The organism is Lysobacter sp. K5869 (genome assembly GCF_018847975.1).
Classification (GTDB): domain Bacteria; phylum Pseudomonadota; class Gammaproteobacteria; order Xanthomonadales; family Xanthomonadaceae; genus Lysobacter.
The window spans coordinates 1,465,001-1,522,070 of the sequence record NZ_CP072597.1; the positions used below are offsets into that span (position 1 = coordinate 1,465,001).

The following is a 57,070-nucleotide window of genomic DNA, read 5'->3' on the forward strand; positions in this document are numbered from 1 at the left end:
AGGTTTCCTTGCGCAACGTTAATCGACGCAGGGTGAGTCGGCCCCTAAGGCGAGGCAGAAATGCGTAGTCGATGGGAAGCAGGTTAATATTCCTGCACCTCGCGTAAGTGCGATGGAGGGACGGAGAAGGTTAGGCAGGCCAGGCGTTGGTTGTCCTGGTGAGAGAGTTGAGGCGGTCCCCTTAGGCAAATCCGGGGGGGCAACGTTGAGACTAAGGACCGGCCCATTAGGGCTAGGCTGCTGATATCACGCTTCCAGGAAAAGCTCCTAAGCTTCAGCTTACGCAGACCGTACCGTAAACCGACACAGGTGGGCAGGATGAGAATTCTCAGGCGCTTGAGAGAACTCGGGTGAAGGAACTAGGCAAAATAGCACCGTAACTTCGGGAGAAGGTGCGCCCTCCATAGTTAAAAGCTGAGGGGGGCCGCAGTGACCAGGCCGCTGCGACTGTTTATCAAAAACACAGCACTCTGCAAACACGAAAGTGGACGTATAGGGTGTGACGCCTGCCCGGTGCTGGAAGGTTAATTGATGGGGTCAGCCGCAAGGCGAAGCTCTTGATCGAAGCCCCAGTAAACGGCGGCCGTAACTATAACGGTCCTAAGGTAGCGAAATTCCTTGTCGGGTAAGTTCCGACCTGCACGAATGGCGTAACGACAGCGGCGCTGTCTCCACCCGAGACTCAGTGAAATTGAAATCGCTGTGAAGATGCAGCGTTCCCGCGGCAAGACGGAAAGACCCCGTGAACCTTTACTATAGCTTTACATTGAACGTTGAGTTCGTCTGTGTAGGATAGGTGGGAGGCTATGAAACTGTGGCGCTAGCTGCAGTGGAGCCATCCTTGAAATACCACCCTGTCGTGCTTGACGTTCTAACCTGGGCCCGTTATCCGGGTCGGGGACCATGTATGGTGGGTAGTTTGACTGGGGCGGTCTCCTCCCAAAGTGTAACGGAGGAGCACGAAGGTACGCTCAGCGCGGTCGGACATCGCGCACTGTGTGCAAAGGCATAAGCGTGCTTGACTGCAAGATCGACGGATCAAGCAGGTACGAAAGTAGGTCTTAGTGATCCGGTGGTTCTGTATGGAAGGGCCATCGCTCAACGGATAAAAGGTACTCCGGGGATAACAGGCTGATACCGCCCAAGAGTTCATATCGACGGCGGTGTTTGGCACCTCGATGTCGGCTCATCACATCCTGGGGCTGTAGTCGGTCCCAAGGGTATGGCTGTTCGCCATTTAAAGTGGTACGCGAGCTGGGTTCAGAACGTCGTGAGACAGTTCGGTCCCTATCTGTCGTGGGCGTTGGAGATTTGAGAGGGGCTGCTCCTAGTACGAGAGGACCGGAGTGGACGAACCTCTGGTGTTCCGGTTGTCACGCCAGTGGCACTGCCGGGTAGCTATGTTCGGAAGCGATAACCGCTGAAAGCATCTAAGCGGGAAGCGCGCCTCAAGATGAGATCTCCCGGGAGCTTGACTCCCCTAAAGGAACCATCAAGACTAGGTGGTTGATAGGCAGGGTGTGTAAGTGCAGCAATGCATTGAGCTAACCTGTACTAATGATCCGTGTGGCTTGACCATATAACCTCAAGTGGCCTTGGACTCGACGACGCGTCGACACTCCAACCCAACACTGACTCGCTACATTCCAATCTATTCGCCGACAGCGCAGTCCATCGCGTTGAAAGCAACCCACGAGAGCGTGTGCGCGACTCCATCTGGAGCCCGCGACCCTCCACCCTCTCCCTGGTGATAATAGCTGTGTGGAACCACCCGATCCCATCCCGAACTCGGAAGTGAAACGCACATGCGCCGATGGTAGTGTGGCTTAAGCCATGCAAGAGTAGGTCATCGCCAGGGGCTTTACCCAGAAGGCCGGATCCGAAAGGATCCGGCCTTCTTCTTTTGCGCGAAAATTAGTGAATCCCACGCCCGCCGCCGATAATCACCGGCCGGATCGCTTGAACACCGCCGCCTCCACCGCGGCCAGGCGCGGGAATATCCCCGCTCCGGCGCCGATCAGGCCGCCGAGCTCCCGCGAGCCGAATCCGAACGCGTTGGAATGCACCCAGCGCGGGATGCCACCTGCCGCTATCGATCGTTCCGCGATACCCGCGGTCGGTCATCGTTACTCGCGACCGTCGTGGCTTACGCCGATCCTGCACGAGAAGCTGCGGAATATCCGTCATCGGTTACCCGTAACCGCAGCCCCTGAAGGCGCATTGCTGACGCGAGGCATCGATCGACAGTCGTCGTGCATGCGGCCGCCGCTGTTAATCCTCACGACGGCGAAAGGCTTGATCGCCAATGCACCGACTGGCACGGCGATAAACGAAAGCAGCACCGGCTGAATTTGACCGCGGAGCGCTCCCGTACGGCCGCGCTGGAGCCGTTTTTCAGCCCTTGGCCCTGAACGTCACCACCAACACATCCCGATGCGCCTCGCGCGAGGGATCCTGCGGCGTCACCGCGGTCACGCCGTGAAACACGCGGGCGTCGTCGACCAAGGCCGCATCGAGCGGAGCGGTGAGGGTGAAGCTGCCGAGTTGGGTGCCGTCGCGGTCGTGGATGGTGGTGGTGCCGCGCACGATATTGTGGCGGTCGATGAGCAGCACCAGCACGTAGTCGACGCCGTCGCGGTGCACGCCTTCGGGCGTGGGCTGGCCTTCGTGGTCGGGGCCGGCTTCGATGCGGAACTGATGCAGTTCGACGTGCCAGGCCGAAGTCTGCGGCGCCAGCGTGGAGAAGAAATCGCGGCAGAAGCTCAACACGGTGCGCAGGCTGGCGCCGTCGGCGACGTCTTCGCGCACCGGCTCGAACCAGCGCTCGATGTCGCCTTGCAAGGCGTTGTAAGCGAGCGCTTGATAATGCGGCTGATGCGGCTGGAGCTCGATCGCGCCTTCGCGTCCGGCGCGGTACACGGCGTGGCGGCGGCGGCGATGGCGGCCGACCTGGGCCAGATAAACGTCGGGCGCGAGATCGTTCCAGCTCGCGGCGAACGCGTCCCAGTCGTCGAGCGAGCCGTGCTGCAGTAAATGCCCGCGCATGTCGGCGCCGGCGACGAAACGGAAGCCGGTGTCGCGGATGGAACGGGCGAACTCTTCGTGATCGGACGAGGGCGGGACGGTCATGGACGGGCTCGAAAGGCGGGGCGCGGCGAAAGGAACGGGCGATGGAGCGCGGCTGGCGACGGCTAGCGCGCGAGGCGGCGGACGCAGGTCGGCCGTCGCCATCGGCCGTGGGCCGTTGGTTCCACTGTGTTCGATTCGCGCGCGCTCATGCCGCCGATGTCCATCGCCTGCTCAGATCGCCGCCAACGCGGCCAACACCAACAGCGCGATCGCGCAGAAGAATCCGCCGGCCCACGCCGCGCTGCGCAGCGCGGGCTGGCCGCCGATGTAGAACGCGCCGTGCAGCACGCGGAAGACGACGAAGGCGATGGCGAGGCAAACGATCCAAGCGGTGTCGACGCCGGCCATCTGCGCGCCGAGCACGCCGGCGGCGAAGGTCGGGAAGGCTTCGAAGGCGTTGAGGTGGGCGGCGTGCGCCGCCTTGGAGCGCGGATTGTCCTGGCGCGCTTGCCAGCCGCGCGGGTCGCGGTTGTCGTAGCGCTGGCCGTTGGCCTTGGCGACGGCGGTCCACAGGTACGGCAGCAGCGCCGCGGCGAGCAGACACCAGTACGCGATCGTCATCGACATGGGCCTTCCTTGCGGCCGTGCCGCTCCACCGCGGCGCGTCCAGCCTAGCGGAAAAAACGACGGCGCCCAGGGGCGCCGTCGTCGGATCGCTTTGCGGGCGCGGGCGGCCGGACCGGAGGCCCGCGCCGTCCGCGCGTCGCGGCCGGGCCGCTTACTTCTTGGCCGGCGCCATCAGCTTGTCGTGCGCGGCGCGGAAGGCGTTGCCTTCGTACCAGTTCGGCCATTGCTCGTTGCCGGCCAGGGTCTTGCCGACGCCGTACAGCGCATCGAGATCCTGCACCACGCCGTCGAGCTTCCAGTTCGGATCGAACTCGTCGGCCGGCTTGTGGTAACGGCGGTCGCGGTAGTCGACCTGCGCCTTCTGCCCGGCTTCCACGCCGCCCTCGAGCAGGTCGTCGCCGCCCTTGGCGTACAGCGCCGGCACGCCGGCCTTGGCGAAGTTGAAGTGATCGGAGCGGAAGTAGAAGCCGTCCTGCGGCGTGGCCTCGGCGTGCAGCACGCGGCCCTGTCCGTCGGCGACGGTCTTGAGCAAGTCTTCCAGTTCCGAGCTGCCGTAGCCGACCACGGTCATGTCGCGGGCCTTGCCGATGATCGGCATGGCGTCGAGGTTGATGACGGCGACGGTCTTGTCGAGCGGCACGGTCGGATGGGCGACGTAGTACTTGGAACCGAGCAGGCCGGATTCTTCCAGCGTCACCGCCAGGAACAGCAGCGAGCGGTCCGGCGGCGGCGTCTGCTTGCTGAAGGCCTCGGCGATTTCCAGGATGCCGGCCACGCCGGAGGCGTTGTCGACCGCGCCGTTGTAGATCGTGTCGTGGCCTTCGCCCTTCGGCGCCGCGGCGTGGCCTTCGTGGCCGCCTTCCTCGCTGTGGTGGCCGAGGTGGTCCCAGTGCGCCATGTAGACAATGGCTTCGTCGGGACGCTTGGCGCCGTCCAGGCGCGCGATCACGTTGCGCGAGGACTTCTCGCTGATCTTGCTCTTCAGATCCACCGAGGCCTTGGCCTGCAGCGGAATCGCCTTGAAGCCGCGCTTGCCGGCGGCCTGATACAGCTGATCGAGGTTCTGGCCGAGATCGGCGAACAGCTTGCGCGCGGTGTCGGCGGTGATCCAACCCTGCACCGGCAGGCGCGGTTCCGGATCGTCCTTGGCCGGCAGATCGAACTGCGCGCCGGACCACGAATTCTTGACCACGTCCCAACCGTAGGACGCGCCGGCGTCGTCGTGCACGATCAGCGCGGCCTTGGCGCCCTGGCGCGCGGCTTCCTCGAACTTATAGGTCCAGCGGCCGTAGTAGGTCATCCGCTTGCCTTCGAACAAGGTCGCGTCCTGGCCGTGGAAGCCCGGGTCGTTGACGAACATCACCACGGTCTTGCCCTTGACGTCGACGCCGGCGTAGTCGTTCCACTGCTGCTCCGGCGCGTTGACGCCGTAGCCGACGAAGACCAGATCGCTGGCGTCGATCTTCACTTCCGGCTGGCCGGTGCGGGTGCCCACGACCATGTCGGTGCCGAACTTCAGCTCGCGCGCCTGTCCCTTGACGTCGAGCTTGAGCACCGTGTTTTCGTCGGCGCTGGTTTCCACCATCGGCACGGTCTGGAAATAGCTGTCGCCGTTGCCCGGCTTCAGGCCCATGCGCTTGAACTGCGCTTCCAGGTACTGAACCGTCTTGTCCTCGCCGGCGCTGCCGGGGGCGCGGCCCTCGAACTCGTCGGAGGCCAGGACTTTGACGTGCTGGGCGAAGTCGGCGGCGTTGATCGCCGGGTCGAAGGCGTGGTCGCCGGCGACCGGCGCGGCGGCCGGGTCGGCGGGCGGTTGCGCCGGCGCCGCGCTGTCGGCGGACGGTTTATTGCAGGCGCTCAGCGCCAGGGTCGCGACGACCAGCGAGGTCGCGGCGAACAGCGGAGTGAGCGAATGTTTAGGGGACAAGATCTGGAACCTCCAAGGGCGGCCGGCGGCCGGGGGCGTGGGGGAGGTCCATTCTAGGGGCTGGTCCGGTCCTGAATCGCGCGGCCGGACTTTTCCGATCCGGCCGCTTCGCCAGGCGGCGCCGCGGCGAAGCCCCCGCGCGGGGCGCCCTTCACGGCCAGGAGAAGGGGCGCCCAGGCGGGGGCGGAGGGACGCGTTACTGCGCCGGCGGGGTCGCGCCGGTGAAGGCGATCGCGGTGGCGCCGCGGATCGCGCCGGTCTTGGCGCTGGAATGCACGTACAGCTTGACCGAGCGTTCGAACACCAGCGGGCCGTCGACGCGCGCGTTCGGGCCGACGATCACGATCGGATCGCGCTTTTGGAAGGTGAAGTTGCCGGTCGGCTTGGTGTACTTGATGCCGCCGGTGACGTGCGAGTCGATGCCGACGGTGACGTCGCCGTTGACCGTGTCGATGCCGCCGTTGAGTTCGGTGGCGACCAGGCCGATGGAGCCGTTGACGGTGCTGACGTCGCCGCCGAGGCGGCCGCCGCGATCGACGAAGATGCCGCCGTTGACCGTTTCCAGGCCGCCGCTGGCGGTGAGCTTGGTGCCGGCGCGGATGCTGCCGTTGACGGTTTCCAAGCGCTTGGCGCGCGAACCGCTGCCGACGTTGATGCTGCCGTTGACCGTCTTGGCTTCGTCGACCGCGGCGTTGTCGCCGATGCGGATGCTGCCGTTGACGGTGTCGAGGTCGCCGCGGGTCTGGCCGTCCTCGACGGTGATGCTGCCGTTGACCTTGCTGACGTCGTCGCCGGCGAAAGCCGCGCTGGAGGACAGGGCGATGAAGACCGACAGGCAGAGGGAGAGGCGGGTGCGGGTCATGGCGGGGTTCCGTTGTTCGGGTAGGCAAGTCTTGTGATGCGGCGGACGCGGCGACGGTTTACGCCGCGGCGAAAAAATCTTCCGGCGCCGCCGGGTCGGGGCGGCGGGGCGACGGACGCCGCATTCGCGGCGCCGTTCCCCGGGGCTTCATCGCCCGCTTCGCTACAATCGCCGAAACCGCGCGCCGCGGCCCCGGTCCTTAGTCATACCCGCCCTTCGTCATAGGAATCCCCCACGTGTCTGCGACTTCCCGCCCCAAGCCCGTAGTGCTGCTGATCCTCGACGGCTGGGGCCACCGCGACGACCCGGCCGACAACGCCCTGGCCCAGGCCGACCTGCCGAACTGGCGCGCCCTGCTCGCCAGCCAGGCGCACACCCTGATCCACACCGAGGGCCGCCACGTCGGCCTGCCGGACGGGCAGATGGGCAATTCCGAAGTCGGCCACATGAATCTCGGCGCCGGCCGCATCGTCTATCAGGACCTGACCCGGGTGGACGCGGCGATCGAGGACGGCAGCTTCTTCGCCAACGAAGAACTGCGCGCCGCCTGCGCCGCGGCCCAGGCCGCCGGCGCCACCCTGCATCTGATGGGCCTGCTCTCGCCCGGCGGCGTGCACAGCCACGAGCAGCACATCTTCGCGATGATCGAACTGGCCCGCCGCGAAGGCGTGGCGAAGGTCGCCGTGCACGCCTTCCTCGACGGCCGCGACATGCCGCCCAAGTCGGCCGCGCCGAGCCTGGAGCGCTTGCAGCAGGCGTGCGATAACGCCGGCAACGCGCGCATCGCCAGCATCGGCGGCCGCTATTACGCGATGGACCGCGACAAGCGCTGGGACCGCCAGCTGCGCGCCTGGGACGCGATCGTCGAAGCCAAGAGCGAACACCATGCCGCGACCGCGTTGGCCGGGCTCGACGCGGCCTACGCGCGCGGCGAGACCGACGAGTTCGTCGCGCCGACGGTGATCGGCGACGCGCGGCCGATGGCCGACGGCGATGCGGTGGTGTTCATGAACTTCCGCGCCGACCGCGCGCGCCAGCTCACCGCTGCCTTCGTCGATCCGAACTTCGACGGCTACGAGGCGCGCAAGCCGAAGCTGTCGCGCTTCGTCTGCCTGACCGAATACGACGCCAAGCTGCCGGCGCCGGTGGCGTTCGCGGCGGACGAGCTGCGCAACACGCTCGGCGAGCTGCTGGCCGCGCAAGGCCTGACCCAGCTGCGCATCGCCGAGACCGAGAAGTACGCCCACGTCACCTTCTTCTTCAGCGGCGGCCGCGAAGAGCCCTATGCCGGCGAAAGCCGCATCCTGGTGCCGAGCCCGAAGGTCGCCACCTACGATTTGCAGCCGGAAATGAGCTGCCCGGAAGTGACCGCCAAGCTGGTCGAGGCGATCCGCGCGCAGTCGGTGGACGTGGCGATCTGCAACATCGCCAACCCCGACATGGTCGGCCACACCGGCGATCTGCAGGCGGCGATTCTCGCCGCGCAGGCGGTGGACAAGGCCATCGGCGCGATCGCCGCCGCGGTGCAGGACGTGCACGGCGCGCTGCTGATCACCGCCGACCACGGCAACCTGGAGATGATGCGCGACGCCGCCACCGGCCAGCCGCACACCGCGCATACGGTCGGCCCGGTGCCGCTGGTGTACCTCGGTCCGCGCAAGGCCGGGTTGCGTTCGGGCGGCGCCTTGCGCGACATCGCGCCGACCATCCTGGATCTCCTCGGCGTGGCCAAGCCAGACGAGATGACCGGCCGCAGTCTGTTGGAGGGCTGATGCGGACCGCGTGCGCGTGGTTGCTGGTGTTGTTGGCGGCCCTGCCGCCGGCCTTGCCGCAGGCGCGCGCCGCGGCGCAGAGCACCAGCCGCGAGACCGAACGCAAGCTGGAAAAGGTCAAGACCGAGCTCAAGTCGGTCGCGGCGGAGCGGCGCAAGCTCGAAGGCCAGCGCGGCGACGCCACCCAGCAGTTGCGCGCGGCCGACGAACAGGTCGGCCGCTCCAACCGCACCTTGCGCGACACCGAGACGCGGCTGGCGCGCGAACACGCCGCGCTCAAGCAGACCCAGGACAAGCGCGACGCGCTCAAGCAAACCCTGGGCTCGCGCCGGCAGGAACTCGAACGACTGCTGCGCGCGGCCTACGCGCAAGGCAACGACGCGCCGCTCAAGGCGCTGTTGTCGCAAGACCGCGTCGCCGACAGCGGCCGCATTCTCACGTACCACGGTTATCTGCAGCGCGACCGCGCGCGCCGGATCGAGGCGCTGACCGCGCAGCTGCGCGAACTCGACGCGCTCGAACGCGAGATCGTCGAACGCCGCGCCAGCCTCGACAGCACCCGCAAGCAGCAGCGCGCGCAGCTGGGCCAGTTGGAGAAGGACCGCAAGGAACGCGCCAGCCTGGTCGCCCAGATCAACGAAAAATACGAAGACCGCAGCACCCGCGAACGCGAGCTCGGCCGCGACGCCAAGGGGTTGGAGCAGTTGCTGGCCAAGCTGCGCGCCGCCGCCGCGCGCGCCGAAGCGCAACGCCGCGCCGCCGCCAAGGCGAAGGCCGAACGCGAAGCGCGCGAGGCCCGCGAAGCCGCCGCTGCGGCGGCCAAGGGCAAACCCGCGCCGCCGCGCAAGCCGCCGGTGCAGGTCGCCAGCGCACCCGCGCCGCAAGTCGGCGGCCTGGGTTGGCCGGTGTCGGGCGCGTTGCTGGCCGGCTTCGGCGGCACCATGCCCGACGGGCGCAGCAGCGAAGGCCTGCTGATCGGCGCGCCGGCCGGCGCGACGGTGAAGGCGGTCGGCGACGGCACCGTGGTGTATTCGGAATGGATGACCGGTTACGGCCTGTTGCTCATCATCGATCACGGCAACGGCTACATGAGCCTGTACGCCAACAACGACGCCCTGCTCAAGGACGCCGGCGCCACGGTCAAGAAGGGCGACGCGGTGGCCACGGTCGGCAGCTCCGGCGGCCACGGCCGGCCGGCGCTGTATTTCGAGTTGCGCCGCGGCGGCCAGCCGGTCAATCCGGGCGTCTGGCTGCGGCGCTGAGCGCTTGCGCGACCGCGGTCGCGCAAGCGCGGACGGGCCGCGCGAGGGTTTAACGAAAGCTTGCAAGCGCCCCGCTTAACGTGCGCAGATATCGCGAGAACCTTGGGCCGCCGCGCGCGGTCCAACCGCCATCCGCTTCGGAGCGCCATGCATGTCCCTGCGTCACCCCCTGCGTAGTCTGCTTCCGCTCGCCCTGGCGCTGGCCGTCGCGCCGGCCCTGGCCCAGCAGCCGGCGCCGCCCGCGCAGGCCGCGCCGCCCGCGGCATCGCCCGCCGCCGACGATCAGGACGACGGCGACGACCAAGCCACGCCGCCCGCGCAAGCGCCGGCCAAGGGCAAGAAGGCCGGCAAGGACGACAGCGCCGATTCCAAGGTGCCGATCGACGAGATCCGCCGCTACGTCGCGGTCTACAACGCGGTCAAGCAGGCCTACGTCGAACCGGTCGACGACGCCAAGCTCATGCATTCGGCGATCCGCGGCCTGCTGTTCGATCTCGATCCGCACAGCGTGTATTTCGACAAGGCCGACGCCGAGAGCTTCGACGAACAATCGCGCGGCAACTACGACGGCATCGGCGTGGAACTGCAGCGCCAGCCCGACGGCACCTTGAAGGTGATTTCGCCGATCGACGACACGCCGGCCGCGCGCGCCGGGATCAAGGCCGGCGATCTGATCACCGCGATCGACGGCAAGCCGTTCAAGGTCGACGAAGGCGACAACTCCGGCCCGCTGCGCGGCGCGCCGGGGACCAAGGTGGTGCTGACCATCGTGCGCGAAGGCCGCGACAAGTCCTTCGACGTCACCGTCGCGCGCGAGACGATCCGCGTCGCCAGCGTCAAGAGCCGCATGCTCGAACCGGGCTACGGCTACCTGCGGGTCAGCGCGTTCCAGGCCGACACCGCCGCCGACTTCGAAACCCAGTTGCGCAAGCTCAAGCAACAGGCCGGCGGCAAGCTGCGCGGTTTGGTGCTGGATTTGCGCAGCAATCCCGGCGGCCTGCTGACCTCGGCCGTGCAGATCGCCGACGATCTGCTCGAACGCGGCAAGATCGTCAGCACCCGCGGCCGCATCGCGATCAGCGACGCCGAATTCAGCGCAACGCCGGGCGATCTGCTCGACGGCGCGCCGCTGGCGGTGCTGGTCGACGCGGGTTCGGCCAGCGCCTCGGAAGTGCTGGCCGGCGCGCTGCGCGACAACGGCCGCGGCCGCGTGGTCGGCAGCCGCACCTTCGGCAAGGGCTCGGTGCAGACCGTGCTGCCGCTGGACAACGGCGATTCGGTCAAGCTCACCACCGCGCGCTACTACACGCCCAGCGGCAAATCGATCCAGGCGCTGGGCATCGTGCCCGACGTGACCTTGCGCGCGCCCAAGAGCGACAAGACCGAGCGCCCGAGCTACACCGAAGCGGCGCTGCCGGGCCATCTGCACGGCGACGAGGAAGGCGCGCCGGGCAGCAACGCCGGCGAAGTGCTCGACGGCGACGGCCCGATCGCCTCGGCGCTGGCGGAGTTGAAGAAGCCGACGCCGGCCAAGGCGCCGGCGCAGGCGGCGAAGGCCGAAACCTCCGAGGTCAAACGCTAAGGTTTCGCTTCGGCGTCAACGAAAACGCCCGGCTCGCGCCGGGCGTTTTCGTTTTCGCGGGTTTCATCGGCGGCGACGTCGTCGCCGATGCGCGTCTGACTACGTCGCGCCGATCAGCGCGGCGGCTTGGCGGGCAGCGGAAACGGCGTCACCACGCGCTCGCCCGAGGCCGCGTCGCGGATCGCCGACTGGCCTTTGCGCTCGACTTCCTCGATGCGCACGATGCTCTGCATCGGCAGATGCAACACGCGGGTGTTGCCGAACTCGTCGCGCAGCCGCTCCTCGGTGGGATCCACCACCAAGCCGTCGTGCACGTCGAACACCAGCTCGCTGACTTCGGTGAAGCCCCACAGCGTGCCCGCGCCGATCTTGCGCGCGTAGAGCTCGTAGATCTTGCCGGCGTTGAGGAAGGTGACTTTGTAGAGCGTGGCCATGGGAGAGGCAGGGGAATGAAGGGAATCAAGGGATTGGGGAAGGGGGGGCGATCGGTAAAGCGCGATGCGCCGCCTCTCAATCAGCGTGGGGTTGCCGCGCGGCCAACTCAAGAGGGACGCAAGTCCGCCCCAAGCGCGATCCCGCCATTCCCCTGATTCCCTTCTTTCTCCATTCCCTTGCTCCCGCCTCAATACCCGCGCTTGCGCCGCAGCCGCCGGGCGATGCCGGCGCGGGCGATCAGCGCGAACGCGCCGCCGAAGGCGAAGCCGGCCAGATGCGCCGACCACGCCACCGCGCCGAACGCCGGGCCGATGAAGGTGAACACCACTTGCAGCAGCGCCCACACGCCGATCAACAGCGGCGCGGGCACTTTGACGAATTGCAGGAACAGGCCCAGCGGCACCACCACGCCGAGCTTGGCGCTGGGGAACAGCGCCAGATACGCGCCGATCAGCGCCGACACCGCGCCGCTGGCGCCGATGATGAGCCGGTCCGGCGTGGCGATGGCGATCACCGCGGCGAGGTTGGCGACCGCGCCGCCGAACAGGAACAGCGCCAGCAGGCGCCACGGCCCCATCGCGCGTTCGGCGGGCAGGCCGAAGATCAGCAAGAACACCAGATTGCCGAGCAGGTGCGCCCAGTCCGCGTGCAGGAACAGCGCGCTGAACAGGCGCAGCGCGCTGCCGTCGCGGATCGCCTGCCACCACGCTTCCGGCGTCGACAAACCGCCGGACAGCGCGCCCCATTCCACCATCAGCCGGCGCTGCTCCGGATCGGGCAACACGACGGCCGACACGATGAAGCAGATCCACAGCAAAGCGAACAACAACGGCGTCGCCCACCGCAGTCGGGTGCGCTCGCGCGAGGGGATGGCGACGAACACGGTGTCAGCTCCGCGACGGCCCGGATGCGCTTGCCCTATTCAGGCAAGAATGCAATGTAAGTGTCTGTAACAGCAGCGTTTGCGACATCGGTACGAGACGGATTTGCCCGGTTGGGCGTATTGTTAGCGTTCGGTTAACAGCCGCGCTATAGTGCATACGGCGTCGTACGTCGGGAGGGGTTTCCGGCGGCATCGGAGTCCGCGGATGCGGCTCCATGCACACGGCCGCGAAGACGAAAAAATACTCCAACGGAGAATACACGCATGCAACCCTCACACCGCTATATCCGCCTGACCGCGATCGCATTGGGCGTGGCCGGCGTCATCAGCTTCGGCTCGGCCAGCGCGACCGGTTTCCAGATTCGCGAGAACAGCGTCAAGAATCAGGGCCGCGCCTTCGCCGGCAGCGGCGTCGCTGAGAAGGACGCTTCGGTCGTCTCGAACAATCCGGCGGCGATGGTGAACCTGGACACGACCACCATCCGTGGCGATGTGACCGCGATCGACCTGACCGCGAAGTTCAGCGGCGGCGGCACCGCCGCGGCCGGCTCGCCGCTGGCGCGCCCGCTCACCGGCGGCAACGGCGGCGACCCGGGCGACATGACCGCGGTGCCGGCGCTGTCGATCGTAGTGCCGCTGTCGGGCTCGTTCGAGAAGCTCACCCTCGGCGCCCAGCTCAGCGCGCCGTTCGGCCTGAAGACCGAATACGAGAACGGCTGGGTCGGCCGCTACAACGCGCTGAAGTCGGAAGTGAAGACCATCGACCTGACCCTGTCGGCCGCGGTCAAGCTGACCGACCGCTTCTCGGTCGGCGCCGGCTTCGTCTACGAGCGCGCCGAAGCCACCCTGACCAACGCCGTCGACTTCGGTTCGGCCATCTGCCGCGTGTCGCCGGCCGCGTGCACGACCCCGAACCCGGTCGCCGCGCCGTTCGGTCCGCAGAAGAACGACGGTACCGTCAAGGTCAAGGGCGACGACACCGGCATCGGCTGGATCCTGGGCTTCCAGTGGAAGCCGACCGACCGCCTGTCGATCGGCTACTCGCACCGCTCGGAAATCGACCACGACCTGGAAGGCAACATCACCTTCACCAAGCCGGGCAACGTCGACGCGCTGCTCAACGCCGCGCGCATCACCCAGTACAACACCGGTCCGGGCGGCGCCAAGCTGACCACGCCGAGCACCGACACGCTGAGCGTCTCCTACGCGTTCACCGACCAGTTCCGCATGATGTTCGACGCGCAGAAGACCGATTGGCATTCGCTGCAGTCGGTGAACATCGTCCGCGCCAACGGCGCGCTGGTGGCCAGCGAGCAGTTCCAGTGGGACGACTCGATGATGTACGCCCTGGGCGCGGAGTACGATCTCAACGATCGCTTCACCCTGCGCGGCGGCGTCGCCAAGGACGAAACCCCGACCAACGACACCCACCGCACCCCGCGTCTGCCCGACAACGACCGTACCCTGTACTCGGTCGGCCTGACCTGGAACGCGAACGAGCACATCAGCGTCGACGCGGCCTACACCCGCATCGCGATCGACAGCCCGGACGTGAACGTGGTGTCCACCAGCGGTTCGACCCTGGTCGGCAAGTTCAAGGGCCACGCCGATCTGTTCGGCATCGCGGCTCAGTACAAGTTCTGATCGCGCGAGCGGTTTAGCGTCGATGGAGAGCCCCGCTTCGGCGGGGCTTTTCCTTTGCGGGGTTTGGTTCGCTCGAGGGAGGCATCGGATGGGATGAGCGACGACGGCGTTCTCATAACCGCGCTGCTGCGCGGCCGCGCAGTGCCCTACACCCGGCCCGGCAGCGTCAGCGCGATCGACAAGCGGCCGTTGCGGGGACGGGTGCGGATCGGCGAGTTGGGATTGGACGGCGACGAGCAAGGCGATTTGCGCGTGCACGGCGGGCCGGACAAGGCTGTGCACCACTATCCGCGCGAGCATTACCGCGTTTGGCGCGAGGAGATCGGCGCGCACGCGCTGCTCGACGCGCCCGGCGCGTTCGGCGAAAACCTCAGCAGCGAAGGCCTGAGCGAAGCGCAGGTGTGCCTGGGCGACCGCTTCCGCTTCGGCGCGGCCTTGCTCGAAGTCAGTCAAGCGCGGCAACCGTGCTGGAAGCTCAACGACCGTTTCGGCGTCGCCGACATGGCGCGGCGCATGCAGGCCAGCGGCCGCACCGGTTGGTATTACCGCGTGATCGAAGCGGGCGAGGCCGAAGCCGGCGATCGTTTGACGCTGATCGAACGGCCGTGGCCGCACTGGTCGCTGCAGCGCATCGCGACGATGCTGTTCGTGCGCACGCTCGAACGCGAGGAATTGCAAGCCGCGTTGGCCTTGCCGCTGGTGCCGTCGTGGCGCAAGCTGGTCGAGGCCCGGCTCGCGCGCGGCGAAGTCGAGGATTGGAGCAAGCGCATCGACGGCCCGTCGAAGGCGTAACGCCGCGCGGCCGCGACAGGAGCGATGCGAGGATGGAGGCGATCAAGTTCAACGACGACGAGAAGGCGCGGCTGGTCGCGAAGCTGCAGCGCTATTTCAGCGAAGAGTTGAAGCAATCGATCGGGCGTTTCGATGCGGAGTTCATGCTCGACTTCCTGTCCGAAGAGCTCGGCGCGTACTACTACAACCGCGGCGTCGCCGACGCGCAGGCGGTGCTGGCGGCGCGGGTGGACGATCTGACCGACGCGATGTGGCAGTTGGAGCGGCCGACCGAGTTCAAGCGTTGAACTTCGGCTTCGCGTGAGCGCGCGGCGTTCGCAGGAACGCGAAGCGCAGCTTTCGCTAGAACGCTTCAGGCCTGAAGCCGCCGGCGCCGGCGCCGCGAATTCACCCGGCCCGGCCGGCGCCGGCCGGCAGCGCCGCGAAACACGCGCGCACCGGCGAGCTGACGATCAACACCGCTTCCTGCTTGAAGCGCCGCTTGTACTCGTCGGCGATCTCGACCACGCGCTTGCGTTCCTCGGCGCTGTCCTCGTGGATCAGGTCGATCGCGCGCGAATCCTCTTGCTCGACCTGCCCGCTGTCGCCGCGCCACTGGCCCTTGGCCTGATAGACGGTGAGGCCGGCGGGAAAGCGCGGGGTGACGACGTCGGCGAGGAAGGCTTGCCATTGCGCTTCGCTGACGGGGCCGTCGGGGCTGTTCATGCCGAACAGCACGCGGTCCTGGCGGCGTTCGGAGCAGGCGCTCGGGTCGCCGGGCTTGACCGGCAGCGGCGCCAGCGAGGCGCAGGCGGTGAGCGCGCACAGCGCGGCGCAGAGCGCGAGGGTGCGGAGCATGGCGGTTCTCCCGTGGGCTGCGCGCAGGGTACTGCGGCGGGGGCGGGGGAGTGTTGCGACTGCGGTCGCAGGCCAGGAGGCCCGGATCGTCGGGTGTCGGCGCGTCGTGCGGCGTCGCGGGTCGGCGATGGTTGCGGCGTGGTTGTGTTGGCGCGGTCGCGGCTCGCGCCGCTGCTACCGTTTGAAACGAAGCTTGCCGGGAGTCGAATGTAGGAGCGGCGCGAGCCGCGACCGCGACGCCTCGCTTGCGTCGCAAGCTCGAAGTCGCGCCCGCGGCTCGCGCCGCTCGTGCGTGCGAATGCGCGAGAGCCGGCGCGCGCCGGCCCTCGCGCGCGGGGCTCAGTCGCCCAGCGTCAGCAGCGAGGCGTTGCCGCCGGCCGCGGTGGTGTTGACGGTGATGGTCTTCTCGGTGGTGAAGCGCGGCAGGTAGTGCGGGCCGCCGGCCTTGGGGCCGGTGCCGGACAGGTTCTGGCCGCCGAAGGGCTGCACGCCGACCACCGCGCCGATCTGGTTGCGGTTGACGTAGCAGTTGCCGACCTTGACCCGGGTGCTGATGCGCTCGATGGTTTCGTCGATGCGCGAGTGTATGCCCAGGGTCAGGCCGTAGCCGGTGGCGTTGATCGAGTCGATCACCGCGTCGAGCTGATCGGCCTTCCAGCGGATCACGTGCAGGACCGGGCCGAACACTTCCTTGTGCAGCTGGTCGAGCGACTTGAGCGCGTAGGCGCGCGGGGCGAAGAAGCTGCCGTGCGCGGCGTCGGCGTCGAGCGCGACCTCGGCGATCTTGGTCGCTTCCTTGTCCATGCGGTCGGCGTGGTCGCGCAGCATCTTCAGCGCGTCCTCGTCGATCACCGGGCCGACGTCGGTCGACAGCAGGCCCGGGTCGCCGACCTTCAGCTCGGCCATCGCGCCGGCGAGCATGTGGGTGACCTTGTCGGCGATGTCGTCCTGCACGAACAGCACGCGCGCGGCCGAGCAGCGCTGGCCGGCCGAGGTGAAGGCCGAGCCGATCGCGTCCTTGACCAACTGCTCGGGCAGCGAGGAGGAGTCGGCGATCAGCGCGTTCTGGCCGCCGGTCTCGGCGATCAGCACGCCGATGGCGGCGTCGCGCGCGGCCAGCGCGCGGTTGATCGCGCGCGCGGTGTCGGTCGAGCCGGTGAAGGCCACGCCGGCCACGCGCGGGTCGCGGGTCAGCGCCGCACCGACGGTGGCGCCGTCGCCGGGCAGGAACTGCAGCACCGCTTCGGGGATGCCGGCTTCGTGCAGCAGCTTGACTGCGTAGTAGCCGATCAGGTTGGTCTGCTCGGCCGGCTTGGCGATGACGGCGTTGCCGGCGGCGAGCGCCGCGGAGATCTGGCCGAGGAAGATCGCCAGCGGGAAGTTCCACGGGCTGATGCAGACGAACACGCCGCGGCCGGACAGGAGCAGGGTGTTGGATTCGCCGGTCGGGCCCGGCAGCGCTTCGGGCGCGAACAGCTTGCGCGCCTGGGCGCCGTAGTAGCGCAGGAAGTCGACCGCCTCGCGCACTTCGGCGACGCCGTCGGGGATGGTCTTGCCGGCTTCCTTGGTGCACAGCGCGATGTACTGCGGCATGCGGTCTTCCAGCAACTGCGCGGCGTGTTCGAGGATCGCGGCGCGGCTGGCGGCCGGGGTCGCGTCCCAGGCTTCCTGCGCGGCGACCGCGTTCTTCAGCGCCTGCTCGACGGCGGCGCTGTCGGCGGCCTTCCACTGGCCGACGATCTCGCGGCGGTCGGCCGGGTTGGTCACGGCGATGTCGGCGCCGCCGACCGTGGCGCCCGGCACCAGCGGCGCGGCGCGCCAGTCGGTGCGGGCGGCGGCGTTGACGTCGGCGGCGAGGGACTGCAGTTGCTGGTCGTTGGCGAGATTGACGCCCATGGAATTGGTCCTGTCGAAGCCGAAGCTGCGGTAGAGGTCGGCCGGAAGCGGAATGCGCGGATGCGGAATGCTGTCGAAGCCGGACACCGTCTCGACCGGATCCTGGATCAGATCGTCGATGGCGATGTCCTCGTCGGTGATGCGGTTGACGAAGCTGGAGTTGGCGCCGTTCTCGAGCAGGCGGCGCACCAGGTACGGCAGCAGGTCTTCGTGCGAACCCACCGGCGCGTACACGCGGCACGGCGCGTTCAAGCGGTCGGCGGGGATCACTTCGGCGTAGAGGTCGTCGCCCATGCCGTGCAGCTTCTGGAACTCGAAGTGCTGCTCGCGGCCCATTGCCTTGGCGCGCTGATGGATGGTGGCGATGGTCTGGGCGTTGTGGGTGGCGAACATCGGATAGATCGCGTCCGAGGCTTCCAGCATGCGCCGGGCGTTGGCGAGGTACGACACGTCGGTGTTCGGCTTGCGGGTGAACACCGGGTAGCCGAGCTGGCCGTCGACCTGGGCGCGCTTGACCTCGCTGTCCCAGTACGCGCCCTTGACCAGGCGCACCGGGATGCGGCGGCCGACGCGGCGGGCCAGATCGGCGATGAAGGCGATCGCCTCCGGCGCGCGCTTCTGGTACGCCTGGATCGCCAGACCGTAGCCTTCCCAGCCGTCCAGCGACGCGTCGGAGTACGCGGCCGCGATCACGTCCAGCGACAGCTCCAGGCGGTCGGCTTCCTCGGCGTCGATGGTGAAGCCGATGCCGTAGCCCTTGGCCAGCTGCGCCAGTTCCAGCACGCGCGGGGTCAGTTCGGCGAACACGCGCTCGCGCTTGGCGTGCTCGTAGCGCGGGTGCAGCGCCGAGAGCTTGACCGAGATCGACGGCGTGGCGAACACGTCGGCGTTCTTGTAATTGCCGCTCTTGCCGATCGCGTGGATCGCGTCGCGGTAGGCCTGCAGGTAGCGCAGCGCGTCCTTGGTGGTCAGCGCGCCTTCGCCGAGCATGTCGAAGGAGTAGCGGTAGTTCGCGTTGTCGCCCTTCTTCGAGCGCGACAGCGCCTCGCCGATGGTGCGGCCCATGACGAACTGGTGGCCCATGATGCGCATGGCCTGACGCACCGCGAGGCGGATCACCGGCTCGCCGACGCGGCCGATCAGGCGCTTGAAGGCGTTGTGGACGTCGCGCTTGGTGTCGTCGGCCAGATCGACCAGGGTGCCGGTCAGCATCAGGCCCCAGGTCGAGGCGTTGACCAGGACCGAGTCGGACTGGCCCAGATGGCGCTTCCAGTCGGCGTCGCCGAGCTTGTCGCGGATCAGCTTGTCCGCGGTCTCCTGATCCGGAATGCGCAGCAGCGCCTCGGCCACGCACATCAGCAGCACGCCTTCCTCGCTGCCCAGGTCGTACTGGCGCATGAAGGCTTCGATCGCGCCTTGATCCTGGGCGCGGGCGCGGACCCGGCGGACCAGATCGGCGGCGGTGGCTTGCGCCTTGGCGCGGTCGGCGTCGGGCAGGCGCGCCAGTTCGAGCAGGCCGCGCACGTGCTGCGCTTCGTCGCGGACCCAGCCGGCGGTGAGCGCGGCGCGCGCGCCGGACGGCGGCGCCGGCAGTTCGGGGCTGATCATCGGCGACAACGGCGGGGTGCCGGTGCGCGGCGGCGGGCCGTCGCTGGCGACGGCGGAGGAGGCTTCGGTGGACATCGGACCCGGGACAGGGGTGGGAAGTCCGCCATTTTAGAGCTTTATCTCGACCGCCATCTGCCCTTTTTCGGCCGCTGCGGGCGCGGCCTCGCCATCCGCCGGGGTAGGGACGGCGGCGCCGCGCGAGCGGCCGCGGAGCCACGCGCGGACAAGCGAGCCGGCCGCTCCGGCAAGGTCTGCGGCCGCGTCGCGGCCTTGCCGCACAGCGCGCGAGGGATGCGCTAACTTGCACCCGTCACGTTTGCGACGCAGGCCCGCGCCGCGCCCTCGGCCGTCCGTGCGCGAGGCAAAGCCGCGTCGCTATTGACTCTGCGCGATTCGGCCGGCGCTGCGGCGCGTGCAAGTGGCGGGTTGCCGCAGGCCGGGGCCGCCGCTACCATTTCTCGGTTATCCGTAGCGCCGATCCCGGCGTGATGGGCCCGGCAGGGCTCGCCAGCCACCTCGCAGTCCCCCCGCATGGTCCGCGCGCCCTCTCAAGGCGCCGCCGGCGCCGGGACGAGAGGCAGCCCGCGGAGCGCGCGTTAGATCACCACACTGATTTATTCGGGGCTCGAACTGATGAAAGCCGGTCGTTTCAAGCAGTGGGCAGTGGGCGTCGCCGCAATGGCGTTGCCGGTCCTGGCGTCGGCGCAAGCCGCCGATCCCAAGCCGTGGCAGTTGAACATGGGCAAGGGCGTCACCGCCCAGTCGATGAACGCCCATTCCGCGCACATGCTGGCGCTGTGGATTTGCGTGGTGATCGGCATCCTGGTCTTCGGCGCGATGGCCGTGGCCATGTTCAAGTTCCGCAAGTCCAAGGGCGCGGTGCCCGACAAGGACTTCGTCCACAGCACCAAGCTGGAGATCGTCTGGACGGTCGTGCCGGTGGCGCTGCTGGTGCTGATGGCGTTCCCCGCCACCAGCAAGCTCATCAACATGTACGACACCCGCGATTCGGCGATGACGGTGAAGATCACCGGCTACCAATGGATGTGGAAGTACGACTACCTCGGCGAAGGCGTGTCCTTCACCAGCCGCCTGGACCGCAAGAGCGACCAGCTGCGCCAGAGCAAGCGGACGGTCACCGCCGCCGACCACGAGCATTACCTGCTCGACGTCGACAACGTGCTGGTGCTGCCGGTCGACACCAAGATCCGCTTCGTGATCACCGCCGACGACGTCATCCACGCGTGGTGGGTCCCGGCGCTGGGCTGGAAGCAGGACGCGATCCCGGGCATCGTCAACGAGGCTTGGACCGACATCAAGGAACCCGGCGTCTACCGCGGCCAGTGCGCCGAGCTGTGCGGCAAGGACCACGGCTTCATGCCGATCGTGGTGCGCGCGCTGCCCAAGGCCGAGTACCAGCAGTGGTTGGCCGAGCAGAAGGCCAAGAACGCGCCGGCCGCTCCGGCGGCTCCGGCCGCCGCTCCGGCGCCCGCCGAGACCGCTCCCGCCGCCGCGCAGGCTCCGGCCGCCGGCACTGCCAGTTCCGATGCCCCGGCCGCCGCCCCGAAGGGCGCCGCGACCGCCGGTTGATCGTCCGCATTTATCAGAGGTAGGTCATGGCAGCCACGCACCCCGTCGCCGATCACCACGATCATCACGATGATCACGCCCACCAGCAGGGCTTCATCGAGCGTTGGTTCTTCTCGACCAACCACAAGGACATCGGCACGCTGTACCTGATTTTCAGCTTCGTGATGTTCCTCATCGGCGCGGGCATGTCGGTGATGATCCGCCTGGAGCTGATGCAACCGGGCCTGCAGTACGTCAAGCCCGAGTTCTTCAACCAGATGACCACGATGCACGCGCTGGTCATGATCTTCGGCGGCGTGATGCCGGCCTTCGTCGGCCTCGCCAACTGGATGATCCCGCTGCAGATCGGCGCGCCGGACATGGCGCTGCCGCGCATGAACAACTGGTCGTTCTGGATCCTGCCGTTCGCCTTCAGCCTGCTGCTGGTGACCCTGTTCCTGGACGGCGGCGCGCCGGCCGGCGGCTGGACGCTGTATCCGCCGCTGTCGCTGCAGGGCGGCAACAACGTCGCCTTCGCGATCTTCGCCATCCACATGATGGGCATCAGCTCGATCATGGGCGCGATCAACGTCATCGCCACCATCCTCAACATGCGCGCCCCGGGCGTGGACCTGCTGAAGATGCCGATCTTCTGCTGGACCTGGCTGATCACCGCGTTCCTGCTGATCGCGGTGATGCCGGTGCTGGCCGGCGCGGTGACGATGCTGCTGACCGACAAGTTCTTCGCCACCTCGTTCTTCAACGCGGCCGGCGGCGGCGACCCGGTGATGTTCCAGCACATCTTCTGGTTCTTCGGGCACCCCGAGGTCTACATCATGATCCTGCCGGCGTTCGGCGTGGTCTCGGAGATCATCCCGACCTTCAGCCGCAAGCCGCTGTTCGGTTATCAGGCGATGGTCTACGCGACCGCCTCGATCGCCTTCCTCTCGTTCATCGTGTGGGCGCACCACATGTTCACCGTCGGCATGCCGCTCGGTGGCGAGATCTACTTCATGTTCGCGACCATGCTGATCGCGGTGCCGACCGGCGTGAAGGTGTTCAACTGGGTCACCACGATGTGGCGCGGCTCGATCTCGTTCGAGGCGCCGATGCTGTGGGCGATCTCGTTCGTGATCCTGTTCACCATCGGCGGTTTCTCCGGCCTGATGCTCGCCATCGTGCCGGCCGACTTCCAGTACCACGACACCTACTTCGTGGTCGCCCACTTCCACTACGTGTTGGTGACCGGCGCGCTGTTCTCGATCATCGCCGCGGTCTACTACTGGTGGCCGAAGTGGACCGGCCGCATGTACAACGAGACGGCGGCCAAGTTCCACTTCTGGTGGACGATGATCTTCGTCAACCTGCTGTTCTTCCCGCAGCACTTCCTGGGTCTGGCCGGCATGCCGCGCCGCATCCCGGACTACAACGTGGTGTTCGCGGACTGGAACCTGGTCAGCTCGATCGGCGCGTTCGGCATGTTCCTGACGCCGTTCATGATGGCCTTCATCCTGCTGCGTTCGCTCAAGCACGGCGCCAAGGCCGAAGCGCGCGCGTGGGAATCGGCCAAGGGCCTGGAATGGACGGTGCCGAGCCCGGCCCCGCACCACACCTTCAGCACGCCGCCGGTCATCCGCGACGGCGATCTGGCCCACGGCGACATCACCCACTGATCGCGCACGGCGTCGCGGTCGTAGCGATCGCGGCGCCGGCTCACGGGAGGCCGACATGACTCCGATCCAAGAACCGCAGGACCTCGCTCAGCGCCGCTCGGCCGCGCGGCGGACCGCGTTTTGGGTCGGCGCGGCGGCGGTGGCGGTGTACGTGCTCTTCCTCCTCGGCGGCGTGTTCGGGATGGCGAAATGAGCGACGTCCGCGACCCGCAGCCCAGCGAGCTCAACGAGGCCCGCCGGCAAGCCTCGCCGAAGATGACCAAGCTCATGGTCGGCGTGGCGCTGGGCGCGTTCGCTTTCACCTTCGCGCTGGTGCCGCTGTACCGCATCGCGTGCGAGAAGGTGTTCGGCATCCGTCTGGAACGCGGCGTCGCCGACGCCGACCGCGGCGGCCATGCGGTCTCCGACCGCATCATCACCGTGCAGTTCGACGGCAGCGTCAATTCCAAGCTGCCCTGGGAATTCCGCCCGCACGCGGTGAGCATGAAGGTGCGCCCGGGCGAGCAGTACGAAACCACCTACTACGCGCGCAACACCAGCGACGCGCCGATCGTCGGCAGCGCCTCGCCCTCGGTGGCGCCGGCGCGCGCGTCGGGCTATTTCAACAAGACCGAATGCTTCTGCTTCACCGCGCAAACCCTGCAAGCGGGCGAGTCGCGCGAGATGCCGGTGCGTTTCATCGTCGATCCGAACCTTCCGGCCGGCGTCGAGACCATCACCCTGTCCTACACTTTCTTCAAGAACGACGTGCTCACCGCACGGCTGCAGCAAGGCGCGGTCTCCAAGACGCCGTCCTCGCCGCTGGCCGCGCCTTGAGTTGGCTTCGCACCACCTGACTACGGAACGCCGCCATGGGCCAAGCGCACTCGCCAGACGCCAACATCTACTTCGTCCCGCATAGCAGTCGTTGGCCGTTCCTCGGTTCGATCGGCTTGTTCACCCTGATGGTCGGCGTGGCCAACTGGCTCAACGAAGTCAGCTGGGGCAAGCCGGTGTTCTTCGTCGGCGTCGCGATGATGATCGCGGTGCTGTTCGGCTGGTTCAGCGACGTGGTGCGCGAGTCGGTCCGCGGCAACTACAACAAGCAGGTGGACGTGTCGTTCCGGATGGGGATGATCTGGTTCATCTTCTCCGAGGTGATGTTCTTCGCCGCGTTCTTCGGCGCGCTGTTCTACGCCCGCCAGTTCGCGCTGCCGTGGCTCGGCGGCGACGGCGACGGCGTGATGACCAACAGCCTGCTGTGGCCGGACTTCAGCGCGGCCTGGCCGAGCTCGGGCCCGGCCGGCGTCGGCGGCCACTTCCAGACCATTCCGGCCTGGGGCCTGCCGCTGCTCAACACCCTGATCCTGCTGACCTCGGGCTCCACGGTCACCGCCGCGCACCACGCGCTCAAGGGCGGCCACCGCAAGGCGCTGCTGTTCTGGCTGGGCCTCACCGTGCTGCTGGGCTGCACCTTCCTGTTCTTCCAGGCGGAGGAGTACGTCCACGCCTACACCGAGCTGAACCTGACCCTGGGTTCGGGCATCTACGGTTCGACCTTCTTCATGCTCACCGGCTTCCACGGCCTGCACGTGACCCTGGGCACGATCATGCTGGCGATCATCTGGTTCCGCTGCCTGAAGGGCCACTTCGACAAGGACAACCACTTCGCCTTCGAGGCGGTGGCTTGGTACTGGCACTTCGTCGACGTGGTGTGGCTGGGCCTGTTCCTGTTCGTCTACGTGCTGTAAGCGCGGACGAGGCATCGATGCGAAAGGCCGGCCCGAGGGCCGGCCTTTCGTTTTTGCGAGGCGGTCGTTTTCGTGCTGGCGGGCGCCCAGCCCCGGCGTTCCGCGCTCGGCCCGCTGCGGCGGGAATGAGGGATCGGCCGACGACCACCGGCCGCATCGCGGCCGGGGCGCTAACCGGCGACAATGGCGCCCTGGGCCGTCGACGGCCCGGCGGGCCGCTCAGCCCGCGGGATTGGAGCCCACGCCGTGCGGCGTGATCCAGCCCATCCAGATCGCCAGGATCACCAACAAGATCAGCGCGACGGACAGCGCGATGCGCCGGGTCAGGGCATTGACCGTGCGTTTGCTCTGCCCCTTGTCCACCAGCATGTAATACAGGCCCGCCCCCAGGTTCCACAGGATGAACGCCAGGAACGCGACCACCACCAGGATTTTCAATTCTTGGCTCATCGAGGCCTCGTGCGCCGCGCGCGCGGGTGCGAAAGCCGGATTATCGCAGCACGCCGGGAGCTTGGGGTGAGCCGTCGCGGCAGCGTGCTGTTCGGTTGGGTCTTGGCGCTGGCGACGATCGCGCTGTTCGTCAACCTCGGCCTGTGGCAGGCGCGGCGCGCGGTCGAGAAGCAAGCCATGCTCGACGCCGCCGCGCGCGTGCTGTCCGCGCGCGCGCCGCAGCCGCTGTCGCGCGCGGCCGATCCGCGCCGCGCGCACGAGTACGACTGGGCCGAGGGCCAAGGCCGCTTCGACGAACGCGGGCCGCTGCTGCTCGACAACCAGCAACGCGGCGGCCGCGCCGGCGTGCGCGTGTATCGGCTGTTCCTGCCCAACGGCGGCGAACCGATGCTGGTCGATCTGGGCTGGCTGCCGCTGGGCGGCGAACGCAAGCTGCCGTCGGTGGCCAAGCCCGAAGGCGAACTGGCGCTGCGCGGTTTGCTCAGCGCGCCGCCGTCGGTCGGCATCCCGCTCGGCCCCGGCATCGGCCGCGAAGGCGAGGGCTGGCTGCTGACCCGCGTCGACACCCGCGCGATCGGCGCCGCGCTCGGCCTGTCGGCGCCGCTGGCGCCGCGCGTGCTGCGCCTGGACCCGGCGCTCAAGCTCGGCTTCGAGCGCGATCTGGAACTGCTCAGCAACACCTTGCCGCCGGACAAGCACCGCGGCTATTCCCTGCAGTGGTTCGCACTCGCCGCGGCGGTGCTGATCACGGCGCTGATCCTGACTTTCCGGCGCCCGCGCCGCGGAGCCGAACGATGACCCAACCCGCGCCGTCCGCGCCCGTCTCCAACGCCCAGCGCAACCGCAACCGCCTGGTGTTGGTGCTGATCGCCGCGTTCTTCTTCGTGCCGATGCTGATCGCCGGAGTCATGCGCTTCACCGACCGCCATCCGGCGATCAACCGCCAGAACGGCGAGCTGCTGGAACCCAAGCCGGACCTGCGCCGGATGCCGCTGGCGCTGGCCGACGGCAAGCCGTATCCGTGGAATCCCGGCGCGCGGGTGTGGCGCATCGTGGTCGCGCCGCGGCCCGATTGCGCCGAGGAGTGCGTCAAGTTGTCGCATGAGCTCGACACGGTCTGGCAGCTGTTCGGCAAGGACGCCGATCAGGTCGATCTGCTGTGGGCCGGCGAACCGCCGGCCGGCGCGGCGCGTCCGGCCTCGCTGCGCGTGCTCGGCCCGTCGCCGCAGCTGCTCGAGCGCTTGCCGCGCCTGAACGACCCGGCCGGCACCCCCGTCTACGTCATCGACCCGAACGGCTTCGTGATTCTGCGCTACGCTCCCGGCTTCGAACCCGGCGGGCTGCATAAGGACTTGAGCCGGCTGCTGAAACTGATGTGACGACCGCCGGCGCCGCGCGCGGCGCCGCCAGCGAGACCAAGCTAAGCAATGAGCGTATCCAGCCTCACCGGCCTGAGCAGTTCCGGCCTGTATAAGAATTTCCACCGCATCGCCTGGCTGGCGGTGGCGCTGGCCTTGTGCGTGATCGTGTTCGGCGCGTTCGTGCGCCTGTCCAACGCCGGCCTGAGCTGCCCCGACTGGCCGACCTGCTACGGCCGCGCCGCGTGGCCGACCGATCCGCATCAAGCGGTCGATCACGTCGCCACCCAGATCCGCCCGGTCGAAGTGCACAAAGCCTGGCGCGAGCAGTTCCACCGCATGATCGCCGGCCTGCTCGGCGTGCTGGTGCTGACCCTGGCCTTGGTCTCGGCGCGCCGGCGCAGCAAGGGCATGGCGCAGATCGCGCTGGCCTCGCTGTTGGTCGCCGTCGGCATCCCGCTTTATATGAAAGGCCAGCACGTCGCCGCGTCCGCGCTGGCGATCGTCGGCGAAGCGATTTTGATCGCCGCGGCCGCGCGCTGGAGCAACACCGATCTGTCGCGGGTGTCGGCGATCACCCTGGCGGTCATCATCTTCCAGGCCTTGCTCGGCATGTGGACGGTGACGTGGCTGCTCAAGCCCATCGTGGTGATGGCGCATTTGCTCGGCGGGCTGCTGACGTTCTCTCTCTTGGTGTGGACCGCGTGGCGCGCGACCAACCAGCCGATCCGTCTGGCCGACGCGCCGCGCTTGCGCGGGTGGATCCTCGCCGGCATCGCCGTGCTCGGCGTGCAGATCGCGCTCGGCGGCTGGACCAGCGCCAACTACGCCGCGCTGGCTTGCGGCAACGACTTCCCGACCTGCGTCGGCCAGTGGTGGCCGCGCCACGACTTCGGCGAAGCCTTCGTGCTGTGGCGCGGCATCGGCGTGGATTACGAAGGCGGCATCCTCGACGGCGAGGCGCGCATCGCGATCCAACTCGCGCACCGGATCATGGCCGGCGTCGTGTTCGTGTTCGTGTCGGCGCTGGCGATCAAGCTGCTGCGCACGCCGGGCCTGCGCGGCTGGGCGACGTTGCTCGGCGCGCTGTTGCTGCTGCAGATCGGCCTGGGCATCGCCAACGTGATGGCGGGCCTGCCGCTGCCGGTCGCGGTCGCCCACAACGGCGGCGCCGCGCTGCTGCTGTTCACCCTGGTCTCGCTGCTCGCGCGCCTGCGCACGCCGGAGCCGTGATGAGCGCCGCGCCGCGACCCACCGCCAAGCAGTACTGGGACCTGACCAAGCCGCGCGTGGTCGCGCTGATCGTGTTCACCGCCTTCGTCGGCATGTTCATGGCGGTGCCGGGCTGGCCGCCGCTGCGCGAGTCGGTGCTGGGCTTCTTCGGCATCTGGCTCGCCGCCGCGTCGGCGGCGACGATCAACCAACTGCTGGACTCGCGCATCGACGCCAAGATGGCGCGCACCTCCTGGCGGCCGATCGTGGCTGGGCAAGTGACCCCGCGTCAGGCGCTGGTGTTCGCGCTGGTGCTGGCGGCGCTGTCGATGACGATCCTGGTGCTGTGGGTGAATCCGATCACCGCCGCGCTGACGTTCGCGTCGTTGATCGGCTACGCGGTGGTCTACACCGTCTACCTCAAGCGCGCCACGCCGCAGAACATCGTCATCGGCGGCATCGCCGGCGCGGCGCCGCCGCTGCTGGGCTGGGCCGCGGTGACCGGCATGAGCGGCGAATGGGATTGGGCGCACGCGCTGCTGCTGGTGCTGATCATCTTCGTCTGGACGCCGCCGCACTTCTGGGCGCTGGCGATCTTCCGCCGCGCCGACTACGCGCGGGCGATGGTGCCGATGCTGCCGGTGACCCACGGCGTGCAGTACACGCGCTGGCAGATCCTGTTCTACACCGTGTTGCTGGTGGCGGTGACGGTGCTGCCGTGGGCCGCGGGCATGAGCGGGCTGTTCTACCTCGGCGGCGCCTTGGTGCTGGGCGCGGTGTTCCTGTACTACGCCTGGAAGCTGATGGACCCGCCGGACGAGCTGTACGCGATGAAGGTGTTCAACTACTCCATCGTGTACCTGATGGCGCTGTTCGCGTTCTTGCTGGTCGATCATTGGCTGCTGCCGGCGTTGGCGCCTGCGGCGGCGTTCGAGTTGCGTCCGCTCGGCTGAGTCCGGCCACGCCGTTCAACCCTTTTCGCGACGCCCGCATCCAACCGATTCGTTCTGGTTGGAGTGCTTCGTGCGCCGTTCGTTCGCCTTGCGATTGATCGCTTCGTGTCTCGCCGTGCTCGCGCTGGGCGCGGCGCACGCTTCGGCGCCGCGCGCCGCCACCGTCGAATTCCGCGACGGCCGTTGGTTCGACGGCGAAGGGTTCCGCGCCGGCACCTGGTATTCGGTCGACGGTTCGCTGACGCGCGCGCGGCCCGGGCGCGTAGACCGCGTCGTCGATCTCGACGGCGGTTACGTCAGCCCGCCCCTGGCCGAGGCGCACAACCACAACCTGCAAAACGCCTGGGGCGCGAAGAATTTTCGCGGCCGCTACATCGACGGCGGCGTGCAGTACGCGGCGATGCTGTGCGGCGACCCCATCGACCGCGCGCAGGCGCGCGAAGCCTTGGGTGCGGACGCGCCGCTGGATGTGCTCTATGCCAGCGCCTGCATTTCAAGCTCCGACGGCCACCCGCTGGCGATGGCGCGGCGAAACGCCGACGGAAGCCTGCGGCCGCCCGAAGACGTTTACGACCGCGATTATTTGACGATGGATTCGCCCGAAGACATCGAGCGCAAATGGCCGATGGTGCGCGCCGCCCAGCCCGATCTGATCAAGGCCATCCTGGTCCATAGCGAGCGCCCGGAGCGGCGTGGCGATCCGCGCTATTTCGGCCTGAACGGCCTGCGTCCCGAGCTGCTGGCGCCGCTGGTGCGGCGCGCCCGCGCCGACGGCGTGCGCGTGGCCGCGCACGTCGAATCGGCCGCGGACTTCCGCGTCGCGGTCGAGGCCGGCGTGGATCTGATCGCGCACTTGCCGGGCTATCAAATCTGGGACGGTCGCGGCGAGGCGGATTATCGCCTCGACGACGCGACCATCGCTCTGGCCGCGCAGCGCGGGATTGCGCTGATCGCCACCGCCAACGCCGCGCAACTGCTGGCCGGCGAGGATGCCGCCAAGCTCGAACGCGTGCGCGCGCTGCAACGCGACAACCTGCGTCGGCTGCTCGCCGCGGGCGTGCCGCTCGCCGTCGGCAGCGATCGCTTCGACGCCACGGTGCGCGCCGAGATCGACTATCTGGCCGCGCTGGAGCTGATGGCGCCCGCGCGACTGTGGCGCGCCGCCGTCGAATACACGCCGTCGCTGTTGTTCCCGCGGCGCCGCATCGGCCGCATCGCCGAAGGCTACGAGGCCAATTTCATCGTTCTGGCCGAGAATCCGCTGCGGGCGCCGAAAGCGCTCGACGGCATCCGCTTGAAAGTGCGCCGGGGCGCGGTCTACTAAGCCTTTGCGCACTGGCGCTGCGCCGCCCGGCCGTGCCTATACTCGCGGCACGTTCCGCCGATGGGGAGATCGGTGCCGATGCTGCAGTCCGCTGATGTCGAATCGCCGCGCGCGCCGCGGCGCGTCTTGTTCCGCGCGTTGTCGGCGCTGTTGTTGGCGGCGGCGTTGCCTGCCGCGGCGCAGCAAGCCTCCGACACCGTGGTGGTCACCGCCGCCAAGCTGTTCGACGCGAGCAGCGGGCGCCTGATCGACCGCCCGCAGATCGTGATCCGCGAGGGCCGCATCGCCGCGGTCGGCCGCGCCGGCGACGCCGCGCCCGAGGGCGCGCGCCGCCTCGATCTGCCCGGCATGACCGTGCTGCCGGGCCTGATCGACATGCACGTGCACCTGGATTCGGATCCCACCTTCGGCGGCTACACCGGCTTGCAGTTCAACGACCGCTTCTGGTCGGTCGTCGCGGTCAAGCACGCGCAGCAGACCTTGCAGGCCGGCTTCACCACCGTGCGCAACGTCGGCGCCGATGCCTGGAACGACGTCGGCCTGCGTCAGGCCATCGACGAGGGCAAGCTCGTCGGTCCGCGCATCGTCACCGCCGCGTATTCCTTCGGCGCCACCGGCGGCCACTGCGATTCGACCTACTTCCCGCCGTCGATGGCGCAGAAGAATCCCTACAACGCCGACTCGCCCGAGCAAGCGCGCAAGAGCGTGCGCGAGCTGCGCAAGTACGGCGCGCAAGTCATCAAGATTTGCGCCACTGGCGGCGTGTTCTCGCGCAACACCGAGCCCGGCCAGCAGCAGATGAGCTATGAGGAAATGAAGGCGGTCGCCGACGAGGCGCATCAGTGGGGCTTGCGCGTGGCCGCGCACGCGCACGGCGCGGCCGGCATCCGAGACGCGATCCGCGCCGGCGTGGACACCATCGAACACGCGAGCCTGATCGACGACGAGGGCATCCGCTTGGCCAAGCAGCACGGCGCGTGGCTGTCGATGGACATCTACAACACCGACTACACCCAGGCCGAGGGCAAGAAGAACGGCGTATTGGAAGACAACCTGCGCAAGGATCGCGAAGTCGCCGACATCCAGCGCGAAAACTTCCGCCGCGCGCACGCGGCCGGGGTGAAAATGGTCTACGGCACCGACGCCGGCGTGTACCCGCACGGCCTCAACGGCCGCCAGTTCGCGGTGATGACGCGCTACGGCATGACCGCGGCGCAGGCGATCCGCGCGGCCACCTTCGACGCGGCGCAAGCCTTGGGGCGCAAGGACGTCGGTTTGATCGAAACCGGCCGCTGGGGCGATCTGATCGCGGTCGCGGGCGATCCGACGCAGGACGTTCGATTGCTGGAATCGGTGCCGGTGGTGGTCAAGGGCGGCGAAGTGGTGAAGGACGCGCGCTGAGCGAGTCCCGCGCGGCGTCAATTATCCACGCCCACGTCCCACGTCCCGCGTCCCGCGTCCCGCGCTCCGCGCCACTCCCACCCCGTCATTCCGGCGAAAGCCGGAATCCATTTTGTCGTTGCTGTTGCTGTTTGCTTTGACGCATCCCCACGCAAAGCCCACGCCCCGCAGCCCCGGAGGGCGTGCGCATGGATGCGCACGCGCGCCATGGGGCAGGATGACCCTTATGGCGCGGCCCCGCGTCGCTGTGAGCCCTAGTGGCTCTTGATTCGAAAACAAGGAAAGCGCCTTTCTTTGGTTACTTTCTTTGGCAAGACAAAGAAAGTGACCCGGCCGCTTGCGGACGGAACGCTTTGGATTGGAGCTTGTCCTCACTCGTTGTTGCGCTGAGAGCGAACCCACAGCAAAGTCAAAATGGATTCCGGCTTTCGCCGGAATGACGGAGTGCAAGCTGCGTTTCCCGCACGTGGCGGAACACCCCACCCGCCGTCATTCCGGCGAAAGCCGGAATCCATTTTGATGTTGCTTCCGCTTTCTCTGGCAAGAGACGCACGACGACAAGCGAAGATCAAACGCTTAAAGCTTTCGTCCGCAAGCGGCCGAGTTACTTTCTTTGTCTTGCCAAAGAAAGTAACCAAAGAAAGGCGCTTTCCCTGTTTTCGAATCAAGAGCCACTAGGTCCAGTACCGGGCGCGGGGCTGCGCCGTAAGGGGCATCCATGCCCCTACGGCGCACGCGCGCATCCATGCGCGCGCCCTCCGGGGCTTTGGGACGTAGGCCTCGGGTGGGGATGCGTCCAGGCGAAGAGCAACAGCAGCGGCAACGGCAAGATCAAAATGGATTCCGGCTTTCGCCGGAATGACGGCGGTCGATAGCCAGACTCTCGAGGGCAAGAGCGCAATTCTTCCTCATAGTCCCGGCCAGAACCGACTTCGCTCCCGCACTACGCGTCGCCGCCGCAGCGCCGCTCAGTCCGCAACCTCTTCCACCGTCGCCCGCGCCGCCGCCTTGCGCGCATACCGCTGCGCCAACTGCGCGCAAACGATCAGCTGGATCTGATGAAAAATCATCACCGGTAACACGATCGCCCCCAGCGCGCTGCTGGCGAACAGAATCTTCGCCATCGGCACGCCCGTCGCCAGACTCTTCTTCGACCCGCAAAACACGATGGCGATTTCGTCCTCGCGCGAGAACCCGAGCCGGCGCGCGGCGAACGTCGTCGTCGCCATCACCACGGCCAGCAACAGCGCGCACACCGCGATCACCACGTACAACGCGGCGATCGGCGTGCTCTGCCACAAACCGCTGTTCATCGAAGCCGAGAACGCGGTGTAGACCACCAACAGCACCGTGCCCTGATCGGTATAGCGCAGCACCGCGCGCTGCCGTTCGACCCAGCCGCCGATCCAGCGCCGCAGCAGATGGCCCGCCACGAACGGCACCAGCAGCTGCAGCATGATCTTGCCGATCGCCTCGCTCGGATCGGCCATGCCGCCGTTCGCGCCGGCCAACGCGCTGAGCAGCAACGGGGTGAGGAACACGCCGAGCAGGCTCGACGCCGAAGCGCTGCACACCGCGGCCGGCACGTTGCCGCCGGCCATCGAAGTGAAGGCGATGGACGACTGCACGGTCGAGGGCAGGGTGCACAGGAACAACAGCCCCAGGTACAGCTCCGGCGTCAGCAGATGCCCGGACAGCGGTTTGAACGCGAGGCCGAGCAGCGGAAACAAAATGAAGGTGCTGGCGAAGATCACCAGATGCAGGCGCCAGTGCAGCATGCCGGCGAGGATCGCCTCGCGCGACAGGCGCGCGCCGTGCAGGAAGAACAGCGCGGCGATGGCGAGGTCGGTGAAATCGTCCATCCACTGCGCCGGCGCGCCGTGCAGCGGGAATTTCCAGGCCAGGGCGACCGTGGCCAGCAGGGCCAGGGTGAAGGTGTCCACGCGCAGACGCTTGAGCCAGCTCATCGAAGCCCTCGTGATGCGGAGCGCGGTCGGCGCGCGCGGCCTCGGCGCGCCGACCGGGCCGCGCGCGGGAGGCGCGGCTGCGAGCATTGTGGCCGCTGCGGCGCGCGCCGGCCATGCGCGGCGTGGCGAGGTGGTTCAGGTAGGGCGCGTCGCCACAGGCCGGGCGCTGAAACGATGGGGCCATCGGCTTTGCCGCGTCCGTCCAGCCGTCGTCTACGCGAAGGCGGGAGTCGGAGACTTCAGAGGCATGCCTCGATGAAGCCTGGATGCCCGCCTTCGCGGGCATGACGATGGGTTGGGATTCGTCTGAGCGCAGCGGCCCATCGGATGCCGACGCGCCTCTTACGGAACGTCATCCCCGCGAAGGCGGGGAGTCGGAGACTTCAGAGGCATGCCTCGATGAAGCCCTGGATGCCCGCTTTCGCGGGCACGACGATGGGTTGGGATTAGCCTGGGCGCAGCGGCCCATCGGATGCCGCCGCGCCTCTTCCAGAACATCGTCCCCGCGAAGGCGGGGATCCAGAGGACTTCAGCGCCTTGCCTCGATAACGCCTTGCATGCCCACGTCCACGGGCACGACGACAAGAAAGCATCGGCGAGGCGCGGGCGCCGGCGCGATGGCGCGCCTCCCGCGGCGAACCCTCAACAGGGCCGCACTATCTCCGCGATTTCCACCGCGCTGTCCGGCGTGACGTACCACTTGCCCGGCTCTTCGTACTCGAAATCGATCGCGACCTCGGCCGCCTCGCGGTTGATGCGCAGGATGCACACCCGCCACGGCGCCTCGCCGGGCTTCTTGGTGACCTGGCGCAGCTGTTCCAGGCGGTTCTCGATCTCCACGCCCGACGGCGTCAGCGCTTCGCCCGGCTGGCCCTTGTCGTAGCGGAAGCCGTTGAGGCGGCTGATGCCGTCGCCGTACCAGGCGATCAGCGCGTAACCGTCCCACGGGCGCTCGCCGGCCTTGGGGTCGACCACGATCAGGCGGGTGATTTCGCCGAGCAATTCGTCTCTGTTCATAGCCTTGAAGTCAGTCCTTGCGGTCAGCCGGCCGCGATCAGTCCGTCCATCTGGTCCGCGTCGACGCGGTCGTAACGCTGGCCGGCGCGGTTGTCGAAACTCACGCGCTGATCGTAAACCCTGCGGCCGTCGGCCGGGTCGAGGACCTCATAGGAAATGCGAACCCGGTCCGGTCGGTCGGCCTCGCGCGGCGTCAGGTCGATGGTCACGCGCACGTCCATGCCCTTGTCGACCCACGCCGCCCACTCGTTTTCCAGGGTCTTGTAGGCGCCCATGTTGAAGTTGCCGTTCTGCGGGAACAGGTTCTTCAGGCCTTGATCGGTGACGAAGCGGTGGCCGAGCAGGTGGCCGCCCTGATCGCCGTCGACGCCGCGGTCGGCGGCGGTGCGCTGCGCCTGGGTCTCGGCGTCGCTGCGGTCGATGTCGCTGAACACGGTGCGCAGGGTCGCTTCGGCGTGAATCGGGCGGCCCTGGTCGTCGATGGTCCAGGTGGCGTCGTTGATTTCGCCGCCGCTGGGATTGACCACTTCGGTGGAGATATCGCGGGTCTTGCCGGGATCGGCGCGATCCGGCGGCGCCGCGTCCTCGCGCGGCAGCGCCGCGTAAGCATCGCGCAGCGCCGGCCCGCCGCGGCGTTCGACCGCTTCCGCGATGTTTTCGCGGCCGAACGCGGGTTCGAGTTTCCGCAACTGCGGCGCATCGAGCTTGCCGACCAAGTCGTTGGCCAGAGTTTCGCGCTCGGCCAGCGGCAGCGCGCGCACTTGCTCGCCGAGCGCTTGCACCTGCGCGCCGTCGAGCGCATCGACCCGCGCGCGCGCCAGCTCCGGCGCGGCGTCGCGCAGCGCGAGCGGCAACTCCGCGGGCGGCGGCAACGACGGCAAGCGGACGTCGAAGCCGGCGTGGATCGGGTCGGTCATGGCGGGCCTGTTCGCTGCGCGGATGCGCATCAAATTAGCCAAAAACCCGACGTCGCCGTATTGGGGAAAACCCCAGCGATTTATTTCGCTTCGATGACCCGCGCCGGCCGGGCTAGGGTTGTCCCCAGCCGCGGCCGCCGCGCGCCGTCAGCGCTTGTCCGCCTCGCCGCCGATCAAGTGCTGCTGCAGGAACAGCATCATCGCCGCGCCGAAGTAATCCGCGTTGGCCTTCTTCTGGAAGCCGTGGCCCTCGTCGTCGAACATCAGGAACCACACCGGCTGGCCGTTGCCGCGCACCGCCTTCACGATCTGCTCGGCCTCGGTGTAGGGCACGCGCGGGTCGTTCTTGCCTTGCGCGACGAACAGCGGCGAACGGATCTTGCCGGCGTTCTTCAGCGGCGAGATGCGCTCGAACACCGCCTTCATTTCCGGCACGCGCTCGTCGCCGTACTCGGCGCGGCGCAGGTCGCGGCGGTAGCTCTCGGTGTTGTTGAGGAAGGTGGCGAAGTCGGAGATGCCGACCACGTCGACGCCGGCACGGATGCGGTCGCTGTAGTGCATCAGCGAAGACAGCACCATGTAGCCGCCGTAGCTGCCGCCGTACACGCCGACGCGCTTGGCGTCGAGTTCGGGCTGCTTTCCGACCCAATCGAGCAGGGCGCCGATGTCCTTGACCGAATCCTCGCGCTTCTCGGCGTTGTCCAGGCTCAGATAGGTGCGGCCGTAACCGGCCGAGCCGCGCACGTTCGGCACCAGCACGGCCACGCCGAGTTCGTTGGCGAGGAACTGCGCGGCGGCGTTGAAGGTCGGCTGCGCCTGCGCTTCCGGGCCGCCGTGGATCTGGATCAGCACCGGCAGCGGCTTGCCGGGCGCGGCGCCGGCGGGCTTGTAGTAGAACGCCGGAATCGTGCGCGGCTTGCCGTCGACTTGGTCGAAGGTCGGATAACGCACCAAGGCTGGGGCGACGAACTTCGACGAATCCAGGCCGCCGACTTCGCTGCGGGTCCAGCGCGCGAGTTTGCGCGCGTCGATGTCGATGACGTAGACGTCGCTGGGCGAGGTCGCCGAGTTGATCGACAGCGCGATGCGCTTGCCGTCGGGCGAGAACTCGACGCCGCCGATCGCGCCGGCCGGCAGCGCCGGCAGCGGAATCTCCTGATGGCCCGGCAGCGACAGCGCATGCAGCTTGCCGATGCCGTCCTCGTTGCTGACGAACAGCAAGCGGCGGCCGTCTTCCGACAGCGCGAGCTGATCCACGTCCCACGGAATCTTGTCGCTGAGCACCTCGAACTTGCCGGTCGCCGGCTCGTGCCGGCGCAGGGTGCGGAACTCCTGCGGCTTGCCGCCGACGATCTCGTCGGAGACGAAATACACCGCGCGGCCGTCGCGCGAGAAACGGAAGTTGGTGATCGCCGCCTTGCCGCCGTCGACCGGGAACAAGCTCAGTTTGCCGCTGGTCAGGTCGACCAAACCCGGATACGACTCGCCCGCTGACACGTACTTGATCACCAGCAATTGCTTGCCGTCGGGCGAGAAATCCTGCGCGGTCCATTGGCCGCCCTCGGTCACCACCGCGCGCGCTTGTCCGTTGGGGAAATCGCTCACCCACACGTCGGTGTCCTTGCCGTTGCGGCGGGTGCTGCTGTACGCGAGCTGCTTGCCGTCGTGCGAGAACAGCGGCGCCTGATTGCGCGACTTGCCGTCGGTGAGCAAGCGGGTCTGGCGAGTGCTCAGATCGAACCAGTGCAATTGCCAGAACTCGTTGCCGCCGATGTCCTTGCCGAACACGAAGCCGTTGGCCGCGCCGGGCGCGACGGTCAGCGCATTGACCGGTTCGGGATAGAAGGTGAGCTGCTCGCGCATGCCCAGCGGCGCGCATACGCGATGGGCCTGGGTGGTTTCGGCGAAGCGGGTGGAGATCAGCAGGCAGCCGTCCTGGGTCCAGCCGGCGAAACCGGCGCCGCGGGTGTTCTGGTAGCGGTTGAGGCGTTCCAGCAACTCGGCCGGCACCGGCGGCACGTTCTCGCTGGTGCGGTTGCCCTGATGCAGGCGTTCGACCGGCGCGGCGGTTTGCGCGTGCGCGGCGCCGGCGCAGGCCAGCGCGGCGGCCAGGGCCGTGTGGGTGAGGATCAGGTGGCGCAGGCTCATCGGCGGTCTCCCCGGAGCGGCCGCGCGCGGCGCGCGGGCCAAGACGCGCCGCAACGGCGGCGCGGACGGCTGCGGCCGCGTCGCGGACCGCTGCCGGCGCGACGCGGCGAAGGCGCAGGAAGCCCGAGCTTAGCGCGCCCGCGCCGCCGCGATCCCTCCCGAAAGTCACGGCTGGCGCCGGCCGCCGTTGCGCCTAGAGTGCGTTGGTTGGAAACGTGCGCGGCGAAGGCCGCGCACGGGCGCGCGCACTGGGGCCGCGCCGCATTCGTGCCGATTCCGGGAGTCTTCGCAATGTTGGATCGCAGAAATTTTCTGATTCAAGGCGCGCTCGCCGGCGCCGGCGCGCTCGCCGCAGGATGGGGCGGGCCGCTGCGCGCGGCCGCGCCGTCGCAGCGCTGGGCGCCGTACGACGAGGCGATGGTGATCGATGGTTGCGGCTTCGTCGGCAACAACGAGCCCGGCGCGGGTCCGACCTTGCGGCCGGGGGCGATCGAGGACGTGCGCGCCAGCGGCTTGCGCGTGCTGCACACCACGGTCGGGCCGGTGGCGCAGTACGAGAACGCGTTCGAGGCCACGGTGCGCGACATCGGCAACTGGGAGCACGAGATCGCCGCGCATCCCGACGTGTTCCTGGCGGTGCGCCGCGGCGCCGACCTGGAGCGCGCTCGGCGCGAGAAGAAGGCCGGCGTGGTCTACCAGTTCCAGGACAGCGCGCCGATCGGCGAATCGCTCGAACGCATCGACGATTACTACCATCTCGGCCTGCGCACGGTGCAGTTGACCTACAACGTGCGCAACCTCGCCGGCGACGGCTGCATGGAACCCGGCGATGCGGGCTTGAGCAAGTTCGGCCACAGTCTGGTCGAACGGCTCAACGAGCGCCGCATCCTGGTCGATCTGGCCCACAGCGGCCGCCGCACCGCGCTGGAGGCGATCAAGGCCTCGAAATCGCCGGTATTGATCAGCCACACCGGCTGCGCGGCGTTGGTCGAGCGCCCGCGCAACAAGACCGACGCTGAGTTGCGCGCGGCCGCGGACAGCGGCGGCGTGGTCGGCATCTATCTCATGCCGTTCCTGCGCGAGAGCGGCCAGCCGATGGCGATGGACGTGATCGCGCACATCGAGCACGCGCTGAAGATCTGCGGCGAGGATCATGTCGGCATCGGCACCGACAACTTCGTCTCGCCGGTGGCGCTGACCGAGAAATACAAGCGCGACCACGCCGAATCGATCCGCGAACGCCGCCGCCAAGGCATTTCCGCGCCCGGCGAAAGCGAGACCGTCTACCTCTACATCCCCGACCTCAACACCCCGCGCCGGTTCGAGACGCTGGCGGCGATGCTGTCGGCGCGCGGGCACAGCGACGCGCGGATCGGCAAGATCCTCGGTGGGAATTTCGCGCGGACGATGGCGGACGTGTGGGGATGAAGACGAAGCCGGACGGTCGGTGGTAGCGGCCGAAGCCGCTGTAGGAGCTGCGCAAGCTGCGACCGCGGGGTGGCCGCTCGCGTCGTAAGCGAGGTGCCGCGGTCGCGGCTCGCGCCGCTTCTACAGCCAGATCGCATACCAGCCGAAGCCGCTGTAGGAGCTGCGCAAGCTGCGACCGCGGGGTAGCCGTTCGCGCCGTAAGCGAGATGTCGCGGTCGCGGCTCACGCCGCTCCTACAAGCCAGATCGCATACCAGCCGAAGCCGCTGTAGGAGCTGCGCAAGCTGCGACCGCGGGGTAGCCGGTCGCGTCGTAAGCGCGGTGTCGCGGTCGCGGCTCGCGCCGCTCCTACAGCCAGATCGCATACCAGCCGAAGCCGCTGTAGGAGCTGCGTAAGCTGCGACCGCGAAGTAGCCGTTCGCGCCGTAAGCGAGATGTCGCGATCGCGGTTCGTGCCGCCCCCGCACCACCAGCAGCCAAGCCCAACCGCGACTCAAGTCGCCCGCTGCAACCCCGCCCGCATCTGCAACAACGCCAGCAACTCGCGCTTCTCCGCATCGCCGAGCCCGCCTTCGCGCTGCAAGGCCTGCAGCTCGTCCAGCCGCTGCACCACGGTCTGCTTCTCCAACTGCCCGACAGCATCGAGAAACTCGCGCTGCAAATGTTCCTCGTTGCCCGGCAAGCTCTGGCTCGCCAGTTTCTGCAGCGCGCCGATCTGGGTGTGTTCGGCGAAATGCTCCAGCAGCGCGCCGGTGCTGATCTCCGGCCGTTGCTGCACGACATCGACGATCTCCACCAGCAGATCGATGCCCGGTTGGTTCAAACGCGCGAATCCGTACGGCGGCTGCAGCGCCGCGGCCAGCGAGGGCTTCTGCAACAGCAGCGCGATCGCGCTGCGCACCAGCGAACGCTTCGGCGTCGCCGCCGGACGCTGCGCGGCGCTGGCGCGTTGCGTCGGCACATGCGTTTGCGGCGAAGCCGTGCGCGCGCCGACGCCGGTGAGTTCGGTCAGGCGCTGCTTCATCAGATCGGAGAACGCGCCGTCGGGAATCTGCGCGAGCAGCGGCTTGGCGCGTTCGGCCAAGCGTCCCTTGCCTTCGAGCGTTTGCAGGTTGACGTCGGCGGCGAGGCTGTCGAACAGGAACTGCGACAGCGGCATCGCCTCCTGCAAGCGGCGGTCGAAGCCGTCGGCGCCTTCCTGCCGGACCAGCGTGTCCGGGTCCTCGCCTTCGGGCAGGAACAGGAAGAACGCCTGGCGCCCGTCCTTCATCCGCGGCAACACCGATTCCACCGCCTTCCACGCCGCGCCGCGGCCGGCGCGGTCGCCGTCGAAGCAGAAGTAGACGTCGGCGGCGTTGCGGAACAGCAGTTCGGCGTGATCGGGCGTGGTCGCGGTGCCGAGCGTGGCGACCGCGGTGTCGACGCCGTGCTGGAACAGCGCGATCACATCCATGTAGCCCTCGACCACGATCAGTCGCGGGATCTTGTTGTGGGTCTGCCGCACCTGCCACAGCCCGTACAACTCGCGGCCCTTGTGGAACAGCGGGGTTTCCGGCGAGTTGAGGTACTTCGGCCCGTCTTCCTTGTCGAGCACGCGCCCGCCGAACGCGATCACGCGGCCGCGGCGGTCGTGGATCGGGAACATCACCCGGTCGCGGAACTTGTCGTAGACGCGGCCGGTGTCGTTCTTCGACAGCAGGCCGGCGCGGTCGAGCAGTTTCATCCGCCGGTCGTCGGTGCCCAGCGCGTCGCGCAGGCCGTTGAAGCCGTCGGGCGCGTAGCCGATGCCGAAGCGGTCGCGGATGTCGATGCTGACGCCGCGATTGTCCAGATAACCCTGCGCCTTGCCGCTGGTCGAATACTGGCGCAGGAAGAAGCGCTGCGCGGCTTCCAGCGCGTGGATCAGATCCTGGGTGTCGGAATTCTCGTTGCGCGCGCGGGTGTCGCGCGGGACTTCCACGCCGACGCGCTTGGCCAACTCGTCGACCGCGTCGAGGAACTCGAGGCGGTCGTAGTTCATCAGGAAGCTGATCGCGGTGCCGTGCGCGCCGCAGCCGAAGCAGTGATAGAACTGCTTGGTCGGCGAGACCCAGAACGAGGGCGAACGCTCGTCGTGGAACGGGCAGCGCGCCGAGTATTCCTTGCCCTGACGCTTCAACGGCACGCGCGCGCCGATCACCTCGACGATGTCGGTGCGGGCGAGAAGGTCGTCGATGAAGCCGTCGGGGATGCGGGCCATGCCGGGGCCGCCCGGGCGGGCGGCGAGTCTGAGTGGGGAGCGGCGACTAGGATGCCACGGGCGGGGCGCATCGGCCGCGACCGCGGCGGGCGGTTGGGGCGCGGCGGCGGCTCAGGCCGCGTCCAGCCCCGCCGCCGCGCGTTCCTCGGCGAGCCGGCGGCGCACCCGCGCGTGCTCGTCGAGCATCGCGGTGATCAGCGCGCCGACCAGGAACACCACGGCGCAGTAGTACATCCACACCAGCATGACCACCAGCCCGCCGGCCGGCCCGTACGCGGTGCCGAGGCTGGCCTGCCCCAGGTACAGGCCGATCGCGCTGCGCCCGAGCATGAACATGCCCGCGGTCAGCGCGCCGCCGAACAGCGCGCGCCGGCGCGTCACCGGCCGGTCCGGCAACCAGCGGTACATGGCCGCGAACACCGCCGCGTACAGCACGAACGAGAACCCCGCGGCGAACACCGGCAGCAGGTCGGGCACGTAGGCGATCAGCAGCTGCAGCGCGGCCTGCGCGGCCATCGACACCACCAGCAGGAAGCCGACGCTGATGACCATCCCGAACGACAGCAGGCGCTTGCGCAGCCACGCCGCCAGCCCGCCCAGCCGCTTGGCGTCGCTGCGGAACACCCGGTTGAGCGCGGCCTGCAACTGGCCGAACACCGCCGAGGCGCCGACCAGCAGCGCCAGCGTGCCCAGCAGCGCCGCCATCGAGCCGGTGCCCGGACGATGCTGGGCGTTGGCGACGATCAGCCGCGCGGTGTTCTCGACCTCGCTGCCGGCCAGCAGGCCCATCTGGCGGAAGAACTCCTCCTGCGCCGAGGGGTATAGCGCGGTGCTCAGCCACAGCACCATCAACACCAGCGGTGCCAGCGACAGCAGGGTGTAGAACGACAGCGCCGCGGCCAGGGCGAGGATGTCGTAATCGACGAAGCGCTGGACGAACTTGCCCGGCCAGCTCTGTTCGAGCCGCGTTTGCAGGCTGTGGATGCGCTGCATCGCGTCGTGGGCGAGTTCGGCGGCGGCGGAGCGGTCGGGGTCGCCGCCGGGGTTCGGCTCGGCGGTGACCGAAGCCGGCGCGGCCGCGCTGGCGGTGCCCGCCGGATTGCGTGCGGCTGCATCGGCCGCGCGTTCGCCATCGCGATCCGGAGCGGCGGACTGAGAGCCCGGCACGGCGGCCGGCAAGGGTTTCGCGCCGGACTGCACGACGGAACCCGAAGCGGCGGAGGCGGGCAGGGCGTCGTCGGGGCGCTGGGAATCGTTCGAAGGCATGCGGCGGGCGGTGCGGCGCTGGTCGGCGTCGCGTTCAGTATCCGACAAGCCGGTTAGCGGTGTGTTGGCGCGGCGTTAGGCGGCGGCGTCGCGGTTGCGTTGTCGCGGTCGCGGCTCGCGCCGCTCCTACAAGGGGCTCCGGCCGGCTTCGTTTGCGACGGTAGGAGCGGCGCGAGCCGCGACCGCGACAACCGGTCCACCTCGTCAGCCGAGGCCTGTTCGCTCCCTAGAACGCAAAAAGCCGATGCGGCGCGAAGGCCGCATCGGCTTTGTCTTGCATCGCTCAGGACATGACTCGCGCCATGCCCTCGCAGTGCCGCCGCTCAGGCGATGACGGTCTCAGCCCGCCAACCGCTTCTTCGCCAGCGCCGACACCTGACCCATATCGGCCTTGCCGCCGAGCTTGGCCTTGAGCGGGCCCATCAGCTTGCCCAGGTCGGCCGCGCCGGTCGCGCCGACTTCGGCGATGGTGGCTTCGAGCACGGCCAGGATTTCGGCTTCGCCCATCTTCGCGGGCAGATAGCGGTCGATCACCACCATTTCGTCGCGTTCGATCTGGGCCAGATCCTCGCGCTTGGCGGCTTCGTACTGGGTGATCGAGTCGCGGCGCTGCTTGACCATCTTGTCGAGCACGGCGATCACCGCGGTGTCGTCGAGTTCGATGCGCTCGTCGACTTCCTTCTGCTTGATCGCGGCGTTGATCAGGCGGATCACGCCGAGGGAATGCTTGTCGCCGCTCTTCATCGCGGCCTTCATGTCGTCGGTGAGGCGTTGCTTGAGGCTCATGGGACGAATCCGGGAGTGGAGAAAAGGGTGGAACGGCGCCGCGAGGCGCTCGCCCGGGCCGCGAGCGGTCGGGCTTTTTTTGTTGCGGTGCGCTGAGGCGGTGCGATGCGTTCGGAGCCGGCCGAACCGGACCCGCGCCGCAGTTTCAGGCCGGCGATCGGGCCGGGCGGGCGCCGGTTTTCGCCGATCCGCAAACGCAAAGAGCCGGCAGCGCCAAAGGCGCAGCCGGCTCGATGGTCGATCCTCGCAAGCGCCGGCCGCGAAGCCGGTGCAGCGCGGAAAGCGCGATCAGTACAGGCGCTGACGCTTGGTCACATCGCGCGAAGCGCGACGGGCCTGACGCTTCACCGCCGCGGCGGCCTTGCGCTTGCGTTCCTGCGTCGGCTTTTCGTAGAACTCGCGCTTGCGGGTCTCGGCCAGAACGCCGGCCTTCTCGCAGGTGCGCTTGAAGCGGCGCAGGGCAAACTCGAAAGGCTCGTTTTCGCGGACTTTGACGCTGGGCATACGTATTCTCGTTGAGGGACCAGCCCGGGCAGGCCGGGAGAGCCGCGCATTATAGCGATGCTCGGCCGGAAGGTGCAACATACGCGGTATGAACGCGACATTCTCCCAGAAATCGGCGACGGCGCCAGCCCCCGCGATGCTGCGCGGCCGCCTGGAGGCCCGGATCCGATGAAAGTCCTGGGCATCGAAACCAGCTGCGACGAGACCGGGGTGGCCGTGTACGACACCGACACCGGCCTGCGCGCCCACGCCCTCTACAGCCAGATCGCCCTGCACGCCGAGTACGGCGGGGTGGTGCCCGAGCTGGCCAGCCGCGACCACGTGCGCAAGCTGCTGCCGCTGGTGCGCCAGACTCTGGCCGAAGCCGGCCTGCGCACCGACGAACTCGACGGGGTGGCCTACACCGCCGGCCCCGGTCTGGTCGGCGCGCTGCTGGTCGGCGCCGGCGTCGCCCGCGCCCTGGCCTGGGCGCTGGACGTGCCGGCGATCGGCGTGCACCACATGGAAGGCCACCTGCTCGCGCCGCTGATGGAAGACGACCCGCTCGGCCGGCCCGAGCCGCCGTTCGTGGCGCTGCTGGTGTCCGGCGGCCACACCCAGCTGGTCGCGGTCGACCGCATCGGCCAGTACCGCCTGCTCGGCGAGACCCTGGACGACGCCGCCGGCGAAGCCTTCGACAAGACCGCCAAGCTGATGGGCCTGCCGTACCCCGGCGGCCCGCAGTTGGCCGCGCAGGCCGAGCTCGGCGTGCCGGGCCGGTTCAAGTTCGCCCGTCCGATGACCGACCGGCCGGGCCTGGATTTCAGCTTCAGCGGCCTGAAGACCCAGGTGCTGCTGGCTTGGCAGAACAGCGACAAGACCGATCAGACCCGCGCCGACATCGCCCGCGCGTTCGAGGACGCGGTGGTCGACACCTTGGCGATCAAGTGCGAGCGCGCGCTGGACGCGGCCGGCTGCGACACCTTGGTGGTGGCCGGCGGCGTCGGCGCGAACAAGCGCCTGCGCGCCAAGCTGGCGGCGATGACCGCCCAGCGCGGCGGCCGGGTCGCGTTCCCGCGGCCGATGTTCTGCACCGACAACGGCGCGATGATCGCGTACGCCGGTGCGCTGCGTTTGCTCGCGGGGCAACGCGCGGATGCGTCGGTGCGGGTGACGCCGCGGTGGGACATGGCGTTGTTGGAAGCGGTGTGATCGTCGGCGCGGCGGATCGTCGCCGCGTCGAGGCGTTCGTCGCAGGCGCGGTGTCGCGGTCGCGGCTTACGCCGCTCCTACAGGGGCTTGCGCGAGTCTCGTATCCGGCTGTAGGCGCGGCGTAAGCCGCGACCGCGACACCGCAACCACGACGCAACGCCCCACCGCCGCGCCGCGACAACCGCCGCCGCCCTCAGGTACATTGCGCCGCATCGAAGCCGGCCCGCCGCACACGCTCATGGACCACGTATTCATCGAAGGCCTGGAAATCGAGGCCGTCATCGGCATCTACGACTGGGAGCGCGAGATCCTCCAGCCGCTGGTGTTCGATCTGGAGATGGAATTCGACAACACCGTGCCCGCGGCCAGCGACGCGATCGAACACACGCTCGATTACTCGGCGGTGTGCGCGCGCATCAGCGCGTTCGTCGCCGCCTCGCGCTTCGGCCTGGTCGAAACCTTGGCCGAGCGCGTGGCCGCGATCGTGATCGAGGAGTTCGGCGTGCGCCGGGTGGCGCTCAAGCTGACCAAGCCCGGCGCGATCCGCAACGCGCGCGGCGTCGGCGTGCGCATCGTGCGCGAACGCGCGCAAGGCTGAGGCCGGCGCGACCGAACGGGGGCGATGCCGCGCGGCGTCGGCTCATGCGCGCGGACCGCAGCGGCCTGCGCCGCGTCGATTCATCGGCGTTCGCGCACCGATCCCGGTCGCCGCGACCGGCCGCGCAGGCCGCCGCGAGCGCGGACTCGCGACATCTTTTCGCGTCGCCCGAGCGGCGCGCCCGTCCGAAGACCGCGTTCCCCTCTTGCGCAACCGCCGCGCAGCGCCGACGATGCGCCGTCATCAAGCCCTGGGGAGAGGCGATGTTCGACAAGATCAAGCGCAGCTGGGAACTGGCCAAGGCCAGCGCCTCGGTGCTGCATTCCGACCGCGAACTGTTGGTGTTCCCGGTGATTTCCGCGGCCTGCGTGCTGGTGGTGCTGGCGAGTTTCCTGGTGCCGGCGCTGGCGCTGGACCTGTTCCGCGACGGCTACGGCCCGGGCTCGCTGCTGTTCGCCTTCGCGTTCTACTTCTGCCAGTACTTCGTCATCGTGTTCTGCAACTGCGCTCTGGTCAGCGCGGCGATGATCCGGCTGGAAGGCGGCGACCCGACCCTGCGCGACGGCTTGCGCGCGGCGACCGCGCGGATCGGCGCGATCGCCGGCTACGCGGCCATCGCCGCCACCGTCGGCATGATCCTCAACGCGCTCAAGGGCCGCGACAACAACTTCATCGTGCGCCTGATCGGCGGCGCGCTCGGCGCGGCCTGGACCATGGCGACCTTCCTGGTGGTGCCGGTGCTGGTGGCCGAGAACGTCGGCCCGATGGACGCGATCAAGCGCTCGGTGGCGATGTTCAAGCGCACCTGGGGCGAGAACGTGGTCGGCATGGGCGGCATCGGCCTGGCCTGCGGCGTGGCGATGCTGGCGGTGGGCGCGATCGGTTTCGCCCTGGCCTGGCTGCTCGGCACGATGTCGAGCGCGCTGGCGGTGCTGATCGGCGCGATCACGGTGCTGGCCCTGCTCGGGCTGGCGGTGTACCAGAGCGCGCTGGGCGGGGTGTATTCGGCCGCGCTGTACCGCTACGCCGCCGACGGCGAAGTGCCGGCCGGGTTCGAAGGCTTGGCGCTGGAATCGCGGCTGCGCTGAGCGACGTTCGCGCGAAGCGAGCAGAAACGACGAAGGCCGCCCGCGAGGGCGGCCTTCGCGTTTGCGCGCTCGAGAGGCGGCGCGCCTGGAGGCTTGAAGCGGCGCGCCCGAGGCGGCGCGCTCAACCCAGCGCTTGCGACAACTGCGGCCGTTCGCCGAACCCGACCACGATGCGCCGCGCATCGTCGGCGGCCTCCGGATAGAACCAGACCAGCACGCGCTCGCCGGCGCGCGGCAGCGCGCGCGGGTCGAAGTCGCCGATCTTGGCGACGCGGCGTTCGGTGCCGGCGTGGTCGTCGAAGCGCACCACCACGCGCACCCGCGACGGGTTGTAGACCTCGGTGCCGACGTGTTCGGTGTGGACCACGGTGCCGGCCACGCGCACGCCGTGGGCGAGCAGTTCGCGCACGCGGCGGTCGCGTTCGCGGTAGCGGCGCAGGCACACCATCGCGCCGAGGGTCAGCAGCAATGCGATCACGGCGAAGGAGGAGGGCAGCGAGCGCGGCGCGTCGCCGAACAGCCACTGCGGCCAGCCCGCGGCGAGGCCGGTGAAGGCCGCGCGCGGCTGCCAGGGCCAGGCGCGGGCGAGGGCGAAGCCGGTCGCGAGCGCGGCCACCGCCAGCGCCAGCCCGGTCTGCAGCGCCACCGCGAGGCCGAAGCGCGCGCCCAGGTCGGCGTTGACGAACACGCCGAAGATCAATCCGGCGAAGCCGCCGGCCAGCAGCGACCACAGCAGCGCCTGCAGCGGCGCGCCCGGGGCGATGGCGTGCGGCGGTTGGCCGAGCGCGCCGGCGAGGCTGTAGCCGCACAGGATCCAGCCGGCGGCGCACAGCGCCAGCAGCAGCCACGTCCGCGCCGGCAGATGGTCGGGCGGCGGCAACAGGCGGCTGTGCTCGGTCGTGACGACGGGCTTGCTCATGCCTTGGCTTCCTTGTCGGTACGGGAACCGAGGGGCCATGTTGCATGCGAAAAGCGAAGAAAGTGTGAGTTAAATCACAAATTTCCGTGGGCTGGCATGGCCGTTTGCAGTGGCGGAGAGCGTTTTCGCCGTGCTTTGCCGTGTTCAGCCGTGCGAGGCGGGGGAGGCCGCGGTTACCCCGTTCAGGCGCATTCGGGCCGCCGCGCGATCACTGCGCGGCCAGCCGCTCTTCGATCTGCGCGTCCTCGTCGCTGCCGAAGCCGACCGCGATGCGGTCCTCGTCGCCGGGCGCCTCGCGCAGGAACCAGACCTGGACCGGGTCGCCGACCCGCGGCAGCCGGGTCGGGTCGAACTGGCCGGTCTTGGTCACCCAGCGCTCGGTGCCGAGGTGGTCGACGAAGCGGGCGACGAAGCGGATGCGCGGCTCGTTGCCGATTTCCACCCCGGTGTGATCGGTCTCGGTGATGGTGCCGGGCACGCGCTGGCCCTGGGCCAAGGTCTCGCGCAGGCGCCGTTGCCGGCGCGCGTGGCGGGCGCGCGCGGCCAGCGCGGCGACGGCCAGCAGCGCGGCCGCGGCGGCCAGCAGCGCCGGCGCCCAGTGCTGCGCGGTCCACGACAGCCAGCCGCCGCTGCCCCAGGGCAGGGTGCCGGCGGCATCGAAGAAGCCCGGCCGCGGCGGCGCGACCCAGCGGTCGGCGGCGCCGCGCCACAGGCCGAGCGCGATCGCCGCCAAGTTGACCGCGAACGCGGCCAGGGTGCCGCCGACCCCGCCGAGCGCGGCGCTGAGCACGGCGTCGACCCCGAAGCCCAGGATCATCGCGCCGAACACGCCGACGAACAGCATCCACAGCAGCGCCGGCGTTTCGTTCGGCGGCTGCAGCTCCGGGGCCAGATAGCCGGTGGCGATGGGGTAGGTCGCCACGTCGCCCACGCCGTAGCCGAACATCGCCCACAGGCCGGCGCAGGCCGCGACCAGCAGCCACGCCTTCCAGCCCGGCCGCGCGTGCGGCGCGGCGTGCAGCCGCTGCCGGCGGCGGGCGGCGGCGGGGTCGACAGTGCTCATGGCGGCGGTCCTTCGGTGCGCGGGGCGTCGCGGCGATTATGGCCGGCGCCGGCGAGCGCCGCTCCGCCCGGGTCCGCAAAGCCGCGCTGCTTTATCCTGAGCGCCCGCTCGTAACCGCCGCGCCCGTGACCGCTCTCGACCTGCCGCTCCCCGACGCCGACGCGCTCGCCCACAGCGCGCGCCTGTCCCGCCTCATCCACGACCAGATCGCCGCCGGCGGCGGCGCCATCGCGTTCTCGCGCTTCATGGAGCTGGCGCTGTACGCGCCGGGCCTGGGCTACTACAGCGCCGGCGCGAGCAAGTTCGGCGACGAGGGCGATTTCGTCACCGCGCCCGAACTCGGCCCGATCTTCGCCGCGTGCACGGCCGAGGCGTTGGCGCCGGTGCTGCAGCAGATCGGCGCGCAGGCGCGGGTGCTGGAGCTGGGCGGCGGCACCGGCGCGTTCGCCGAGGTCGCGCTCAAGCGCCTGCTCGAACTCGACGCGCTGCCCGACCGCTACGCCATCCTCGAACCCAGCGCGCAGCTGCGCGCGCGCCAGCGCGAACGCCTGATGCAGCGGCTGACGCCGCCGCTGTTCGAGCTGGTGGAATGGCTCGACGGCCCGTTCGGCGACGAGTGGGACGGCGTGGTGTTCGCCAACGAAGTGATCGACGCGCTGCCGACGCCGCGCTTCGCCGTGCGCGACGGCGAGGTCTACGAAGAACACGTGGTCGGCGACGGCGACGGCTTCAAGCGCGAGCTGCGCCCGGCCGACAGTTTTCTCGCCAACGCGGTGCTGCACGTGCAGCGCGGGTTGGAACAGCGCTTCGCCGACGGCTATCGCTCCGAAGTGCTGCCGCAATTGCCGTATTGGATCCAGGCGGTGTCCGGCGGCCTGCGCCGCGGCGCGCTGCTGTTCGTCGATTACGGCTACGCGCGCAGCGAGTTCTACGCGCCCGAACGCGACGACGGCACCTTGCGCGCCTACTACCGCCACCGCGTGCACGCCGAGCCGCTGCTGTGGCCGGGCTTGCAGGACATCACCGCGTCGGTGGACTTCACCGCGCTGGCCGAGGCCGGCGTCGCCGCCGGTTTCGATCTGGCCGGTTACTGCTCGCAATCGAGCTTCCTGCTCGGCAACGGCCTGGACGGCGTGCTCAAGCGCATCGAGGGCATCGCCGATCCGGTCGAGAAGCAGCGCCGCCTCAACGAAGTGAAGAAGCTGACCTTGCCCAGCGAAATGGGCGAGCGCTTCCAGGTCATGGGCCTGGAGAAGGACGTGGAATTCGGCGTGGCGTTTTTGGCCGGCGATCTGAGCCACCGTCTGTGAGCGCGGCGAAGGCCTTGCGCGAGTTCCATCGTCCGGCGCTGTGGATCGCGCTGTGGCTGGCGATGATCGGCGCGGTGATCGCGACCTGTCTGATGCCGGCCAAGGATCTGCCGCCGACGCCGTTCGAGGCCTTCGACAAGGTCGAACACTTCACCGCGTATCTGCTGCTGTCGCTGTACGCCGGCATGCTGTTCGCGCGGGTGCGCGCGCAGGCGCTGGCGACGGCGGGCCTGATCGCGCTCGGCGTGGCGCTGGAGTTCGCCCAGGCCAACTTGACCGACTCGCGCAGCGGCGACGCCGCCGACGCGCTCGCCAACAGCCTTGGCGCGCTGGCGGGGCTGTGGCTGTCGCGCACGCCGGTCGCGCTGTGGTTGCAGCGCGTGGACCGGATGCTGGCGCGGCGCTGAGGCCGCGCACGCGCCGCGCATTCCCGCCACAACCGACGTGCGCGATACGCGAATCGCGCGCTTAAGCGAATTCATGAATACAGCTTCCGGGTGCCGGTGGGCGCCTAGGGAAGCCAGCGGCCGCCGCCGCATTTCGGTGACGACCAACGCATTCAGGTCTGAACGCCGGCTAGCCGATTCGTCGTAGTAGGAAAACCGTCACAAAGACAAAGTCGGCACAGTCACGCGGCGTATTGCGAAAAGGTTAAGAAGCCGTGAGGCTCCAGCGCGGGCCACGGGCCCGCGCCTCTACCTTCGCAAGGAACCGACTCATGTCCCCAGCGCAGTACCGCCACCGACTGGCGTTGGCCGTCGCCGCCGCCATTGCCGCGACCGCCTTCGTTCCCGCCGCGTCCGCACAGGAGCAGGCCGCGCCGGCCAGCCGCGAGGCGACCACGCTCGATGCGGTGCAAGTGACCGGTTCGCGCGCGCGCGGCCGCGCCGCCGAGGACACCGCCGCGCCCGTGGACGTGATCGGCAAGGAAGAGCTGACCGCCACCGGCGCCACCGAGGTCGGCCAGATCCTGCAGATGCTCGAGCCCTCGTTCAATTTCTCGCGCACCTTCGTCAGCGACGGCACCGACATCCTGCGCCCGGCCACGCTGCGTTCGCTCGGCCCCGATCAGGTGCTGGTGCTGGTCAACGGCAAGCGCCGCCACCAGCAGGCGCTGGTCAACGTGCAGCAGACCATCGGCCGCGGTTCGGCCGGCACCGACATCAACGCGATCCCGCTGTCGGCGATCGACCGCATCGAAGTGCTGCGCGACGGCGCCGCCGCCCAGTACGGTTCCGACGCGATCTCCGGCGTCATCAACATCATCCTCAAGAAGCAGACCACCGAGACCCAGGTGTCGGTGCAGGCCGGCCAGTACTACGCCGGCGACGGCGAGAACTACTCGGCTTCGGTCAACACCGGCCTCAAGCTCGGCGGCGAAGGCTTCCTCAACCTGTCGTTCGAGTACCGCGACCGCGCCGCGACCAACCGCGCCGGCCCGGACAGCCTGCGGGTGAGCCCGCCGCGCGTGACCCAGCGCCTGGGCGACGCCGACGCCACCGACGCCTACTTCTGGTTCAACGGCGGCTACCCGATCGGCCGCGGCGAGCTGTACTGGTTCGGCGGCCTGTCCAAGCGCAAGGGCGATTCCTACGGCTTCTTCCGCAGCCCGGGCGACAACCGCACGGTGCCGGCGCTGTATCCCAACGGCTTCCTGCCCAACATCCGCACCAAGGTCGACGACACCTCGCTCGCGGTCGGCTACAAGGCGCCGATCAACGACAACTGGGATTGGGACGTGTCGGTCAACCGCGGCCGCAGCAAGTTCGGCTTCGAGGAAGCCGATTCGGTCAACGTGAGCTGGTGGTACGAGCCCAAGCCCGGCGGCGGCATCTACGCCGAATCGCCGACCAAGGCCGACACCGGCACGCTGCAGTTCGACCAGACCACGCTGAACCTGGATTTCCGCGGCACGCTCAAGGGCTTCAACGATCGGCCGCTGTATCTGGGCACGGGCTTGGAGTACCGCAAGGACGATTACCAGATCCGCGCCGGCGCGCCGGTGACCTACACCTACGGCCGCACCAACAACCGCGCGATCAACATCGTCGGCCAGACCGGCGACACCGCGCAGCCCGGCATGCAGGGCTTCCCGGGCTTCTCGCCGAACGAGGCGGTGGACGACGGCCGCCACAACTACGCGGCCTATGTGGACTTGGAAACCAACCTCAGCGACCGCTTCCTGGTCGGCGCGGCGGTGCGTTACGAGGACTACTCCGACTTCGGCAAGACCACCACCGGCAAGCTGTCGGCGCGCTTCGACGCCAGCGAGAAGTTCGCCCTGCGCGGCACCCTGTCCACCGGCTTCCGCGCGCCGGGCGTGCAGCAGCTGTTCTACAGCCAGCGCTCGACCAACCTCAACGCCGCCGGCGAACTCACCGACACGCTGACCGCGCGCCAGAACAGCGCGGTGACGCGCGCGTTCGGCATCGAGCCGCTGAAGGAAGAAACCTCCAAGAGCGGCTCGGTGGGCTTCGTGCTCAAGCCGACGGAGCGTTTCTCGGTGACGATGGACGTGTTCCGCATCGACATCGACGACCGCATCATCTTCTCCAGCAACATCCAGCCCGAGTCGGTCGGCACCAACGGCCAGCCGTGCGCGCCGGGCAACGGCAACTGCCCGATCCGCGCGATCCTCGATCCGATCGGCGTCGGCCAGGTGCTGTTCTTCACCAACGCCATCGACACCAAGACCACCGGCATCGACCTGGTCGCCAACCACAACACTGAATTCGCTTCGGGTTCCAAGCTGACCCTGACCGCGCTGGCGCACTTCAACAAGACCGAGGTCAAGGCCCGCCGTTCGCAGTCCTCGATCCTGCCGCCGAACGTGTTGTTCGACGACACCCAGGTGACCTTGATCGAGAAGGGCCAGCCGCGCCAGCACCACGTGCTGCAGGGCGTGTACGAAACCGGCCCGTGGGAAATCACCGGCCGCGCCAACTACTACGGCCCGGTCACCGGCGAAGGCTTCACCCCGGGCGTCAAGCAGACCTGGAGCGGCAAGTGGCTGGCCGATTTCTCGGTGCGCTACAAGCTCAACGAGCAGATCAGCTTCACCCTCGGCGGCAACAATATTTTCGACACCTACCCGGACAAGTGGGATCGCACCAGCGGCGCGCCGTTCCCGGATCTGGGCTTCAAGTACGGCTGGGAGACGCTGCCGTTCGGCATGAACGGCGGTTATTACTACCTGCGCGCGGATTATCGGTTCTGATCCGGGCGAACCGCCGCGGCCTTGCCGCGGCGGTTCGGAGCATTCCTGTAGGAGCGGCGTGAGCCGCGACCGCGACAACGCAACTACGCCGCAACTGTCGTCGTAGCCGCGCTGTCGCGGTCGCGGCTTGCGCCGCTCCTACAGGGGGATACGCACTCTCGCTTCAGTCTTGCTGCTTGCGTTGCGCGGCGATCGCCGCGATCCGCGCGCGCCGCATCGCCTCGCCGACGGCGGGGCCGCTCAAGCCGGGCGGCAGGTCGCCCGCGCGCACCTTCAGCGCCGCGCGCAACGCGCCGACCAGCGCTGCGCGCGAGGGGTAATCGCTGTCTTCCAAGCCGAGCCGGCCGCGCTTGTCGGCTTCGCACACCAACGCCATCTGCTCGATGCGCTGCGGGTTGCGCCAGCCGTCGCAGCGCGCGATCAGTTCGTAGACGTTGCGCGGGCGCATCTCGCCCAAGCGGTGCACGTTGAGGTGTTCGCGGCAAACCGCTTCGGCCAGCAGGCGATGCTCGGTCGGCACTTTCAGCCGCGCGCACAGTTCGGCCAGCGGCTTCAGCCCGTTGTGCTCGTGGTTGTGGTGGCGCGGCAGCAGTTCGGCCGGCGTGCGCGCCTTGCCGAGGTCGTGGGTCAGCGCGGCGAAGCCGATCAAATCGTCGCCGGGCGCGAGCCGCGCGGCCATGTCCACGACCATTTCGGTGTGGAGGCCGGTATCGACTTCCGGGTGGTACTCCGCGCGCTGAGGCACGCCATACAGCGCTTCGACTTCCGGCAGCACGACGCCTAGCGCGCCGGCGTCGTGCAGCGTGCGCAGGAACGCCGAGGGCTTGGCGCAACGCAGCGCGCGCCGCAGTTCCTGCCACACGCGTTCGGGGACGAGGTCGCTGAGTTCGCCGGATTCGGCCATGCGCCGCATCAGCGCCATCGTTTCCGGCGCGACGCTGAAACCGTGCGCGGCGAAGCGCGCCATGAAGCGCGCCGCGCGCAGCACCCGCAGCGGATCTTCGACGAAGGCGTCGCCGACGTGGCGCAGCACGCGGGCTTCGAGATCGCGCTCGCCGCCGTAGGGATCGATCAGTCGGCCGTCGCTTTCGTCGCGGGCGATGGCGTTGATGGTGAAATCGCGCCGGCCCAGGTCGTCTTGCAGCGTCACCGACGGATCGGCGTCGACGACGAAGCCGCGATAACCGCGGCCGGACTTGCGTTCGGTGCGCGCCAGCGCGTACTCCTCGCCGGTGTCCGGGTGCAGGAACACCGGGAAATCCTTGCCCACGGCCTTGAAGCCGGCGGCCAGCATCGCCTCGGGCGTTTCGCCGACGACCACGTAGTCGCGATCGCCCGCCGGCAAGCCGAGCAGGCTGTCGCGGACCGCGCCGCCGACGAGATAAGTCTTCATTGCGTTTTCTCCGTGGAACCGCGTCGATGGTCGTCGATGCGGATCCGGCTTGCTGCGCCGGCTATCGGGCGCAAGCGGCGTCGTCGCCTTCGCCGGACTGCCGAAGCCGCCGCGCCTCAGCGCGGCGCGTTCTGCGCCAGCAGGCCGATGATGTCTTCCGCGCCGGCGCTGCGGCCCAGATGGCGCACGATCGGATTGGGCTGGCCCGAGACCCACAGCCGCAGTTCGGCTTCCAGATCGAAATGGCCGGCGGTTTCCAGCGAGAACATCACGATGCTGCGGTAGGGCAGACTGAGGAATTCGGTTTTGCGCCCGGTCACGCCCTGCTTGTCCACGAGGATCAGGCGGCGGTCGGTGAACACGATCAGGTCGCGGATCTCGCCGAACGCGCGCTGCACGGTTTCGCCGGGAGCGAGCAGCGGCGCGAAGTCGTCGTTGACCTTGTCGGCGGATTTGGCGCCGGCATGGCCGAGCAGGGTGTCGAGCAGGCCCATGGCGTGTTCCTTTCGCGAGAGTGTGGCGCGCATCCTAGCGCAGTGGCTGTAACCCCTGTAGGAGCGGCGTGAGCCGCGACCCACCGCAGCGACGTACGAAAGCGTTTCGTGCCGAAGCCCGGTAATCCGGCGCTCGCCCCCGAAAGCGGCCGACTATCCGAACTTCGGATAGGCCGCTTTCGTACGTCGCTGCGGTTGGTCGCGGCTCACGCCGCTCCTACAAGTCAGCCCCCGAGGATTTCCGGCAAGCGGGACAAAACCGGCGTCGGCTCGATCCCGAGCTTGAGCAAGCCGTTCTCCACGCTGGTCGAATCGGTCTGCAGCGAGCGCCAGTTGTCGCGGCTGATCGGCTTGCCCGGCAAATGCTCGCCGATCTCAGCCTGCAGCTTGCCCAGCGCGTCCGGCAACGGCAGCACCGCGCGCAGGCGGCCGCGGCCGCGCGCGGCGGCGCGGACGATCTCGCCCAGGGTCATCACCTCGGGCCCGACCAGGTTGTAGCTGCGCTGCACGTGCGCCTCGTCGGCCAGCGCGTTGACGAAGGCCTGGGTGACGTCGCCGACCCACACCGGCTGGAAGCGCGCGTTGGCGCGGCCGATCGGCAGCGCTGGCGCGTAGCGCAGCAGCGCGTCGAAGCGGCAGAACAGGCCGTCGCCGGGGCCGGCGATGACCGAGGGACGGAACAAGGTCCAGTCGAGCTTGGACGCGCGCACCTTCTGCTCGGCGCGGCCGCGCGCTTCCAGATAGTGGCTGTGGCCGGTGCCGGCGTTGAGCGCGCTCATCTGCAGCAGCCGGCGCACGCCCATGTCGCGCATGGCCTCGATCAGCGCTTCCAGCAATTCGACGTAGACGTGATCGAAGCCGCGCCCGCTGTCGCCTTGTTCGTTGAGGATGCCGACCAGATTGACCACCGCGTCGACATCGTCGAGCACCGCGCGCAAGAAATCCGGGTTGGCCACGTCGCCTTCGATGATGCTGGCGTCGCGGCTGAGCTTTTTCTTCTTCGACGGATCCACGCCGCGGCTGAGCACGGTGATGCGGCAGCGCTCGCGCAGCAGGTGTTCGACCAAATGGCGGCCGACGAAACCGGTACCGCCCAGGATCAGGACGTGGCGACGGGGCACGGCGGCGGCCTTACTCGGTTTCCGCCGGCAGCGGCGCGCTGACCGTGGCCGCGGCGGCCGGACAGACGAAGGATTTGCGCTTGGCGTCGGTGACGCCGCGCAGGCGGTCGCTGACGTTGAGCGCGTCGCCGTTCATGCGCCAATCGTAGAGCACGCTGAAAGCCAGCACGCGCGCGACGTATTCGCGGGTTTCCTTGTAGCTGATGGTCTCGATCCAGAAGTCCGGCTCCATGCCCGGCCGCTGCGACTGCCAGCGATTGAGCGGCGCTGGCCCGGCGTTGTAGCCGGCCATGGCGAAGTAGGGCTGGCCACCGTACTTGTCGAGCAGCTGACGCAGATACGCGGTGCCCAGAACGATGTTGGTGTCGGAGTCGTACAGGCTGGCCGCGCCGCCCCAGGGCAGGCCCAGGCTCTTGGCGACCTGCGCGCCGGTGCCCGGCAGCACCTGCATCAGGCCCATCGCGTTGGCGCCGGAGCGCGCGGTCGGGTTGAAGATGCTTTCGGCGCGGATCTCGGCCGCGACCCAGGCCGGGTCGAGCCCGTTCTTGGCCGATTCGCGGCGGATGGTGTCGCCGTGGTGCAGCGGGAAGCGCAGGTAGTAGTAGCGCTGCTCCTGCGGCGTCTTGTTGAGCGAGAACACCGCGCGGTCGAACCAGTTGTAGCCCTGCGCGATCTCGATGGCGAGGCGGCGCTGGGTGTCGTCGAAGCGGCTCAGCGCGTCGTCCCATTCGCGGATCGCCAGCGGCGTGCGTTCGATCTGGAACAGGCCCATCGCGCGCATCAGCGCCGGGTCGCGCGCGACCTGCGCGCGCGCGGCCGGCGCGTCGGCCGGCTGCGAGGGGCACAGCGTGTACGGCGCGCCGAGGCGGTCGGCGGAGAGGAAGCCGTGGAAGTCGGCGTTCTTGGCCGATTCGCGGTACAGCCGGGTCGCGGTGGCCTTATCGCCGGCGCGTTCGGACAGCCGCGCCTCGAAGTATTCCCAGCGCGATTCGCCGCGCTGCTTGGGGCCCATCTTGCGGATCGCCGCCAGCGCCGCGTTCCAATCCGAACGCGACATCGCCTCGCGCGCGCGCCACTCGTGCAGGCGCTCGTCGTACGCGACCTCGGGCACCGCGTTGAGCCGGCGCGCGGATTCGGCGTCGTAGGACGCCACCGACCACAGCGCGGTCTGGTACAGCACGCGGCCGCGGTCTTCGTCGCTGAAGTTCAGCGCGTTGGCGTACTTGGGCAGTTGCGCTTCGGCGCTGGCCGGCTGGGCCTTGGCGAGCTTGGCCAGGCCGTAGCTGGCGATCTTGCGGCTGCGTTCGGTCTTCGGCCAATTGAGCGCGCGCTCGTTGACGTTGTCCAAGAACGCCGCGTAGTCGTTCGCTTGTGCGAGTTGATCCGCGGGCAAGCCGCGCGCCGCCGCGCGCATCACCGCCGGCTGCCACTCGGCGGCCGCGGCGTCGATGCGTTCCCAACGCAGTTCCGGCGTCAGCCCGCCTTGCGCGGCCAACACCGCGAACGGCGCGTCGCAGGCGTCGGGCAGCGACTTGCCGC

At 68.7% G+C, this 57,070-nt stretch carries 47 protein-coding genes and 2 rRNA genes (2 of these 49 cut by a window edge); 26 read left to right on the forward strand and 23 right to left on the reverse strand.

Features of this window, described 5'->3' with window-relative positions; genetic code table 11:
- Window positions 1–1,579: ribosomal RNA gene (locus J5226_RS06220) — 23S ribosomal RNA — on the forward strand; it begins 1,286 nt to the left of the window's first position.
- Window positions 1,580–1,743: 164 nt separating this feature from the next.
- Window positions 1,744–1,858 (forward strand): 5S ribosomal RNA (gene rrf, locus J5226_RS06225).
- Between the two features lie 536 nt (window positions 1,859–2,394).
- Here rrf and J5226_RS06230 read toward each other — a convergent pair.
- The 4 genes from J5226_RS06230 to J5226_RS06245 all read right to left on the reverse strand — a co-directional run bounded on the left by J5226_RS06230 (window position 2,395) and on the right by J5226_RS06245 (window position 6,485).
- A complete protein-coding gene (locus J5226_RS06230; RefSeq protein ID WP_215838975.1) occupies window positions 2,395–3,129 on the reverse strand; it encodes a 2OG-Fe dioxygenase family protein in 735 nt (244 codons plus the stop codon).
- Between the two features lie 171 nt (window positions 3,130–3,300).
- A complete protein-coding gene (locus tag J5226_RS06235; RefSeq protein WP_215838976.1) occupies window positions 3,301–3,696 on the reverse strand; it encodes an MAPEG family protein in 396 nt (131 codons plus the stop codon).
- A gap of 151 nt (window positions 3,697–3,847) precedes the next feature.
- A complete protein-coding gene (locus J5226_RS06240; RefSeq protein WP_255323089.1) occupies window positions 3,848–5,563 on the reverse strand; it encodes a M28 family metallopeptidase in 1,716 nt (571 codons plus the stop codon).
- A gap of 256 nt (window positions 5,564–5,819) precedes the next feature.
- Window positions 5,820–6,485: a hypothetical protein gene (locus J5226_RS06245; protein WP_215838977.1), complete on the reverse strand. Its 666-nt coding sequence runs from the start codon at window positions 6,483–6,485 to the stop codon at window positions 5,820–5,822.
- Window positions 6,486–6,721: 236 nt separating this feature from the next.
- On the opposite strand from J5226_RS06245, the gene gpmI reads away from it, so the two are divergent.
- The 3 genes from gpmI to J5226_RS06260 all read left to right on the forward strand — a co-directional run bounded on the left by gpmI (window position 6,722) and on the right by J5226_RS06260 (window position 11,101).
- Window positions 6,722–8,257: a 2,3-bisphosphoglycerate-independent phosphoglycerate mutase gene (gene gpmI / locus J5226_RS06250; RefSeq protein ID WP_215838978.1), complete on the forward strand. Its 1,536-nt coding sequence runs from the start codon at window positions 6,722–6,724 to the stop codon at window positions 8,255–8,257.
- Window positions 8,257–9,519, forward strand: a complete 1,263-nt coding sequence (locus J5226_RS06255; RefSeq protein ID WP_215838979.1) for a peptidoglycan DD-metalloendopeptidase family protein — start codon at window positions 8,257–8,259, stop codon at window positions 9,517–9,519. Before gpmI ends, J5226_RS06255 begins: the two co-directional genes overlap by 1 nt.
- Window positions 9,520–9,670: 151 nt before the next feature.
- A complete protein-coding gene (locus tag J5226_RS06260; protein ID WP_215838980.1) occupies window positions 9,671–11,101 on the forward strand; it encodes a S41 family peptidase in 1,431 nt (476 codons plus the stop codon).
- 113 nt (window positions 11,102–11,214) lie between these two features.
- Here J5226_RS06260 and J5226_RS06265 read toward each other — a convergent pair whose 3' ends face one another.
- Together J5226_RS06265 and J5226_RS06270 are read right to left on the reverse strand one after the other, a co-directional pair.
- A complete protein-coding gene (locus tag J5226_RS06265; protein ID WP_215838981.1) occupies window positions 11,215–11,535 on the reverse strand; it encodes a DUF1820 family protein in 321 nt (106 codons plus the stop codon).
- Between the two features lie 188 nt (window positions 11,536–11,723).
- Window positions 11,724–12,419, reverse strand: coding sequence for a rhomboid family intramembrane serine protease (locus J5226_RS06270; RefSeq protein WP_215838982.1), 696 nt, complete (start codon window positions 12,417–12,419; stop codon window positions 11,724–11,726).
- Window positions 12,420–12,683: 264 nt separating this feature from the next.
- Between J5226_RS06270 and J5226_RS06275 the strand changes: the two genes are divergently transcribed.
- The 3 genes from J5226_RS06275 (at window position 12,684) to J5226_RS06285 (ending at window position 15,142) form a co-directional block, all read left to right on the forward strand.
- The gene (locus tag J5226_RS06275; protein ID WP_215838983.1) at window positions 12,684–14,063 is read left to right on the forward strand and encodes an outer membrane protein transport protein; all 1,380 of its coding nucleotides are present in this window, start codon (window positions 12,684–12,686) and stop codon (window positions 14,061–14,063) included.
- 93 nt (window positions 14,064–14,156) lie between these two features.
- Window positions 14,157–14,855 (forward strand): MOSC domain-containing protein, encoded by a 699-nt coding sequence (locus tag J5226_RS06280; RefSeq protein ID WP_215838984.1) that lies wholly within the window; start codon window positions 14,157–14,159, stop codon window positions 14,853–14,855.
- A 32-nt stretch (window positions 14,856–14,887) separates the two neighbouring features.
- Complete coding sequence (locus tag J5226_RS06285; RefSeq protein WP_215838985.1) at window positions 14,888–15,142, forward strand: DUF2164 domain-containing protein; 255 nt, start codon at window positions 14,888–14,890, stop codon at window positions 15,140–15,142.
- Between the two features lie 100 nt (window positions 15,143–15,242).
- Here the strand turns inward: J5226_RS06285 and J5226_RS06290 are convergent, their stop codons facing one another.
- Window positions 15,243–15,692 carry a DUF3574 domain-containing protein gene (locus J5226_RS06290; protein WP_215838986.1) on the reverse strand — a complete coding sequence of 150 codons (450 nt, stop codon included), beginning with the start codon at window positions 15,690–15,692 and terminating at the stop codon, window positions 15,243–15,245.
- A gap of 339 nt (window positions 15,693–16,031) precedes the next feature.
- Entirely contained in the window at window positions 16,032–19,196 is a 3,165-nt protein-coding gene (gene putA, locus J5226_RS06295) for a bifunctional proline dehydrogenase/L-glutamate gamma-semialdehyde dehydrogenase PutA (protein WP_215840339.1), read from the reverse strand.
- A gap of 633 nt (window positions 19,197–19,829) precedes the next feature.
- On the opposite strand from putA, the gene coxB reads away from it, so the two are divergent.
- The 5 genes from coxB to J5226_RS06320 are packed head-to-tail and all read left to right on the forward strand — an operon-like array spanning window position 19,830 to window position 24,168.
- Window positions 19,830–20,786: a cytochrome c oxidase subunit II gene (gene coxB, locus J5226_RS06300; protein ID WP_215838987.1), complete on the forward strand. Its 957-nt coding sequence runs from the start codon at window positions 19,830–19,832 to the stop codon at window positions 20,784–20,786.
- A gap of 26 nt (window positions 20,787–20,812) precedes the next feature.
- Complete coding sequence (ctaD, locus tag J5226_RS06305) at window positions 20,813–22,438, forward strand: cytochrome c oxidase subunit I (RefSeq protein ID WP_215838988.1); 1,626 nt, start codon at window positions 20,813–20,815, stop codon at window positions 22,436–22,438.
- 55 nt (window positions 22,439–22,493) lie between these two features.
- Window positions 22,494–22,631, forward strand: coding sequence for a hypothetical protein (locus tag J5226_RS06310; protein ID WP_215838989.1), 138 nt, complete (start codon window positions 22,494–22,496; stop codon window positions 22,629–22,631).
- Window positions 22,628–23,254 (forward strand): cytochrome c oxidase assembly protein, encoded by a 627-nt coding sequence (locus J5226_RS06315; protein WP_215838990.1) that lies wholly within the window; start codon window positions 22,628–22,630, stop codon window positions 23,252–23,254. Before J5226_RS06310 ends, J5226_RS06315 begins: the two co-directional genes overlap by 4 nt.
- 35 nt (window positions 23,255–23,289) lie before the next feature.
- Entirely contained in the window at window positions 23,290–24,168 is an 879-nt protein-coding gene (locus tag J5226_RS06320) for a cytochrome c oxidase subunit 3 (RefSeq protein ID WP_215838991.1), read from the forward strand.
- Window positions 24,169–24,387: 219 nt separating this feature from the next.
- On the opposite strand, the gene J5226_RS06325 is transcribed toward J5226_RS06320, so the two are convergent.
- Window positions 24,388–24,618, reverse strand: a complete 231-nt coding sequence (locus J5226_RS06325; protein ID WP_215838992.1) for a twin transmembrane helix small protein — start codon at window positions 24,616–24,618, stop codon at window positions 24,388–24,390.
- Window positions 24,619–24,684: 66 nt separating this feature from the next.
- On the opposite strand from J5226_RS06325, the gene J5226_RS06330 reads away from it, so the two are divergent.
- From J5226_RS06330 to J5226_RS06355, 6 genes are all read left to right on the forward strand, one after another.
- Window positions 24,685–25,416: an SURF1 family protein gene (locus J5226_RS06330; protein WP_215838993.1), complete on the forward strand. Its 732-nt coding sequence runs from the start codon at window positions 24,685–24,687 to the stop codon at window positions 25,414–25,416.
- On the forward strand, window positions 25,413–25,997 hold the full coding sequence (locus tag J5226_RS06335) for a hypothetical protein (protein WP_215838994.1): 585 nt from the start codon (window positions 25,413–25,415) through the stop codon (window positions 25,995–25,997). The genes J5226_RS06330 and J5226_RS06335 overlap by 4 nt, the downstream gene beginning before the upstream one ends.
- Before the next feature lie 48 nt (window positions 25,998–26,045).
- On the forward strand, window positions 26,046–27,209 hold the full coding sequence (locus tag J5226_RS06340; protein ID WP_215838995.1) for a COX15/CtaA family protein: 1,164 nt from the start codon (window positions 26,046–26,048) through the stop codon (window positions 27,207–27,209).
- Entirely contained in the window at window positions 27,209–28,141 is a 933-nt protein-coding gene (locus tag J5226_RS06345) for a heme o synthase (protein ID WP_215838996.1), read from the forward strand. The genes J5226_RS06340 and J5226_RS06345 overlap by 1 nt, the downstream gene beginning before the upstream one ends.
- Before the next feature lie 70 nt (window positions 28,142–28,211).
- Window positions 28,212–29,465, forward strand: a complete 1,254-nt coding sequence (locus tag J5226_RS06350; protein ID WP_215838997.1) for an amidohydrolase family protein — start codon at window positions 28,212–28,214, stop codon at window positions 29,463–29,465.
- 78 nt (window positions 29,466–29,543) lie between these two features.
- Window positions 29,544–30,866: an amidohydrolase family protein gene (locus tag J5226_RS06355; RefSeq protein WP_215838998.1), complete on the forward strand. Its 1,323-nt coding sequence runs from the start codon at window positions 29,544–29,546 to the stop codon at window positions 30,864–30,866.
- 968 nt (window positions 30,867–31,834) lie between these two features.
- Here the strand turns inward: J5226_RS06355 and J5226_RS06360 are convergent.
- From J5226_RS06360 to J5226_RS06375, 4 genes are all read right to left on the reverse strand, one after another.
- Window positions 31,835–32,833: a bile acid:sodium symporter family protein gene (locus J5226_RS06360; RefSeq protein WP_215838999.1), complete on the reverse strand. Its 999-nt coding sequence runs from the start codon at window positions 32,831–32,833 to the stop codon at window positions 31,835–31,837.
- A gap of 642 nt (window positions 32,834–33,475) precedes the next feature.
- On the reverse strand, window positions 33,476–33,850 hold the full coding sequence (locus J5226_RS06365; RefSeq protein WP_215839000.1) for a hypothetical protein: 375 nt from the start codon (window positions 33,848–33,850) through the stop codon (window positions 33,476–33,478).
- A 23-nt stretch (window positions 33,851–33,873) separates the two neighbouring features.
- Entirely contained in the window at window positions 33,874–34,767 is an 894-nt protein-coding gene (locus J5226_RS06370; protein ID WP_215839001.1) for a DNA/RNA non-specific endonuclease, read from the reverse strand.
- A 147-nt stretch (window positions 34,768–34,914) separates the two neighbouring features.
- Entirely contained in the window at window positions 34,915–36,915 is a 2,001-nt protein-coding gene (locus tag J5226_RS06375) for a prolyl oligopeptidase family serine peptidase (RefSeq protein WP_215839002.1), read from the reverse strand.
- Window positions 36,916–37,206: 291 nt separating this feature from the next.
- Here J5226_RS06375 and J5226_RS06380 point away from each other — a divergent pair, with 291 nt between their 5' ends.
- The gene (locus tag J5226_RS06380; RefSeq protein ID WP_215839003.1) at window positions 37,207–38,343 is read left to right on the forward strand and encodes a membrane dipeptidase; all 1,137 of its coding nucleotides are present in this window, start codon (window positions 37,207–37,209) and stop codon (window positions 38,341–38,343) included.
- A 492-nt stretch (window positions 38,344–38,835) separates the two neighbouring features.
- Here J5226_RS06380 and dnaG read toward each other — a convergent pair whose 3' ends face one another.
- The 4 genes from dnaG to rpsU form a co-directional block, all read right to left on the reverse strand.
- On the reverse strand, window positions 38,836–40,581 hold the full coding sequence (dnaG, locus tag J5226_RS06385) for a DNA primase (RefSeq protein ID WP_215839004.1): 1,746 nt from the start codon (window positions 40,579–40,581) through the stop codon (window positions 38,836–38,838).
- Between the two features lie 111 nt (window positions 40,582–40,692).
- The gene (locus J5226_RS06390; protein ID WP_255323012.1) at window positions 40,693–41,847 is read right to left on the reverse strand and encodes a YihY/virulence factor BrkB family protein; all 1,155 of its coding nucleotides are present in this window, start codon (window positions 41,845–41,847) and stop codon (window positions 40,693–40,695) included.
- 339 nt (window positions 41,848–42,186) lie between these two features.
- Window positions 42,187–42,633 (reverse strand): GatB/YqeY domain-containing protein, encoded by a 447-nt coding sequence (locus J5226_RS06395; RefSeq protein ID WP_215839005.1) that lies wholly within the window; start codon window positions 42,631–42,633, stop codon window positions 42,187–42,189.
- Between the two features lie 288 nt (window positions 42,634–42,921).
- A complete protein-coding gene (gene rpsU / locus J5226_RS06400) occupies window positions 42,922–43,137 on the reverse strand; it encodes a 30S ribosomal protein S21 (protein WP_031371286.1) in 216 nt (71 codons plus the stop codon).
- A gap of 168 nt (window positions 43,138–43,305) precedes the next feature.
- Between rpsU and tsaD the strand changes: the two genes are divergently transcribed.
- From tsaD to J5226_RS06415, 3 genes are all read left to right on the forward strand, one after another.
- Window positions 43,306–44,328, forward strand: a complete 1,023-nt coding sequence (tsaD, locus tag J5226_RS06405; protein WP_215839006.1) for a tRNA (adenosine(37)-N6)-threonylcarbamoyltransferase complex transferase subunit TsaD — start codon at window positions 43,306–43,308, stop codon at window positions 44,326–44,328.
- 238 nt (window positions 44,329–44,566) lie between these two features.
- Window positions 44,567–44,926, forward strand: coding sequence for a dihydroneopterin aldolase (folB, locus tag J5226_RS06410; protein ID WP_215839007.1), 360 nt, complete (start codon window positions 44,567–44,569; stop codon window positions 44,924–44,926).
- 263 nt (window positions 44,927–45,189) lie between these two features.
- Window positions 45,190–46,014 carry a DUF6159 family protein gene (locus tag J5226_RS06415; RefSeq protein ID WP_215839008.1) on the forward strand — a complete coding sequence of 275 codons (825 nt, stop codon included), beginning with the start codon at window positions 45,190–45,192 and terminating at the stop codon, window positions 46,012–46,014.
- Between the two features lie 121 nt (window positions 46,015–46,135).
- On the opposite strand, the gene J5226_RS06420 is transcribed toward J5226_RS06415, so the two are convergent.
- Window positions 46,136–46,933 (reverse strand): DUF3592 domain-containing protein, encoded by a 798-nt coding sequence (locus tag J5226_RS06420; RefSeq protein ID WP_215839009.1) that lies wholly within the window; start codon window positions 46,931–46,933, stop codon window positions 46,136–46,138.
- A 208-nt stretch (window positions 46,934–47,141) separates the two neighbouring features.
- Window positions 47,142–47,996 carry a DUF3592 domain-containing protein gene (locus J5226_RS06425; protein WP_215839010.1) on the reverse strand — a complete coding sequence of 285 codons (855 nt, stop codon included), beginning with the start codon at window positions 47,994–47,996 and terminating at the stop codon, window positions 47,142–47,144.
- 125 nt (window positions 47,997–48,121) lie between these two features.
- On the opposite strand from J5226_RS06425, the gene J5226_RS06430 reads away from it, so the two are divergent.
- The 3 genes from J5226_RS06430 (at window position 48,122) to J5226_RS06440 (ending at window position 52,523) form a co-directional block, all read left to right on the forward strand.
- Complete coding sequence (locus J5226_RS06430; protein ID WP_345778199.1) at window positions 48,122–49,306, forward strand: SAM-dependent methyltransferase; 1,185 nt, start codon at window positions 48,122–48,124, stop codon at window positions 49,304–49,306.
- Complete coding sequence (locus tag J5226_RS06435; protein WP_215839012.1) at window positions 49,303–49,713, forward strand: VanZ family protein; 411 nt, start codon at window positions 49,303–49,305, stop codon at window positions 49,711–49,713. The genes J5226_RS06430 and J5226_RS06435 overlap by 4 nt, the downstream gene beginning before the upstream one ends.
- 311 nt (window positions 49,714–50,024) lie before the next feature.
- On the forward strand, window positions 50,025–52,523 hold the full coding sequence (locus J5226_RS06440; protein ID WP_215839013.1) for a TonB-dependent receptor: 2,499 nt from the start codon (window positions 50,025–50,027) through the stop codon (window positions 52,521–52,523).
- Window positions 52,524–52,686: 163 nt separating this feature from the next.
- On the opposite strand, the gene J5226_RS06445 is transcribed toward J5226_RS06440, so the two are convergent.
- The 4 genes from J5226_RS06445 to J5226_RS06460 all read right to left on the reverse strand — a co-directional run.
- Complete coding sequence (locus J5226_RS06445; RefSeq protein WP_215839014.1) at window positions 52,687–53,916, reverse strand: multifunctional CCA addition/repair protein; 1,230 nt, start codon at window positions 53,914–53,916, stop codon at window positions 52,687–52,689.
- A 116-nt stretch (window positions 53,917–54,032) separates the two neighbouring features.
- Window positions 54,033–54,410, reverse strand: a complete 378-nt coding sequence (locus J5226_RS06450) for a PH domain-containing protein (protein ID WP_215839015.1) — start codon at window positions 54,408–54,410, stop codon at window positions 54,033–54,035.
- A 224-nt stretch (window positions 54,411–54,634) separates the two neighbouring features.
- Window positions 54,635–55,531, reverse strand: a complete 897-nt coding sequence (locus J5226_RS06455) for a complex I NDUFA9 subunit family protein (protein ID WP_215839016.1) — start codon at window positions 55,529–55,531, stop codon at window positions 54,635–54,637.
- A 10-nt stretch (window positions 55,532–55,541) separates the two neighbouring features.
- Window positions 55,542–57,070, reverse strand: the 3' portion of a protein-coding gene (locus J5226_RS06460; RefSeq protein ID WP_215839017.1) for a lytic transglycosylase domain-containing protein. It continues 541 nt past the right edge of the window; only the last 1,529 of its 2,070 coding nucleotides appear in the window; its start codon lies off the right edge, out of view; its stop codon occupies window positions 55,542–55,544.

What these genes read in the sequence shown, in the direction of transcription:
- J5226_RS06245 (WP_215838977.1), bottom strand. Translation starts at nt 6,485, where the DNA reads ATGACCCGCACCCGCCTCTCCCTCTGCCTGTCGGTCTTCATCGCCCTG.
- J5226_RS06315 (WP_215838990.1), top strand. Translation starts at nt 22,628, where the DNA reads ATGAGCGACGTCCGCGACCCGCAGCCCAGCGAGCTCAACGAGGCCCGC.
- J5226_RS06335 (WP_215838994.1), top strand. Translation starts at nt 25,413, where the DNA reads ATGACCCAACCCGCGCCGTCCGCGCCCGTCTCCAACGCCCAGCGCAAC.
- J5226_RS06230 (WP_215838975.1), bottom strand. Translation starts at nt 3,129, where the DNA reads ATGACCGTCCCGCCCTCGTCCGATCACGAAGAGTTCGCCCGTTCCATC.
- J5226_RS06275 (WP_215838983.1), top strand. Translation starts at nt 12,684, where the DNA reads ATGCAACCCTCACACCGCTATATCCGCCTGACCGCGATCGCATTGGGC.
- folB (WP_215839007.1), top strand. Translation starts at nt 44,567, where the DNA reads ATGGACCACGTATTCATCGAAGGCCTGGAAATCGAGGCCGTCATCGGC.
- rpsU (WP_031371286.1), bottom strand. Translation starts at nt 43,137, where the DNA reads ATGCCCAGCGTCAAAGTCCGCGAAAACGAGCCTTTCGAGTTTGCCCTG.
- J5226_RS06260 (WP_215838980.1), top strand. Translation starts at nt 9,671, where the DNA reads ATGTCCCTGCGTCACCCCCTGCGTAGTCTGCTTCCGCTCGCCCTGGCG.
- J5226_RS06325 (WP_215838992.1), bottom strand. Translation starts at nt 24,618, where the DNA reads ATGAGCCAAGAATTGAAAATCCTGGTGGTGGTCGCGTTCCTGGCGTTC.
- J5226_RS06285 (WP_215838985.1), top strand. Translation starts at nt 14,888, where the DNA reads ATGGAGGCGATCAAGTTCAACGACGACGAGAAGGCGCGGCTGGTCGCG.
- tsaD (WP_215839006.1), top strand. Translation starts at nt 43,306, where the DNA reads ATGAAAGTCCTGGGCATCGAAACCAGCTGCGACGAGACCGGGGTGGCC.
- J5226_RS06345 (WP_215838996.1), top strand. Translation starts at nt 27,209, where the DNA reads ATGAGCGCCGCGCCGCGACCCACCGCCAAGCAGTACTGGGACCTGACC.
- J5226_RS06235 (WP_215838976.1), bottom strand. Translation starts at nt 3,696, where the DNA reads ATGTCGATGACGATCGCGTACTGGTGTCTGCTCGCCGCGGCGCTGCTG.
- J5226_RS06310 (WP_215838989.1), top strand. Translation starts at nt 22,494, where the DNA reads ATGACTCCGATCCAAGAACCGCAGGACCTCGCTCAGCGCCGCTCGGCC.
- J5226_RS06355 (WP_215838998.1), top strand. Translation starts at nt 29,544, where the DNA reads ATGCTGCAGTCCGCTGATGTCGAATCGCCGCGCGCGCCGCGGCGCGTC.
- J5226_RS06450 (WP_215839015.1), bottom strand. Translation starts at nt 54,410, where the DNA reads ATGGGCCTGCTCGACACCCTGCTCGGCCATGCCGGCGCCAAATCCGCC.
- J5226_RS06380 (WP_215839003.1), top strand. Translation starts at nt 37,207, where the DNA reads ATGTTGGATCGCAGAAATTTTCTGATTCAAGGCGCGCTCGCCGGCGCC.
- J5226_RS06365 (WP_215839000.1), bottom strand. Translation starts at nt 33,850, where the DNA reads ATGAACAGAGACGAATTGCTCGGCGAAATCACCCGCCTGATCGTGGTC.
- J5226_RS06290 (WP_215838986.1), bottom strand. Translation starts at nt 15,692, where the DNA reads ATGCTCCGCACCCTCGCGCTCTGCGCCGCGCTGTGCGCGCTCACCGCC.
- J5226_RS06375 (WP_215839002.1), bottom strand. Translation starts at nt 36,915, where the DNA reads ATGAGCCTGCGCCACCTGATCCTCACCCACACGGCCCTGGCCGCCGCG.
- J5226_RS06280 (WP_215838984.1), top strand. Translation starts at nt 14,157, where the DNA reads ATGAGCGACGACGGCGTTCTCATAACCGCGCTGCTGCGCGGCCGCGCA.
- J5226_RS06395 (WP_215839005.1), bottom strand. Translation starts at nt 42,633, where the DNA reads ATGAGCCTCAAGCAACGCCTCACCGACGACATGAAGGCCGCGATGAAG.
- J5226_RS06255 (WP_215838979.1), top strand. Translation starts at nt 8,257, where the DNA reads ATGCGGACCGCGTGCGCGTGGTTGCTGGTGTTGTTGGCGGCCCTGCCG.
- J5226_RS06390 (WP_255323012.1), bottom strand. Translation starts at nt 41,847, where the DNA reads ATGCCTTCGAACGATTCCCAGCGCCCCGACGACGCCCTGCCCGCCTCC.
- ctaD (WP_215838988.1), top strand. Translation starts at nt 20,813, where the DNA reads ATGGCAGCCACGCACCCCGTCGCCGATCACCACGATCATCACGATGAT.
- J5226_RS06415 (WP_215839008.1), top strand. Translation starts at nt 45,190, where the DNA reads ATGTTCGACAAGATCAAGCGCAGCTGGGAACTGGCCAAGGCCAGCGCC.
- putA (WP_215840339.1), bottom strand. Translation starts at nt 19,196, where the DNA reads ATGATCAGCCCCGAACTGCCGGCGCCGCCGTCCGGCGCGCGCGCCGCG.
- coxB (WP_215838987.1), top strand. Translation starts at nt 19,830, where the DNA reads ATGAAAGCCGGTCGTTTCAAGCAGTGGGCAGTGGGCGTCGCCGCAATG.
- J5226_RS06340 (WP_215838995.1), top strand. Translation starts at nt 26,046, where the DNA reads ATGAGCGTATCCAGCCTCACCGGCCTGAGCAGTTCCGGCCTGTATAAG.
- J5226_RS06265 (WP_215838981.1), bottom strand. Translation starts at nt 11,535, where the DNA reads ATGGCCACGCTCTACAAAGTCACCTTCCTCAACGCCGGCAAGATCTAC.
- J5226_RS06420 (WP_215839009.1), bottom strand. Translation starts at nt 46,933, where the DNA reads ATGAGCAAGCCCGTCGTCACGACCGAGCACAGCCGCCTGTTGCCGCCG.
- J5226_RS06440 (WP_215839013.1), top strand. Translation starts at nt 50,025, where the DNA reads ATGTCCCCAGCGCAGTACCGCCACCGACTGGCGTTGGCCGTCGCCGCC.
- J5226_RS06370 (WP_215839001.1), bottom strand. Translation starts at nt 34,767, where the DNA reads ATGACCGACCCGATCCACGCCGGCTTCGACGTCCGCTTGCCGTCGTTG.
- dnaG (WP_215839004.1), bottom strand. Translation starts at nt 40,581, where the DNA reads ATGGCCCGCATCCCCGACGGCTTCATCGACGACCTTCTCGCCCGCACC.
- J5226_RS06445 (WP_215839014.1), bottom strand. Translation starts at nt 53,916, where the DNA reads ATGAAGACTTATCTCGTCGGCGGCGCGGTCCGCGACAGCCTGCTCGGC.
- J5226_RS06320 (WP_215838991.1), top strand. Translation starts at nt 23,290, where the DNA reads ATGGGCCAAGCGCACTCGCCAGACGCCAACATCTACTTCGTCCCGCAT.
- J5226_RS06425 (WP_215839010.1), bottom strand. Translation starts at nt 47,996, where the DNA reads ATGAGCACTGTCGACCCCGCCGCCGCCCGCCGCCGGCAGCGGCTGCAC.
- J5226_RS06360 (WP_215838999.1), bottom strand. Translation starts at nt 32,833, where the DNA reads ATGAGCTGGCTCAAGCGTCTGCGCGTGGACACCTTCACCCTGGCCCTG.